The sequence below is a fragment of the Sporosarcina sp. AD_1 genome (genome assembly GCF_057373025.1).
On record NZ_JBPVIR010000003.1, the window covers coordinates 57,344 to 112,619 of the forward strand.

At 45.8% G+C, this 55,276-nt stretch carries 67 protein-coding genes (2 of these 67 cut by a window edge); 22 read left to right on the top strand and 45 right to left on the bottom strand.

All coding sequences use genetic code 11. The features are described from left to right. Both floT and ACSW3C_RS06420 read right to left on the bottom strand, forming a co-directional pair. On the bottom strand, positions 1-224 hold the start of the coding sequence (gene floT, locus ACSW3C_RS06415; RefSeq protein WP_486561621.1) for a flotillin lipid rafts scaffold protein FloT. Its footprint begins 1,330 nt before the window's first position; only the first 224 of its 1,554 coding nucleotides appear in the window; the start codon lies at positions 222-224; its stop codon lies off the left edge, out of view. A 37-nt stretch (positions 225-261) separates the two neighbouring features. Further along, positions 262-795, bottom strand: a complete 534-nt coding sequence (locus tag ACSW3C_RS06420; RefSeq protein ID WP_486562102.1) for an NfeD family membrane protein — start codon at positions 793-795, stop codon at positions 262-264. Between the two features lie 234 nt (positions 796-1,029). On the opposite strand from ACSW3C_RS06420, the gene ACSW3C_RS06425 reads away from it, so the two are divergent. From ACSW3C_RS06425 to ACSW3C_RS06440, 4 genes are all read left to right on the top strand, one after another. Beyond that, positions 1,030-1,650 carry a DUF47 domain-containing protein gene (locus tag ACSW3C_RS06425; RefSeq protein WP_238079297.1) on the top strand — a complete coding sequence of 207 codons (621 nt, stop codon included), beginning with the start codon at positions 1,030-1,032 and terminating at the stop codon, positions 1,648-1,650. A gap of 11 nt (positions 1,651-1,661) precedes the next feature. Beyond that, positions 1,662-2,663, top strand: coding sequence for an inorganic phosphate transporter (locus ACSW3C_RS06430; RefSeq protein ID WP_486561622.1), 1,002 nt, complete (start codon positions 1,662-1,664; stop codon positions 2,661-2,663). Positions 2,664-2,804: 141 nt separating this feature from the next. After that, positions 2,805-3,005 carry a cold-shock protein gene (locus ACSW3C_RS06435; protein WP_009766462.1) on the top strand — a complete coding sequence of 67 codons (201 nt, stop codon included), beginning with the start codon at positions 2,805-2,807 and terminating at the stop codon, positions 3,003-3,005. Positions 3,006-3,122: 117 nt separating this feature from the next. Beyond that, a complete protein-coding gene (locus tag ACSW3C_RS06440; protein ID WP_486561624.1) occupies positions 3,123-5,255 on the top strand; it encodes an MMPL family transporter in 2,133 nt (710 codons plus the stop codon). A 91-nt stretch (positions 5,256-5,346) separates the two neighbouring features. Here ACSW3C_RS06440 and ACSW3C_RS06445 read toward each other — a convergent pair whose 3' ends face one another. Genes ACSW3C_RS06445 through ACSW3C_RS06455 form a run of 3 tightly spaced genes read right to left on the bottom strand, consistent with a single transcriptional unit; the run spans position 5,347 to position 6,671 of the window. Further along, entirely contained in the window at positions 5,347-5,505 is a 159-nt protein-coding gene (locus tag ACSW3C_RS06445) for a hypothetical protein (protein WP_486561626.1), read from the bottom strand. Next, positions 5,502-5,978, bottom strand: a complete 477-nt coding sequence (locus ACSW3C_RS06450) for a hypothetical protein (RefSeq protein WP_486561628.1) — start codon at positions 5,976-5,978, stop codon at positions 5,502-5,504. Before ACSW3C_RS06450 ends, ACSW3C_RS06445 begins: the two co-directional genes overlap by 4 nt. A gap of 45 nt (positions 5,979-6,023) precedes the next feature. Further along, complete coding sequence (locus tag ACSW3C_RS06455) at positions 6,024-6,671, bottom strand: pentapeptide repeat-containing protein (protein WP_486561630.1); 648 nt, start codon at positions 6,669-6,671, stop codon at positions 6,024-6,026. 256 nt (positions 6,672-6,927) lie between these two features. On the opposite strand from ACSW3C_RS06455, the gene ACSW3C_RS06460 reads away from it, so the two are divergent. Together ACSW3C_RS06460 and ACSW3C_RS06465 are read left to right on the top strand one after the other, a co-directional pair. Continuing rightward, on the top strand, positions 6,928-8,058 hold the full coding sequence (locus tag ACSW3C_RS06460) for a CAP domain-containing protein (protein ID WP_486561632.1): 1,131 nt from the start codon (positions 6,928-6,930) through the stop codon (positions 8,056-8,058). A gap of 81 nt (positions 8,059-8,139) precedes the next feature. After that, entirely contained in the window at positions 8,140-9,279 is a 1,140-nt protein-coding gene (locus ACSW3C_RS06465) for a zinc-dependent alcohol dehydrogenase (RefSeq protein WP_486561634.1), read from the top strand. Between the two features lie 49 nt (positions 9,280-9,328). On the opposite strand, the gene ACSW3C_RS06470 is transcribed toward ACSW3C_RS06465, so the two are convergent. Both ACSW3C_RS06470 and ACSW3C_RS06475 read right to left on the bottom strand, forming a co-directional pair. Continuing rightward, positions 9,329-9,886, bottom strand: coding sequence for a superoxide dismutase family protein (locus ACSW3C_RS06470; RefSeq protein ID WP_486561636.1), 558 nt, complete (start codon positions 9,884-9,886; stop codon positions 9,329-9,331). A 123-nt stretch (positions 9,887-10,009) separates the two neighbouring features. Further along, complete coding sequence (locus tag ACSW3C_RS06475) at positions 10,010-10,690, bottom strand: phosphoribosylaminoimidazolesuccinocarboxamide synthase (RefSeq protein WP_486561638.1); 681 nt, start codon at positions 10,688-10,690, stop codon at positions 10,010-10,012. A gap of 252 nt (positions 10,691-10,942) precedes the next feature. Between ACSW3C_RS06475 and ACSW3C_RS06480 the strand changes: the two genes are divergently transcribed. After that, entirely contained in the window at positions 10,943-11,662 is a 720-nt protein-coding gene (locus tag ACSW3C_RS06480) for a YebC/PmpR family DNA-binding transcriptional regulator (RefSeq protein WP_238079306.1), read from the top strand. Positions 11,663-11,703: 41 nt separating this feature from the next. Here the strand turns inward: ACSW3C_RS06480 and ACSW3C_RS06485 are convergent, their stop codons facing one another. The 6 genes from ACSW3C_RS06485 to ACSW3C_RS06510 form a co-directional block, all read right to left on the bottom strand. Continuing rightward, entirely contained in the window at positions 11,704-12,081 is a 378-nt protein-coding gene (locus ACSW3C_RS06485) for a VOC family protein (protein WP_486561639.1), read from the bottom strand. Positions 12,082-12,161: 80 nt separating this feature from the next. Next, the gene (locus tag ACSW3C_RS06490; RefSeq protein WP_486562104.1) at positions 12,162-13,349 is read right to left on the bottom strand and encodes an NRAMP family divalent metal transporter; all 1,188 of its coding nucleotides are present in this window, start codon (positions 13,347-13,349) and stop codon (positions 12,162-12,164) included. 37 nt (positions 13,350-13,386) lie between these two features. Further along, positions 13,387-14,157 carry a LamB/YcsF family protein gene (locus ACSW3C_RS06495; RefSeq protein WP_486561641.1) on the bottom strand — a complete coding sequence of 257 codons (771 nt, stop codon included), beginning with the start codon at positions 14,155-14,157 and terminating at the stop codon, positions 13,387-13,389. A gap of 11 nt (positions 14,158-14,168) precedes the next feature. Continuing rightward, positions 14,169-15,164 carry a 5-oxoprolinase subunit C family protein gene (locus tag ACSW3C_RS06500; protein ID WP_486561643.1) on the bottom strand — a complete coding sequence of 332 codons (996 nt, stop codon included), beginning with the start codon at positions 15,162-15,164 and terminating at the stop codon, positions 14,169-14,171. After that, positions 15,161-15,859, bottom strand: a complete 699-nt coding sequence (pxpB, locus tag ACSW3C_RS06505) for a 5-oxoprolinase subunit PxpB (protein WP_486561645.1) — start codon at positions 15,857-15,859, stop codon at positions 15,161-15,163. The genes ACSW3C_RS06500 and pxpB overlap by 4 nt, the downstream gene beginning before the upstream one ends. Before the next feature lie 198 nt (positions 15,860-16,057). Further along, positions 16,058-17,713, bottom strand: coding sequence for a DUF2207 domain-containing protein (locus ACSW3C_RS06510; protein ID WP_486561647.1), 1,656 nt, complete (start codon positions 17,711-17,713; stop codon positions 16,058-16,060). A gap of 221 nt (positions 17,714-17,934) precedes the next feature. Here ACSW3C_RS06510 and dacB point away from each other — a divergent pair, with 221 nt between their 5' ends. The 4 genes from dacB (at position 17,935) to ACSW3C_RS06530 (ending at position 21,785) form a co-directional block, all read left to right on the top strand. Continuing rightward, positions 17,935-19,410, top strand: a complete 1,476-nt coding sequence (gene dacB, locus ACSW3C_RS06515) for a D-alanyl-D-alanine carboxypeptidase/D-alanyl-D-alanine endopeptidase (protein WP_486562105.1) — start codon at positions 17,935-17,937, stop codon at positions 19,408-19,410. 113 nt (positions 19,411-19,523) lie between these two features. After that, the gene (locus ACSW3C_RS06520; RefSeq protein WP_486561649.1) at positions 19,524-20,423 is read left to right on the top strand and encodes a hypothetical protein; all 900 of its coding nucleotides are present in this window, start codon (positions 19,524-19,526) and stop codon (positions 20,421-20,423) included. 528 nt (positions 20,424-20,951) lie between these two features. Further along, positions 20,952-21,152, top strand: coding sequence for a hypothetical protein (locus ACSW3C_RS06525; protein WP_486561651.1), 201 nt, complete (start codon positions 20,952-20,954; stop codon positions 21,150-21,152). 369 nt (positions 21,153-21,521) lie between these two features. After that, the gene (locus tag ACSW3C_RS06530) at positions 21,522-21,785 is read left to right on the top strand and encodes a hypothetical protein (RefSeq protein WP_486561652.1); all 264 of its coding nucleotides are present in this window, start codon (positions 21,522-21,524) and stop codon (positions 21,783-21,785) included. Positions 21,786-21,875: 90 nt separating this feature from the next. Here ACSW3C_RS06530 and ACSW3C_RS06535 read toward each other — a convergent pair whose 3' ends face one another. From ACSW3C_RS06535 to ACSW3C_RS06595, 13 genes are all read right to left on the bottom strand, one after another. Continuing rightward, positions 21,876-22,259, bottom strand: a complete 384-nt coding sequence (locus tag ACSW3C_RS06535) for a hypothetical protein (protein WP_238079314.1) — start codon at positions 22,257-22,259, stop codon at positions 21,876-21,878. Positions 22,260-22,362: 103 nt separating this feature from the next. Beyond that, positions 22,363-22,818, bottom strand: coding sequence for a GNAT family N-acetyltransferase (locus tag ACSW3C_RS06540; protein ID WP_486562107.1), 456 nt, complete (start codon positions 22,816-22,818; stop codon positions 22,363-22,365). Beyond that, positions 22,808-23,329 (bottom strand): NUDIX hydrolase, encoded by a 522-nt coding sequence (locus ACSW3C_RS06545; RefSeq protein WP_486561653.1) that lies wholly within the window; start codon positions 23,327-23,329, stop codon positions 22,808-22,810. The genes ACSW3C_RS06540 and ACSW3C_RS06545 overlap by 11 nt, the downstream gene beginning before the upstream one ends. Positions 23,330-23,368: 39 nt before the next feature. After that, positions 23,369-24,073, bottom strand: coding sequence for a nucleotidyltransferase domain-containing protein (locus ACSW3C_RS06550; protein ID WP_486561654.1), 705 nt, complete (start codon positions 24,071-24,073; stop codon positions 23,369-23,371). After that, the gene (locus ACSW3C_RS06555) at positions 24,061-25,008 is read right to left on the bottom strand and encodes a GNAT family N-acetyltransferase (protein WP_486561656.1); all 948 of its coding nucleotides are present in this window, start codon (positions 25,006-25,008) and stop codon (positions 24,061-24,063) included. The genes ACSW3C_RS06550 and ACSW3C_RS06555 overlap by 13 nt, the downstream gene beginning before the upstream one ends. 280 nt (positions 25,009-25,288) lie before the next feature. Next, the gene (locus tag ACSW3C_RS06560) at positions 25,289-25,666 is read right to left on the bottom strand and encodes a hypothetical protein (RefSeq protein WP_486561658.1); all 378 of its coding nucleotides are present in this window, start codon (positions 25,664-25,666) and stop codon (positions 25,289-25,291) included. A gap of 40 nt (positions 25,667-25,706) precedes the next feature. Further along, a complete protein-coding gene (locus tag ACSW3C_RS06565; RefSeq protein WP_486561659.1) occupies positions 25,707-25,943 on the bottom strand; it encodes a cold-shock protein in 237 nt (78 codons plus the stop codon). A 270-nt stretch (positions 25,944-26,213) separates the two neighbouring features. Further along, entirely contained in the window at positions 26,214-26,675 is a 462-nt protein-coding gene (locus ACSW3C_RS06570) for a GNAT family N-acetyltransferase (RefSeq protein ID WP_486561661.1), read from the bottom strand. 134 nt (positions 26,676-26,809) lie between these two features. Next, entirely contained in the window at positions 26,810-27,334 is a 525-nt protein-coding gene (locus ACSW3C_RS06575) for a GrpB family protein (protein WP_486561663.1), read from the bottom strand. Then, on the bottom strand, positions 27,318-27,881 hold the full coding sequence (locus ACSW3C_RS06580; protein ID WP_486561664.1) for an AAA family ATPase: 564 nt from the start codon (positions 27,879-27,881) through the stop codon (positions 27,318-27,320). Before ACSW3C_RS06580 ends, ACSW3C_RS06575 begins: the two co-directional genes overlap by 17 nt. A gap of 3 nt (positions 27,882-27,884) precedes the next feature. Further along, entirely contained in the window at positions 27,885-28,700 is an 816-nt protein-coding gene (locus ACSW3C_RS06585) for a VanW family protein (protein WP_486561665.1), read from the bottom strand. Positions 28,701-28,803: 103 nt separating this feature from the next. Then, positions 28,804-29,871: a hypothetical protein gene (locus tag ACSW3C_RS06590; protein WP_486561667.1), complete on the bottom strand. Its 1,068-nt coding sequence runs from the start codon at positions 29,869-29,871 to the stop codon at positions 28,804-28,806. After that, positions 29,864-30,379, bottom strand: a complete 516-nt coding sequence (locus ACSW3C_RS06595; RefSeq protein WP_486561668.1) for an RNA polymerase sigma factor — start codon at positions 30,377-30,379, stop codon at positions 29,864-29,866. Before ACSW3C_RS06595 ends, ACSW3C_RS06590 begins: the two co-directional genes overlap by 8 nt. Positions 30,380-30,582: 203 nt before the next feature. On the opposite strand from ACSW3C_RS06595, the gene ACSW3C_RS06600 reads away from it, so the two are divergent. From ACSW3C_RS06600 to ACSW3C_RS06640, 9 genes are all read left to right on the top strand, one after another. After that, positions 30,583-31,302, top strand: coding sequence for an ABC transporter ATP-binding protein (locus ACSW3C_RS06600; RefSeq protein ID WP_486561669.1), 720 nt, complete (start codon positions 30,583-30,585; stop codon positions 31,300-31,302). A 12-nt stretch (positions 31,303-31,314) separates the two neighbouring features. Then, entirely contained in the window at positions 31,315-32,064 is a 750-nt protein-coding gene (locus ACSW3C_RS06605) for an ABC transporter permease (protein WP_486561670.1), read from the top strand. A 45-nt stretch (positions 32,065-32,109) separates the two neighbouring features. Continuing rightward, complete coding sequence (locus ACSW3C_RS06610) at positions 32,110-32,568, top strand: LytTR family DNA-binding domain-containing protein (protein ID WP_486561671.1); 459 nt, start codon at positions 32,110-32,112, stop codon at positions 32,566-32,568. After that, entirely contained in the window at positions 32,565-32,975 is a 411-nt protein-coding gene (locus ACSW3C_RS06615; RefSeq protein ID WP_486561672.1) for a DUF3021 domain-containing protein, read from the top strand. The genes ACSW3C_RS06610 and ACSW3C_RS06615 overlap by 4 nt, the downstream gene beginning before the upstream one ends. 125 nt (positions 32,976-33,100) lie before the next feature. Next, on the top strand, positions 33,101-33,940 hold the full coding sequence (locus ACSW3C_RS06620) for a metallophosphoesterase family protein (RefSeq protein ID WP_486561673.1): 840 nt from the start codon (positions 33,101-33,103) through the stop codon (positions 33,938-33,940). A 134-nt stretch (positions 33,941-34,074) separates the two neighbouring features. After that, positions 34,075-34,587, top strand: a complete 513-nt coding sequence (locus tag ACSW3C_RS06625) for an RNA polymerase sigma factor (RefSeq protein WP_486561674.1) — start codon at positions 34,075-34,077, stop codon at positions 34,585-34,587. Then, complete coding sequence (lepB, locus tag ACSW3C_RS06630) at positions 34,568-35,725, top strand: signal peptidase I (protein ID WP_486561675.1); 1,158 nt, start codon at positions 34,568-34,570, stop codon at positions 35,723-35,725. Before ACSW3C_RS06625 ends, lepB begins: the two co-directional genes overlap by 20 nt. Positions 35,726-35,802: 77 nt before the next feature. Then, the gene (locus ACSW3C_RS06635; protein WP_486561676.1) at positions 35,803-36,132 is read left to right on the top strand and encodes a DUF3139 domain-containing protein; all 330 of its coding nucleotides are present in this window, start codon (positions 35,803-35,805) and stop codon (positions 36,130-36,132) included. A gap of 38 nt (positions 36,133-36,170) precedes the next feature. Next, entirely contained in the window at positions 36,171-36,503 is a 333-nt protein-coding gene (locus tag ACSW3C_RS06640; RefSeq protein WP_486561677.1) for a DUF4288 domain-containing protein, read from the top strand. 40 nt (positions 36,504-36,543) lie between these two features. Here the strand turns inward: ACSW3C_RS06640 and ACSW3C_RS06645 are convergent, their stop codons facing one another. The 15 genes from ACSW3C_RS06645 to ACSW3C_RS06715 form a co-directional block, all read right to left on the bottom strand. Beyond that, positions 36,544-39,159 (bottom strand): YfhO family protein, encoded by a 2,616-nt coding sequence (locus ACSW3C_RS06645; protein ID WP_486561678.1) that lies wholly within the window; start codon positions 39,157-39,159, stop codon positions 36,544-36,546. After that, entirely contained in the window at positions 39,156-39,542 is a 387-nt protein-coding gene (locus tag ACSW3C_RS06650; protein ID WP_238079332.1) for a GtrA family protein, read from the bottom strand. The genes ACSW3C_RS06645 and ACSW3C_RS06650 overlap by 4 nt, the downstream gene beginning before the upstream one ends. Next, positions 39,514-40,485: a glycosyltransferase family 2 protein gene (locus tag ACSW3C_RS06655; protein WP_486561680.1), complete on the bottom strand. Its 972-nt coding sequence runs from the start codon at positions 40,483-40,485 to the stop codon at positions 39,514-39,516. The genes ACSW3C_RS06650 and ACSW3C_RS06655 overlap by 29 nt, the downstream gene beginning before the upstream one ends. Further along, complete coding sequence (locus tag ACSW3C_RS06660) at positions 40,486-41,220, bottom strand: glycerophosphodiester phosphodiesterase (RefSeq protein WP_486561681.1); 735 nt, start codon at positions 41,218-41,220, stop codon at positions 40,486-40,488. Positions 41,221-41,640: 420 nt separating this feature from the next. Further along, positions 41,641-42,465 carry a carbohydrate ABC transporter permease gene (locus ACSW3C_RS06665; RefSeq protein WP_486561682.1) on the bottom strand — a complete coding sequence of 275 codons (825 nt, stop codon included), beginning with the start codon at positions 42,463-42,465 and terminating at the stop codon, positions 41,641-41,643. A 15-nt stretch (positions 42,466-42,480) separates the two neighbouring features. Beyond that, positions 42,481-43,350 carry a carbohydrate ABC transporter permease gene (locus ACSW3C_RS06670; protein WP_238079336.1) on the bottom strand — a complete coding sequence of 290 codons (870 nt, stop codon included), beginning with the start codon at positions 43,348-43,350 and terminating at the stop codon, positions 42,481-42,483. A 1-nt stretch (position 43,351) separates the two neighbouring features. After that, positions 43,352-44,434: an ABC transporter ATP-binding protein gene (locus tag ACSW3C_RS06675; protein WP_486561684.1), complete on the bottom strand. Its 1,083-nt coding sequence runs from the start codon at positions 44,432-44,434 to the stop codon at positions 43,352-43,354. 23 nt (positions 44,435-44,457) lie between these two features. After that, positions 44,458-45,279 (bottom strand): HAD family hydrolase, encoded by an 822-nt coding sequence (locus tag ACSW3C_RS06680; protein WP_486561685.1) that lies wholly within the window; start codon positions 45,277-45,279, stop codon positions 44,458-44,460. Between the two features lie 51 nt (positions 45,280-45,330). Continuing rightward, positions 45,331-46,626: an ABC transporter substrate-binding protein gene (locus ACSW3C_RS06685; protein WP_486561686.1), complete on the bottom strand. Its 1,296-nt coding sequence runs from the start codon at positions 46,624-46,626 to the stop codon at positions 45,331-45,333. A 279-nt stretch (positions 46,627-46,905) separates the two neighbouring features. Continuing rightward, positions 46,906-48,102: a class I SAM-dependent rRNA methyltransferase gene (locus ACSW3C_RS06690; RefSeq protein WP_486561687.1), complete on the bottom strand. Its 1,197-nt coding sequence runs from the start codon at positions 48,100-48,102 to the stop codon at positions 46,906-46,908. Between the two features lie 97 nt (positions 48,103-48,199). Further along, complete coding sequence (locus ACSW3C_RS06695) at positions 48,200-48,793, bottom strand: hypothetical protein (protein ID WP_486561688.1); 594 nt, start codon at positions 48,791-48,793, stop codon at positions 48,200-48,202. A 227-nt stretch (positions 48,794-49,020) separates the two neighbouring features. Then, the gene (locus ACSW3C_RS06700; protein ID WP_486561689.1) at positions 49,021-49,269 is read right to left on the bottom strand and encodes a hypothetical protein; all 249 of its coding nucleotides are present in this window, start codon (positions 49,267-49,269) and stop codon (positions 49,021-49,023) included. Between the two features lie 120 nt (positions 49,270-49,389). Beyond that, the gene (locus ACSW3C_RS06705; RefSeq protein WP_486562108.1) at positions 49,390-50,145 is read right to left on the bottom strand and encodes a MerR family transcriptional regulator; all 756 of its coding nucleotides are present in this window, start codon (positions 50,143-50,145) and stop codon (positions 49,390-49,392) included. 34 nt (positions 50,146-50,179) lie between these two features. Further along, positions 50,180-50,734 carry a GNAT family N-acetyltransferase gene (locus ACSW3C_RS06710; protein WP_486561690.1) on the bottom strand — a complete coding sequence of 185 codons (555 nt, stop codon included), beginning with the start codon at positions 50,732-50,734 and terminating at the stop codon, positions 50,180-50,182. Positions 50,735-50,764: 30 nt separating this feature from the next. Continuing rightward, positions 50,765-51,184: a GyrI-like domain-containing protein gene (locus ACSW3C_RS06715; protein WP_486561691.1), complete on the bottom strand. Its 420-nt coding sequence runs from the start codon at positions 51,182-51,184 to the stop codon at positions 50,765-50,767. A 120-nt stretch (positions 51,185-51,304) separates the two neighbouring features. Here ACSW3C_RS06715 and ACSW3C_RS06720 point away from each other — a divergent pair, with 120 nt between their 5' ends. Continuing rightward, positions 51,305-51,628: a YbjQ family protein gene (locus ACSW3C_RS06720; RefSeq protein WP_238079346.1), complete on the top strand. Its 324-nt coding sequence runs from the start codon at positions 51,305-51,307 to the stop codon at positions 51,626-51,628. A 63-nt stretch (positions 51,629-51,691) separates the two neighbouring features. On the opposite strand, the gene ACSW3C_RS06725 is transcribed toward ACSW3C_RS06720, so the two are convergent. From ACSW3C_RS06725 to ACSW3C_RS06735, 3 genes are read right to left on the bottom strand one after another with little or no spacing between them, the layout of a single operon-like run. Beyond that, on the bottom strand, positions 51,692-52,435 hold the full coding sequence (locus ACSW3C_RS06725) for a MerR family transcriptional regulator (RefSeq protein ID WP_486561692.1): 744 nt from the start codon (positions 52,433-52,435) through the stop codon (positions 51,692-51,694). 36 nt (positions 52,436-52,471) lie between these two features. Beyond that, positions 52,472-52,966 (bottom strand): GNAT family N-acetyltransferase, encoded by a 495-nt coding sequence (locus ACSW3C_RS06730; protein WP_486561693.1) that lies wholly within the window; start codon positions 52,964-52,966, stop codon positions 52,472-52,474. A gap of 24 nt (positions 52,967-52,990) precedes the next feature. Continuing rightward, positions 52,991-53,875 carry a DMT family transporter gene (locus tag ACSW3C_RS06735; protein ID WP_238079349.1) on the bottom strand — a complete coding sequence of 295 codons (885 nt, stop codon included), beginning with the start codon at positions 53,873-53,875 and terminating at the stop codon, positions 52,991-52,993. 137 nt (positions 53,876-54,012) lie between these two features. Between ACSW3C_RS06735 and ACSW3C_RS06740 the strand changes: the two genes are divergently transcribed. Next, a complete protein-coding gene (locus tag ACSW3C_RS06740; RefSeq protein WP_238079350.1) occupies positions 54,013-54,759 on the top strand; it encodes a DUF3888 domain-containing protein in 747 nt (248 codons plus the stop codon). Positions 54,760-54,848: 89 nt separating this feature from the next. Here the strand turns inward: ACSW3C_RS06740 and ACSW3C_RS06745 are convergent, their stop codons facing one another. Further along, a protein-coding gene (locus tag ACSW3C_RS06745) for a carbon starvation CstA family protein (RefSeq protein WP_486561694.1) crosses the window boundary here: on the bottom strand, positions 54,849-55,276 show its 3' end. The gene runs 1,027 nt beyond the window's last position; only the last 428 of its 1,455 coding nucleotides appear in the window; the start codon falls outside the window, past its right edge; it ends in the stop codon at positions 54,849-54,851.

Below are 55,276 nucleotides of genomic sequence, written 5' to 3' on the forward strand. Positions count from 1 at the left end.
GGTTCCGATTGTTGGAACACCGGGAAGACGAACGTACCGCCCCCACGAATGATTTTAATCCGGTTTCCGGAATCATCCGTATGTACATTTTTCGAGCCGAGATAGCTCCCTGTAACGATTAGCGCTTCGTCCGGTCCGACCGTCTTGTACTTAGAGACGTAGACTAGGACGATGGCTAGCAGAATAAATGCCACAATCCCAATGATAATAAAAATACTTGGCATCGCAATTCCCCCTTATAAGAATTTATTAGTTTTGATCTTACGAAAAACGGAACGGTTCATACTCCTTGACGATGAATGTGCCTTCCTTCACTTCAATAACAAGCACTTCCTTGCCGTACTCGATCGGTTCGTTCTCATAGCCGGCCGCTCGCTTGTTAATGATGCCGTTCACTGTTTCAATGATGATTTCGCCGAAACCGTCCACCGGAATCGGCACAATGACTTTGCCGACCTGGCCAGTTAACGATTCATCGGTATACGTCATCGAAACCTCCGCAGATTTCAATGGTAGGAGTACGAAAAAATAGAGGAGTACGTCCAGCAGGATAGCGCCGACAAGCGATATAACCAAGATAAGGCTATGATTCCAGCCCGTCAGTAATTCCAGGATATACCCGATTGCAGCGGTGAATGTAATAAATGCCAAAATGACAGCTGGATCTAGAAATGGACTGCCTTCCCCGATCCCCTCCGCAATATCACTGAAGAAGATGTATAATATTGTGGCTAGACCAGCAATAATAAGGACAGTCAGATAAACTTGCACAATCGGCATGCCAAACAGTTCCAAAGCCAACACCTCCGCTTCCTTCTTTCCTACTCGGTTATATATACGGCCTATTCCCCTATAAGTTTCAATTATCGAAAACTTTTTCAAAAAAACTGGCAGCTGATCAATTCATCAGTCATTCACATTTAAAGTAAATTCTTTTAAATTCCGCGAATAAAATTTGTATAGTTTTTTGTCGAAATTTGCTATGATAGGAATACTGAAATTGATTCCGGAAACGGATGGAGGCTTGACATGTTTAGTCCACGTAAAACCGATCCATTTTTCTCAGCATTGCTCACGATTGCAGAACATGTGAAAGAAGCGATGCACTATGCAAATGACTTTAAAGTGACATCAGTCGCTGATCTGAAAGAAGTCAGTGTTCAATTGAAGAAGTACGAGACCGAGGGTGATGATCTGATCCATGATTTGATCTCAAAATTGAATACATCTTTCATGACACCGATTGAACGGGAAGATATATTGCAGCTGGCTATCAAAATGGATGATATCCTTGATGGCATCGAGCATTTTGTAGCGAATTTGGAGATGTTCTCACTCACAGAAATTGATGAATATATTCAAAAATTCATGGAGAACATTGTTAAAAGTTCAGACGAAATTGTGAAGGCCATGGAATTGCTGGCGCGCAAGAAACTTGTCGCCATGCGAGATCATGCTGTGCAGATTAAAGAATATGAGCGGATTTGCGACGAAGTGCTGCGCACCTCGATCAAACAGCTTTTCCTTCGGGAAAAAGATCCGATCCGCATCATCCAGTTCAAGGACATGTACGAGCTATTGGAAGATATTGCTGACCACTGCCAAGACGTAGCGAACACAATCGAAACGATCATCATGCGTAATGCGTAAGGGGTAAGCAGATGGATACATTTGTACTACTCACCGTTCTCATTGTAATTTTTGCTTTGGCATTTGATTTCATCAATGGATTCCACGACACTGCGAATGCCATTGCTACTTCTGTATCGACTCGAGCTCTGAAACCGCGCACGGCCATTTATATGGCCGCTATCATGAATTTTATAGGCGCTTTGACTTTTACCGGTGTTGCTAAAACCATTTCGAAGGATATCGTAGACCCATTTGTGCTGGAAAACGGTTCTCTCGTCATTTTAGCTGCCCTCATTTCAGCGATTATTTGGAATTTGGTCACTTGGTATTTTGGAATTCCTTCAAGTTCGTCCCATGCATTGATCGGTTCCATTGCAGGGGCCGCCATCTCTGCTGCTGGTTTTGCCGTCTTGAACTATAGCGGCTTCATAAAAATCTTGGAAGCGCTGATCATTTCGCCATTTATCGCGATAGCGGTCGGTTTTCTCGTGATGTCGATCTTCAAAGTCGTCTTAAAGAACCGCAATTTGTTTAAGGAAAATAAACGAATTCGTTACTTGCAAATTGGAACAGCGGCCTTGCAATCATTCACTCATGGGACAAACGATGCCCAGAAAGCAATGGGGATCATTACCATGGCGTTGATTGCAGCTAATATGCAAACCGGCGACGATATCCAATTATGGGTTCGAATTGCCGCTGCAACAGCAATGGGACTCGGAACATCTATTGGCGGCTATAAAATTATAAAAACAGTCGGCGGCAAAATCATGAAGATCCGTCCGGTGAACGGTGCTGCAGCCGATCTCAGTTCGGCGGCGATCATTTTCGGCGCCACGCTAATCCATTTGCCGGTCAGTACGACGCATGTCATCTCTTCTGCCATTATGGGCGTTGGCTCTGCACAACGTGTCAAGGGTGTTAAATGGGGAGTGGCCAAAAAGATCGTCATCACATGGGTAATTACCATGCCGATTTCTGCTACGATTGCCGCAATTCTTTATCAATTGCTAAACTTATTTTCTAAATAAATTCTTTTCACTTGCATTGTCAAAATAGCTCTGTTATGATAAAGGAGAATTATTTTTGTTCGGCGTGACGGTTTGACCGCTTCAAGACTTGAGCAAGGATAGTAACACAATGTGTGCATAGCACACGAGGAGGAAACAAACATGGAACAAGGTAAAGTAAAATGGTTTAACGCAGAAAAAGGTTATGGCTTCATCGAACGTGAAGATGGCGACGATGTATTCGTACACTTCTCCGCTATCCAAGGCGACGGCTTCAAAACTCTTGAAGAAGGCCAAGACGTTAGTTTCGAAATCGAACAAGGTCAACGTGGACTTCAAGCTACAAACGTAACTAAAAACTAATTTGACTTTCCAAAACCACTCTCTTCGGAGAGTGGTTTTTTTATTTCAAAAGAGACATCGGTGGCAGAATCCGGTAAGATAGGAACAGCAACTATACATACAAAGGAGGACGGTACCATGCGGCTGCTTGCCCGTTTAGTTACCTCCGCACATAAGTACATCATGGCGTTCTGGATTCTTTTCTTGATCGTCATGGCGATTTTTGCCGTTCGGCTGCCCAGCTTGCTTGCAGGCGATGGATTCCGGATGGATGCGGAACATGAACAAGTGATGAAAATGGCTTCCGATACATTCGAACTGCCCGCCGAAACGATGTTTGTCGTATTCGATCACGTGCCGGATGAAGCAATCGAATCGACTTTGTCCCGAATCAATAAATTGAATGTCGTTTCAAAAATTGATTCACCTCTGGATCACGAAAAGCAATATTCTAATGAGGTATCCTACGCACTGCTTCATTTCAACGAACCTGAAAAGGACCGGGCGGACGTCGTTACGTTGATCCGGGAGGCGATTGGGGATAAAAAAGGCGTCACATTGACCGGTCAATCCGCCATTACAAAAGACATTAATACAGCCAGCCAGCGAGATCTGATGAAAGCGGAAGCAATTGGTCTTCCGATTGCAATTATCGTGCTGTTATTCGCTTTCGGTTCTGTCGCAGCCTCTCTCGTTCCGCTATTTGTCGGCATTGCGACGGTCGTTTCAGCATTCGGTGTTCTGTCGCTGCTCGGAGGACAGATGGACTTGTCCATTTTCGTCTTAAATATTGTCCCCATGCTCGGACTTGCACTAAGCATCGATTTCTCCCTTCTTTTCATCAGCCGGTACCGGGAGGAGCGAAAAAGAAGCGAAATCACGGAAGCTGTCGCAACAACAATCCGCACAGCCGGACGCTCCGTCATCTTCTCGGCGTTTTGTGTTTTCATCGGGCTCGGTGCATTGTTGCTCATTCGAGTTGAAATCTTCCAGAACATCGCGCTCGGGGGAATGATCATCGTCGGCATGGCTGTTCTCAGCTCGATCACCTTACTTCCCTCGATCCTCATCCTACTTGGTGATCGGATTAATAAAGGGCAGATACTGAAAGTGAAAGAGAACGGGGCAAATCGTTGGCGTCAATTTGCCAAAGGGGTAATCAAGCGTCCGATCCTTATTACGATTATTGCGCTTGTGTTGCTCGGCACAGCCCTAATTCCTGCGAAGAATATGGAATTGACGATTCCACAAATTGATTCGCTGCCGACCTCCTATGATACGAGATCGTCCTATGAACTCATGGATGAGACGTTCGGTTTAGGTGATCAATCTTCTGTTTATGTCATAGCGGAACGAAAAGAGGGCTGGTCGGATACGAATGGATTAGAGTCGATGAAACAGTTGCAGGATGAATTAACATCCGATCCTTTGGTTGATTCGGCAACAACGATCTATTCAGCGAGCGGCATTACTTCGCCAACCGAATGGGAGCAGGCAATCCAAGTTCCTGAAATGAAAGCACAGCTTGCCCCATTGCTCGACTCGTTTGTCCAAGGAAAGCAATTACTCATCCCAGTCACATTGAGTGCTGGCGGCACATCGGATGAGGCACAGGATTGGGTCCGGGATTGGTCGACTCGCAATACCGATTGGAATTTGCTGATCGGTGGTCAACCAAAATTTAATCAGGAAATTTTTGATGAGATCTTCGACAATCTTTTATCCGTCCTATTGCTTATCGTCATTTCTACCATGATTATCTTAATGATCGCGTTCCGCTCGATTTTAATACCGATCAAGGCTATCCTGATGAATATTATAGGCTTGTCCGCGACTTTCGGAATTTTAGTGTACATTTTCCAATATGGCCACTTCGGGTTACATCCCGGCACGATTGCCTTGATTATCCCGGTTATCATCTTCAGCCTTGTCTTCGGCTTAAGCATGGACTATGAAGTGTTCCTTATTTCACGGATGCAGGAAGAGTACGCCAACACATTGGACAATGATCACTCCACCGTAGAAGGGCTTGCGGCAACGAGCAAAATTATCACGTCCGCTGCCCTGATCATGATTGTCCTGACCGGCGCATTCGCTTTTACAGATGTTATGCCCGTCAAGCAGATTGGGGTCGGCATCGCGATCGCCGTTGCCATCGATGCGACCATTATCCGCCTGTTGCTCGTTCCAAGTTTGATGAAACTGTTCGGCAAATGGAACTGGTGGCTGCCATTCCGAAAAGGTCCATACAAAGCCGGCAATTGGCATTGATTTATTCCATCTGCACGTACTGTGTGCAGATGGTTTTTTATTGAAAACAAAAAGAAACACACCCGGATTCCCATCCAAGTGTGCGTTCCTCTCAATATATCCCGTTCTCCGTTATCATATGCAACTCCGAGTCGATTGGCTCCAACCCATGCTCATCTTTCTTGAATTGGGCCATCATGGCGAAAAAAATAACAGCTACAACAATGATAACAAAAAGAATCAATCCGATAACGAGCGTCTTGCCTTTCATTTCATATCTCCCCCGCTGCGTTTGAATCTCTCTTCCTTCAAATAATCCACGGCTTCTCCGTAATCCCCGAAGCTTTCTTCCAAGTTATACCCGTGGTAAATATTGAAAAAGCCTTCCTCCTCGAGCAAAGTCAGCTTCTGGCCTTGGTCATTCACCCAAGCTTCCTCGATCGATTCCTCTTCGTCCCATTGCTCTTCTGTCGATAAACCACGGATTGCATCTTCAATTGTCCGGCGCAATTCTTCTTCCGATGCCTCGCGGATATTGACCAGCCCTCGGTCATCCGGTGTGTAGCCAGAAATCCCTTCGACATACACATAGCCATTCCCGTTTGGATGCAGATGCTGCACGACAATAGTCTTCTCATACAAGCTGTCTTCGTAATGATAATTCAGGCGTTTTAAGGAAACCTCTTTCCGCGTCAATTCAGGAAAGGATTCAATGATTTTTTGCTTCTGTTCAAATGTCAACATTGTTTTGCCACTCTTTCTATCCTCAGGTTGTGTTTCAGTATACCATTATTCCTCTTTCACTGTTAAGCCCAGCATGCGCGCAAACCCCATTGCCTGTTCTCGGGATACGATGCATCCCCCTACTTTGGTCAGCGTCACTTCAATTCGGTCATAGGTGCTTGTCGACAGATCGACTCCATTCAAATCGGTTTCCGCCAAATTGATGTTATCGATTTGGCATTTATCAAAACGGAAGCCTGTCCCAACGCTCTCATAAAGATCCGCATCGGGCAGATGACATTCCACGAAATCTACTTCCTTCAACTCAGCAAAGCTAAAATTGACATACCGCCCGTCACAAGACTGGAATAATGTATGCGACAGCTTTGAATTCGCAAAGTTCGCACCAGTCAGCTTGGAACCCCTTATTTCGCAGCGATGGAACACCGCATGCTCCAATTGAACGTTAGAGAAATCACATGTTTCAAAAATGACATCGACAAACTCTACCTCATGGAAAGTCGCATTGGCGAAGGATACATCCTTTAAGAGACAGCCGTCAAAAACAATGCGCGCTTCTTCCCCACCCAGTATTCCATCAACAATCCGGACGTTTTCAATAAAACCATCCCGCCGCCAGCAATCCTCCGCACGAATTTCCTCTAATCCAGAAGACACTTTCGGTTTCTGCCTTTTTGTTTTTCCGCCTGCCATCTCCTGTCACCTCGTTTTCCATTCGATAAAAATCACTAATAAGATGACGACCGCAAACGCCAGCACATAAAACCAACTCGGTATAGAACTCAACCCACTAAACATGACAACGCCTCCCCACATTTCCGGGTCCTTCATTATTCTTTAAGTATACAAGGTTTCCCCACTTTCACAAACGGAAATCAAATCTAAAGAGTTCTTGCTGTATTCCTGCTAGAAAAAACGGATACAATAACTAGGAAGGAGGCGATCTCTAGTGAAGCGGCTGTTACTCTTCATTATATTCATAGTTGCCTTGTACTTGGCGAAGCCATTATGGGAAGAGCCGGTATCGAAGCATATCGACCTATCATTTTTACAACCTGTCGATGAGAGGGTCGAGAAATTTTTCAATAACGAAAGCGTGTCCTCCACCATAGATACAATCCGGGATCAATGGGATCATTTCCTCTACTTCATCTCTGCCAAAACAGCGGATTGGGATGCGGTTGTACCAAAAGAAGTGCCCAAACCCGCTTTGGAAAAACCCGTACTTTCACCGATTTCCATTCACAATATTGAAATCGGATCGTCCGAGGAAGATGTGACGAGGGAGCTCGGAGAACCAAAGAGCCATTCGAGAAACGAATACGGCACCGATTGGCTGACCTATCATGAAGACTATCAAAACTTTGTTATGATCGCGTTTGGGAAAAATAAAAAAGTCGCGGCCATTTACACAAACGACGATCTCGTCTCGTCTACAAACGGCATTGCCTACGGCACCACGAAAGCCGAGGTACGCAAAGCGCTTGGCGAACCGGTAACGGAAATTCGCAAAGGCTTAAACATTTACGTACTGCAAGAGGATGAAGGCATGGATGTTTTCAAGCAGGGAGATATCTACACATATGTCTTCTATGATCTCCATCAAGGTACAACCGTCACGGCGGTGCAGCTGGTTACAACGGAATTGGAGCGGAAGAAGCCCGATTTATACGCTATGGCGGATCCGGCTCTACGACTGGGTTTTGAACAACAACTGTACGATTTGACGAATGCAGCCCGAGTCCGACACGGGCGGTCCATTCTTTCTTGGGATGAGCGTGTTTCCGAAACAGCAAGGAATCACAGTTTAGATATGGCCGACAATGACTATTTCAGCCATGACAATTTACAAGGCAAATCACCTTTCGACCGGATGAAGGACGATCACATCCAATTCATAAGAGCCGGAGAAAATTTGGCATACGGTCAATCGAGCAGCATTTTCGCCCACGAAGGCTTGATGAATTCCAAGGGACATCGTGACAATATACTAATAAAAGACTATAGCCACCTAGGCATCGGCGTTGCTTTTAATGAAAACTCGCAGCCGTATTATACGGAAAACTTCATTTTAAAATAAAGTGTTCAGTAATTCCCTATCTCATGGTTAGTCGACTTCTTTCAGGGGAACATAAGAAGATACGATACGAGGAGGGATTCAATGAAAGCGGTCACGTTTCAAGGAGTAAAAGACATTCAGGTCAAGAAAGTGGAGGCGCCGAAGATTGAGAACCCCGATGATATTATTGTGCGCATCACTTCGACCGCCATATGTGGTTCCGACTTGCATATTTATGCCGGAGCTTTGCCTGCCCACAAGGATTACGTTATCGGCCATGAACCCATGGGAATTGTGGAAGAAGTCGGCCCCGGTGTGACAAAGGTGAAAAAGGGCGATCGTGTTGTGATCCCTTTTAATATTTCCTGCGGCGAATGTTTTTATTGCCAGCATGAAATGGAAAGCCAATGTGATAACTCCAATCCCAATCCACATATGGACACTGGCGGCTATTTCGGATTTACCGAACGGTATGGCAACTACCCTGGAGGCCAAGCGGAATACTTACGGGTTCCATACGGCAATGCCACACCTTTTGTCATCCCGGAATCTTGTGAACTGCCAGATGAAGCACTTTTGTTCATGTCCGACGTCTTGCCAACCGCTTATTGGAGTGTAGAGCATGCCGGTGTTTCTCCCGGGGATACGGTAGCCGTCCTAGGATGCGGTCCAGTCGGTCTTATGGCGCAAAAATTCGCTTGGATGAAAGGGGCAAAACGCGTTATCGCAATCGATCATGTTCCTTACCGGCTAAACCATGCTGTGAAAATGAACAACGTAGAAGCCTTCAATTTCGAGGACTATGATAATATGGGAGCGCATATTAAGGAATTGACGAAAGGCGGCGTCGATATCGTGATCGACTGTGTCGGTATGGATGGAAAGAAGAATCTGCTGGAGAAGCTTGGCCAGAAGATGAAAGTTCAAGGCGGGACATTAAGCGCTTTGGAAATCGGCCATCAAGCTGTAAGGAAATTCGGGACTATTCAATTGACCGGCGTCTATGGCATGTTTTATAACATGTTCCCGCTAGGCAATCTATTTGAACGAAACATTTCGCTGAAAATGGGACAAGCCCCGGTTATCCATTACATGCCTATGCTGTTCGAGAAAATCAAAAATGGCGAGTTTGATCCGACGGAAATCATTACTCACGTTGTACCACTGGAAGAAGCATCGGCAGCTTACCATCATTTCTTCGAACATGAAGACGATTGCATTAAAGTTATTTTGAAACCATAGAAAAACGGAAAACCGGTAGCAGGCCATTGGCTCTTGCTACCGGTTTTTGTCACTTCTTATTAATTTCTGCACATGCAATCCGTGCGCCCGAATTGCCTGCTGGATCGGTCTTATAATCATCTTGTCCTTCATGGATGACGAGGGCACTGCCATCTTTGTCGAGTAGTGACATTTCAGCCCCTGGCTTCAATGTGAGGTCCGCCGTCGTCACTTGCGCCTCCACTTTCCCGTCTTCTCCCACTTCAACATTCGGCAAATCGCCTAAATGGAAGCCTTTCGGGTTGTCGAAACCATGCTCTTTTTTCGTTGGATTGAAATGGCTTCCGGCTGATTCGAATGTTGGAGGTGTACAAACGCCCGTCTCATGGATATGGACGCCATGCAGCCCTGGCGGCAATCCTTCAGCTTCAATGCTAATGGTTACGCCTTTCGCATCCTCACTCATTGTTACATTCCCGATTTCCGCCCCATCCTTATTAATCAGAGGTGAAACAATCGCTTCCATCTTCTCCGCGCTTACCGGAAGCTTCGTATCCTTCTTCGAACAGCCTGCAATTAATAACACAGCTGCGAGCAAAAGCAAAGGCAAGGTTTTCATTGTCTTCATTTCAACTACCTCCTAGATGTCTTGTCCTGCCAAGAATTGCCCTATTTCTTAAAGTTTATGAGTGGTAAATAAAACCACAAAAAAAAACGCCGCCCTTCCGATTGGAAGAGCGACGATACAGTATTATGCCAGTACTAATTTTTCAAGTTCCAAAGGAGGAATATATGTACCTTCTTGATAAACCCGCATATTGCCGCCAGAAATTTCATCGATAAGCATGATGTTCCCTTGTGCATCCCGGCCAAATTCAAGTTTGATGTCATATAAGTCAAGCCCTTTGCCAGCGAGAATATCCTTCACTTCAGTCGCTATTTGTTTCGTCAATGGCTCCAAAATGTCATATTCCTCGTTAGTCAAAATGCCAAGTTGCGCGAGCGCATCTTTGGTGATCGGAGGATCGTTGCGATCGTCATCTTTGATTGTCACTTCAACAAATGCATCGAGCGGCTGCCCTTCTTCGCAATAGGCGCCGTACCTTCTCAAGAAGCTGCCGACTGCCCGAAAACGGCAAATAACTTCCAACCCTTTTCCGAATACAGTTGCCGGCTTCACTGTCATTTGAACTTCATCGATATCCGCATCCACGTAATGGGTTGGTATTCCCTTCTCCGACAATTTCTCAAAGAAAAACTTTGTCATGCGAAGACCGGATTGCCCTGCCCCTTCAATCGTCAATCCTACCGTGTTGGCGCCAGGGTCAAATACCCCATCCTCACCAGTCACGTCGTCTTTGAACTTCAAAAGAACATTGCCGTCTTCCAACTGATACACATCTTTCGTCTTGCCTTGATATACAAGATTCATGCCCACGTTTCCTTTCTATTTCGAAAATGCAGTGCCACTCTTAGTATAATGCACTTTATTGCTGATAAAAAGGGAAACTTGCCATCTAGCAAACGCTCCCCCTCCTGCTTGCCAACTCACCCGTCAATAACCGAAGTATCCGAATGTTTCTCTTGTCTTCATTCCCCCCAAAGGTGTATAATAACTCGATTACTTTATTCAACTCAGTGAGTTGGAAGAATTTTAAGCTCATATCGAAAGAGAGTGGTAACGATGGGCCGTAAATGGAATAATATTAAAGAGAAAAAAGCGTCCAAAGATGCAAATACAAGCCGTATTTACGCTAAGTTCGGACGTGAACTTTATGTAGCAGCAAAACAAGGCGAACCGGATCCGGAATTGAACCAAGTGCTCAAAATGGTAGTGGAACGCGCGAAAACATATAATGTCCCTAGAGCGATCATCGACCGTGCCATTGAGAAGGCGAAAGGCGGAGCGGAAGAGAACTATGATGAGCTTCGATACGAGGGCTTCGGACCAAATGGCTCCATGGTAATCGTTGATGCGTTGACCAACAACGTCAACCGCACAGCTTCTGAAGTACGTGCAGCCTTCGGAAAAAATGGCGGCAACATGGGCGTCAGCGGATCAGTTGCTTACATGTTCGATGCGACTGCGGTATTCGCACTGGAAGGAAAAACAGCTGATGACGTTCTGGAGCTTCTAATGGAAGCGGATGTTGAAGTCCGTGACATTATGGAAGAAGAAGAGACGGTCATCGTCTATGCAGAGCCAGATCAATTCCATGCAGTGCAAGAAGCTTTCAAGAATGCCGGCATTACAGAATTCTCTGTCGCCGAACTAACAATGCTCGCGCAAAACGACGTCACATTAGACCCGGATGCACAAGCACAATTCGAGAAAATGATAGATGCCCTGGAAGACTTGGAAGACGTTCAACAAGTCTATCATAACGTCGATTTAGGTGAATAAGGCAAAAGTAAAACCGCCCTTCTTTTGAAAGGCGGTTTTTTTCACTTCATTTCCATTACAGCAAAATAGTTCTCTTCTTCATCCGCGAAATTAAATGTCCTGCCCGATGGCATGTCCATTATTTCTCCAACTGTCACTTGTTGTTCCAACAGCTGGCTGCGAAGCTGTTCCAAGCGGTCTGTATAGAATAAGAGGGAAGGCGTGCCTAGATGCAAGCCTGGCGACATGCGGGCAACGGCTTCCTTGTCGTGAAGAACCAGACTCGTTTCTGAATCTTGCGTGGGAGCGATCTCAATCCATCTCATCGGTCCTGCCGTTTCATCAGCCAACACATGAAACCCGACTTTTTCTGTCCAAAACTTCTTAGCGTTTTCTTGATCGTTCACATATACCATCACTTGCCCTAGTTTTTGAATCATCCTGGTTCCCTCCAAGCAACTGTTTGTTTCCTGCTTACATTCGTCAGGGAAAGGAGAATATCCTTTTTTGTACTGATCCTTTATTGAAATAGCTTCGGGATATCATTAATTAACGTATAAATTCCCATGTAGCCCATCGAAACGACGACAATCAACCCAAAAATAGTCATCCAAAGAGGATGCTTATAGTCACCGACAATTTTAACGCGATACGCTGCCACAAGCATAACGCCAAGTGCCAGAGGTAAAATAAGACCATTCAACGACCCCACGAGAATCAATATCTTCACTGGTCTTCCGATGATAATAAAGACAAGCGTCGAGATAGCGATGAACGCCATGATGATCCACTTATAATGCTTCTCCAGTTTCGGATGGAATGTCCGGATGAACGAAACGGATGTATACGCACAGCCGACGACTGACGTAATGGCAGCCGACCACATGACGACGCCAAAAATCTTATAACCGACATTGCCTGCCGCCAATTGGAAGACGGATGCTGGCGGATTGGCCGGATCGAGCGCAAGCCCTTTACTGACGACACCTAACGTCGCAAGAAAGAGCAGGATGCGCATGAGCGATGCAATGAGAATCGCAAAAATTGAGCTTCTTGTCACTTCCGGCAGCGCTTCTTTTCCTTTAACGCCGGCGTCGATTAAACGATGCCCACCCGCAAATGTGATATAGCCGCCTACTGTTCCCCCAACAAGTGTCACAATGGCAATCAAACTGATCTCAGCCGGTACAAATGTCCGTGTGACCGCTTCACCGACCGGTGGAACTGCATTAAACATGACAAAGAGTGTTAAACCGATCATGACAAACCCTAGTATTTGCACGAAGCGGTCCATGATCTTCCCCGCTTCCCGGACAATGAAAATGCCGATCGCCAATAATCCACTGAGCAGGCCACCAATTTCAGGCGACATTCCGAATAACACATTTGTGCCGAGCCCCGCGCCTCCAATGTTGCCGATATTGAATGCAAGACCTCCCGCCACGACTAGCGCTGCGAGCAGAAATCCAAGCCCCGGAAACACATCATTCGCAATATCTTGTGCCCTTTTCTCTGATACAGCGATAATCCGCCATATATTCATTTGTGCACCGATATCAATGAGGATTGAAATTAAGATAACAAAACCGAAACTCGCGAGAAGCGTCTCCGTAAAATACGTAGTTTGTGTTAAAAAGCCCGGACCGATCGCAGACGTCGCCATTAAGAAAGCGGCACCGAGCAAAACCCCTTTGTTTTGTTTTTTCATTATCGCTTTTGCGTTCACATGCCCCACCCCATTTTCATTATAAGAAGCTGCTGATTTTGTTTATTTCGATACCTTCCTCACGTAATGCACCCGGTATTTGCCGCGCGAACTCAAGCGCAGTCTTCCCGTCCCCATGGATGCAGATCGTGTCCGCTTTAATGGCCACTTCTGTTCCGTCAGTCGCCTGCACTTTACCTTCCTTCACCATCTTGACGATCTGCCGGATGGCAATCGCATGATCGGTAATGAGTGCGTTTGATTTCCGCCGGGACGTCAGCGATCCGTCCGCTTGGTAGGTCCGGTCGGAGAAAACTTCATTGGCTGTTTTCAAGCCAATCCGTTCCCCCGCTAAAACGAGTTCACTGCCAGCCAATCCAAAGAGAATCAATTCCGGATCCACCTTATATATAGCCTGAGCAATCGCATCCGATAGCGCAGCGTCTTTTGCCGCCATGTTATAAAGCGCCCCGTGCGGCTTTACATGCTGCAACACACCGCCTTCCGCCCGGACAAAGCCATAGAGCGCCCCAATTTGATAGACGACGAGATCGAATGCCTCATCCGGTGTGATCGCCATTTCGCGGCGGCCGAACCCTGTCAAATCCGGCAAGCCCGGATGGACGCCGATTCCAACATTCTTCTGCAGCGCCATCTGGACAGTCTTCCGCATCGTCGCCGGATCGCCCGCATGGAATCCGCAGGCAATGTTGGCGGAAGAAATCGTCTCCAAAATGTCTGCATCGTTCCCCATCTGATAGGTGCCAAAGCTTTCCCCCATATCACAATTCAAATCTACTTTGTACTCCACGCTAAAACCTCCTATCGAAATTTCATTGCGATTCCTGTTTTCAGTTCCTGAATGTTCTTTTCTCTGCGAAGATATAATTCCTGCGCCTTCTCGAGTAAAATTTCCCGGAAGGTCAAGTAATTCCCAGGTCTCGCTTGTGCGACCAGACTCAAATCTACCGAAGCCACTTGTCCAATTTTCGGATATCCTCCGGTCGTCTGCCGATCCGCCATTAAAATGATCGGATTCCCATCTGCCGGCACTTGAATCGAGCCAAAGGACACCGCTTCAGAAATCAATTCCTGCTCCTCCTCCAAACGCAGTGAAGGCCCAGCCAATCGATAGCCCATTCGATCGGATTGTGAACTGACGGCAAATTGGCCCGTCTCAAAGAGCCTCCTGCTTTCTTCAGAGAACAAATCGTATTGGCGACCTTTGATTACCCTAATTTCGTATTGATCTGTGAGTGCAGGCAGCACATTGTTCGTAATCGTCCAGTCAGTCGACTGTATGCAGCATGCCTCGCATTCCAATCGAGAATAAATCCGTTCAGCCTGTCCCTTCCTCGCCTTGATGTGGAGCCTGTCACCTTTCTTCAGAGCACGCCCCTCACAGCCACCTATTTCAGCTTTCAAGTACGTGGAGCGGCTGCCCATTACAAGTGGCACTTCAAATCCACCCGCTACCGCCAGGTACATCCGGCAACCGGCTACAGCCGGACCCATTTTCAACTCTGTCCCTTTTTGAATAAATACCGGTTTCCACATCGGTATCGGTTTACCTTCTATCGAAGCGGACAATTCGCCTCCACAGAGCGCAATAACCGCATTTTCTTCAAAATAGAGAGACGGACCGACTAACGTCATTTCAAGCGTACCTTCCGTTTCTTCATTTCCGACAAGCAAGTTGGCAACCCGATGAGCGAAAGCATCCATTGCACCGCTCGTTACTACTCCATATTTCTGATAGCCGAACCGCCCTAGGTCTTGAATCGTGTCATTTAATCCAGCCTTTCTCACCGTAATCATGGCCGCCCACCTCGCAAATCTTCGTATTCCTTTTGCGAAATCGGATAAAATTCGATTCGATCCCCTGCCGCTAACAAGCTGGGAGGTTCCTGTTCCGGAAGAAATAGTTCAAGCGGCGTCCGGCCGATCAACTGCCAGCCACCTGGCGTCTCTATCGGATACACGCCCGTCTGCTTCCCCGCGATGCCGACGGTGCGTGCCGGAATGCGCAAGCGCGGCGTCTTTCTTCGCGGTGCCGCAATCTTCTCGGACATGCCGCCAACGAAAGGAAAACCTGGAGCAAATCCGATCATATGTACAAGATACTCTCCCGAGGAATGGATGGAGATGACTTCCTCGGGCGTTAATCCATTGTGCTGTGCAACAAACTCCAAGTCCGGCCCCCATTCTCCGCCATAGAGTACTGGTATCCGAACCGTTTTTGGACTTGCTGCGCGACTGACCTCGACACCGGTCAAAACTTCATGAATCCGCTTACAAACCTCTGCATATGGATTTCCCTCTACGAACACGCCAAGCCGGTAAAATACAGTCACTGACGTATAGGCAGGAACGACTTCCACCATCCACTCAGGTGCCGTTTCCTCCAAACGCGCCGACACAGCCAGCACTTTATCCTGTGCTTCTATGCTAATATCACGGTCCACCTCAATGACAACCGCCTGATCACCTAATGGAGATAGCGTATATTCCATCACCGCTCACTCCCTTCGACAGATTTCGACTACCTAATCTATTTCATTCTACCGGATAATTAACAGATTTCAACATTTGTTCGAAAATACTATCTTTTCATCAAAAGTATGAAAGGAGAACCGGCATTTCCTTCTAATAGATATCGGGTTTATTTCCACACAAAAATAACTGCCTCAACTAAGTTGAGACAGCTATATTCAAAACGCGCCAGATCCTCCGCCGCTTCCGCTGTTGGAAGAGGTTGAAGATGACGAGGTACTGCTTAAATGGGCGGTAGCCGTTTCGTTTGCCTGAGAAAACGACGTTGCCATGAACATTGGATTATAGAGAACCGCCGAATCCGTACGTCGCTGATAAGCTGACTCATCCGCATGTTCAAAGGGATTGGCTTTCGCAGTCAAAGTAGCATCTCCTATCCCTACGCCATATAAGTAGGAGCGAATTTTGTCTTCCTGCGGGAGACCTTGCCACTTCGCATAGTCAAAATCAGCGAGGAACTGTTTCCACTGGATCGCCACTTCATGCCCTTCCACGCTCCGGGGCTTGTAGAATGCAGCAAGCAATGCTGAGGCAAATGTAAGAATAATCGTTCCGATCAATAATGGAAAGATTTCATACACAATGGACAGGACTGTCAGAGCCACATAACCTAACGCGAGCAGCCATAAACCGGACCGGTAGGCACCTCGATTGGCATAAAGCCCTGCTTGATCTACCTCATTTTTAATTTCTTGCACCCATGAAGTTTTTTCAGCACTGTAAGCTTCTATATTCTTGGCCTGTTCCATATACTTCTTTAGCATATCTGCCGTGAACATGTTGCCATCGCCGATTTCGTGAAACAGCAGCTTGATGAGCCGCTGTTCATGCGGCAGCTCTGCATCAGGACGAATCAATTCAAAATGGTCCTCAGCTGCTTGCCGGACATTCCCTTTCCTTACGAGATCGAGCAAAGCAGCTGACATGGCCTCCGGCTTCAAGTTGCCATCCTGGGTGAAGAATATCGCTGCCGGTATGCTGAGCCGGTCATCCGGAATGCCAAAGCCTCTTCCAGCCAGCTGTTCCATCGCGTATCGATACTGAGCGCGTCTCTTCAAGTACGCCGAAAAGGCGAGTAAAACCAGCAGACCTGTCAAGCCAATGAGTACAGCAGTCAAAATCGTTTTCATCTGCTCGCGCCGTTCTGCCTTCAAAATGAATTGTTGCCGATCCTCTTCGAGCTTACGGAGACCTGAGCCGGGCACTTCCTTTGCCTGCGGGAATAAAGAAGCCGGATAGATGGCCCGCACATCCGCCGATGTTTCAGATGTAACCTCCCCTAAGCTGAATAAGATGCTTCCGTCTTGTTGAACTGAACCAGTTTGGTACGCTCTATCGTACCCCAAATAATCAATCGGCTTTTCCGGACTTGGTGGATGGACTTTTATGATCATCTCATCATAAGAAGACTCATTGTTTTTATCGAAAAAGGCCCAGAAGAACTGTGCACCGTCTTCATATTTCTCTACGCCATTGATAATCGTGTATTGCAACTCGACTAGAATGTTTTCATCCTTGCCCTTCCGATAAATCTTAAAGAGCTGATTCTCCTTCTCAACCTTCAGCGCCTTTCCATTTTCAAAAGCGCGAAATGAGTCGATGGACGTTCCAGGTTTCGTGACAATTCCTCGCGTCACGCCATTAAATTTTCCATCAAAGTCATACTCATACCGTTCGACAATTTCTACGTCGCCGGTTTCTTTCAAATAGGCATCAATGGTCGCGCCTTTTATTGAAAAATCGACCGCTTGGGCTTGTATAGGCAGCAACAGCAAGAAACATGCTACAAAAGCAATCCATTTCATCCACTTCATAGAAATCACCTCTATTTACTTTACGGAATAGTCATGGAGAAGTTTCAATTTACGAACAAAAGGACTAGCTGTCAGTGGTTCTTATTTATCAATTATTAATTTTCTGTAAGTAATCAACCTAGAGCTTGTTAGTCTGTAGTAAAATAAATGAAAAATGAAAGGACGTGCAAAATGTGACAAAACAGAAACAATGGGGGAAACGAACATTTCTCACCGCAGCGATGGCAGCCATCATCCTCTCGCCAGTCGCCTACGAAACCCAACAGACAGCAGTGGCATCCTCAACTTTGACTTCCAGCTCCACCATAGAATCCACCTCCTTAGAAAAGAAACTTGATACCATTCTGCAAGATCCGAAACTGGCCGGCGGAATTACTGGCGTCACAGTCCGTAACCGTTCGACTGGCGACATCGTTTATTCCCAATTTGGGGACATCCGACTTCGTCCCGCGTCCAATATGAAATTATTAACCGGATCAGCAGCCATGGACGTTCTTGGTCCCGATTATCAGTTCTCTACAGAAGTGCTGACGGACGGCGAAGTGAAGGGCGGCCAGCTGAAAGGAACGCTCTACTTGAAAGGTAAAGGCGATCCGACCTTGCTGAAAGAAGATCTCGATGAATTTGCAAAGCAATTAAAAGCGCAAGGCATTAAGAAAATCAACGGCGATTTAGTCGCAGACGATAGCTGGTACGATAACGTCCGCTATTCCCAGGATTTGAACTGGTCTGATGAACATAACTACGTCGGCGCGCAAGTCTCCGCTTTGACCCTTTCACCGAATGATGATTATGATGCTGGAACTGTCATCGTAGAAGTGAAGGCGGCTGCAAAGGCGGGCGAGCCATCCGTAGTGTCAGTCACTCCAGCCACGGATTACGTGGAAATCGTCAACAACGCAAAGACGGTTGGGAAAGACGAGAAGAAAACCATTTCCATTGAGCGGGAACACGGGACGAACCGTATCTTCATTGAGGGCAACATTCCGGTAGACGGCACGAATTCACGCTCGTGGACAGCTGTTTGGGAACCGACAGGGCTTACATTGGATGTCTTCCACAAATCACTGAAGGAGCAAGGCATTCAATTGATTGGCAATGGGAAAGTAAAAACAGGTGTAGCTCCAGCTAACGCTACCGTTCTTGCAACGAAGAAGTCCATGCCACTGAAGGATCTATACATCCCTTTCATGAAACTGAGCAATAACGGACACGCCGAAACGCTCGTGAAAGAAATGGGAAGAGTGAAAGCAGGCGACGGAAGCTGGGATGCCGGGTTAGACGTGATGAAGAACACACTGAAAGGTTTCGGTCTGAATACCGACTCCATCGTCTTACGGGACGGCTCCGGCATGTCGCATAAAAATCTCGTCTCTGCCGATGACTTATCGACATTGCTCTATCGCATTCAAGATAAAAGCTGGTTCCCTGCATTCGAAGCCGCGTTGCCTGTCGCTGGCAATGAAGACCGTATGATCGGCGGCACTCTCCGCAACCGGATGGGCGGAAGCGCAGCTGCTGGAAATGTGAAAGCAAAGACAGGCTCCATTACCGGCGTCTCTACATTAACCGGCTATGTGACAGCGAAAGACGGCACAGAATTGATTTTCTCCGTCATGATTAATAACTACGTCAACGGCCCGGTCACACCGATCGAGGATTCCATTGCCAAGACGTTGGCTGATCATGATTTCTAAGTAATACTGCGGGCATTCCATCCAACCGATGGAATGCTTTTTTCATTCTGGCAGGAAATTTCATACATAAGGGAGAAGTAGTACAGCATCATGGGAATGGGGATGTGGGAAGCATGGAAAATCAGCTGGCAAGCGAAACAAAGACACGGGCAACCGCCTTTTTGAAAGAACAGGCAAGACCGTTGGAGCGCGCATTGTATGAATATGAGTTTGAAAACTGCTCGGCGGAACAGGTAATGGAGGAACTAAAGAAATATCAAAATGAGGACGGCGGATTTGGCAACGGCCTGGAACCCGATTTCAGATGCTCCGCATCCTCCGCACTGGCGACGACAATCGGGCTGCGGCATCTGGTTTCGCTTGGAGCCGATGCATCCAACGAGATGGTTCAACGCGCGATTCACTATGTGCTCGAAACATTTGACGAAGAGCGCATGGGCTGGGAAATCGTCCCGAAAGAAGTCGAAACCGCCCCTCGCGCGATTTGGTGGAATTACGGCGGGGACTGGCCTTGGGGCAATCCAAGCGCTGAAATGATCGGCCTGCTCCACCAGTATAAAACGCTAGTTCCAGAGGATTTACTCAGCAAACTGACCACCTACGCCGTGGACTATGTTTGCCAATTAACTGCAAGCGACCATCACGAAATCCAATGTATCGCGAAGATGATGAATGCACTGCCGGAACCTGAAGCAACCAGAATCGCAGGCAAAGTAAACGAACTACTTGTCGCCAACGTCACTACAAATCCCGACAAATGGAGCGGCTATTGCCTACTTCCTTTGCAGATCGTATCATCGCCGGACTCCCCTTTTGCCGACTTGTTCAAAGACAGCATCCCGGCAAACATCGAGCACCTCCTCTCCACGCAAGACGAGGACGGCAGCTGGAAACCGGCATGGGCGTGGAGACAGTTCGAGGAAGAGTTCCAACAAGCGAAAATGGAATGGAGCGGCGTCTTGACCCTTGACCATGTAAGAGTCTTGCACGCATTCGGCCTCCTCGGTTCGTGACGACATGGCCTATCTGCTCATCCTATTGTCTTTTATCGCACTCGCATTCGGCCTCTTAACACCTGTTAACTTACTCACATCCGGCATCCTATTCCTCGTGCTATTCAGCTTAGGAACCGCGTTATTGGTGAGGAAAATGAGGAGATAAAAAAGAAGGCATCCAAGTTCGACTAACAGGTTCGGTTGATGGGGAGAAAACAGTAAAAAACACAGTGTTTAGGGACACAATTCGCATATGAATTGGTGTCCCCTTTTTTGTTGTTATATTAATGTTTGAGGCGATTATCGATAGAAAATCGCAATACAATTGGCAATCGAATTAACAACTGCACATAATTTTATGTGCACACCTGCTAATTGCAATGCTAAAAAGCTTGTTTAGGGGAGATTGAAATACAATTTTTATAATTAATTTCTTAATAATCTATAGAATCAAAAAATACAAGGGGCTATGTGCTAAAATAGATGATAAAAGGACGGCTTATTCAACAAACGGAACCATTTAGTTGAAAGAAGGAGGTAATTAAGTTGTACATTGATTATTACGGTAGTTTTAATTTTATCTTTGTTTCTTTCATGATTTGGTGGACTGCTTTGTTTGTGTTTCAAAGATTAGCAAATCGCACCTCTGAAAAAAGGTCTTGGGTAAGGGATATTATTTTGACATTTTTCCAAAGTGTATTTGTAGTAGTTACACTGCCTGTTCTGGCACATTTTTTAAAGCCTTAATAACTATACTCCAAATGCAAATAAAAGATAGGACATGAAAAAATGCACAGGCATAATAACCTGGGCATTTTTTGCTTTTTATACTGTTAATTTAGATGCTAATCATACGCTAATTCAGTTGCTAATTGGTGTGAGTTTTTGCATTTTCTCCCCATCAACCGCACCCGTTACAGTTCAACGGGGTGCCTTTTTTCGTTTCAGCGTTTTCTCTCGCTTCACGGGGTGAGCTCTTGGGATGGCAGCTGATTTTTCCGTATCGCCATGTGATTTGGCGCATCGTATAGGAATTTGGCAATAAACTCTATTATTTGGCGCGTGCAGCTCACTATTTGGCGCTCAACCTCATTATTTGGCGGAGTGCTCGAGGTTTTGGCGGGTAACCAAGATTTTTGGCGGGCACCCGTGGGTTCTGGCGTTCGCTCCGGTTTTCTGGCGTTCAACCACGGATTCTGGCGTTCGCTCCGGCTTTCTGGCATTCAGACACGGATTCTGGCGTTCGCTCCGGCTTTCTGGCGTTCAGACGCGGATTCTGGCGTTCATTCCCGTTTTCTGGCGTTCAACCACGGATTCTGGCGTTCGCTCCGGTTTTCTGGCGTTCGACCACGGATTCTGGCGTTCGTTCCGGTTTTCTGACGTTCAGCCTAGTTTATCCCCGTTCAAACTTCAAACTCAAATTTTAACAATCAAACCTCTCCGACATTACCCCAATGCTCTCTGCTCCACTCACAAATCCACGTCGTCACTCATTTCAAACACATCAAATACATTTTTCTGTATGATGAGGGAGATGATTTTGCCCTCTTTTTCATAGTAATGAGTATTGCCAATCCGTTTATCCGTCAGTTCCGTCCAACCCCACTTTTCGATTTCGGCCAAGTATTCGGCGGGCGGTGTTCCTTCGGCGTCACCGATATTTTTCAGTTTGTATTTGGCTGATTTCGCAATTTCCGTTGTGCAGTCTTCCGGTTTTACTTCATACGCATTTTTCGGGACCGGGAATCCTTCATTGATCACGGCCATCCGGTATCCGTCTTCATTTGCATACTCATAGGAACATCCCGTCAATACGATCGCGGACAGAACGGCTGCTGCCAGTAGACGTTTCATGACAATCCACCTCTCACGCATTATGTTACTTTTAGCGTACGTGGCGATGCAGCTTTTGTCATCCGACATATTTGTGTCAGTTCCCCTCGCTCGGCTTTCTCTCTTACGACAGCTCCATTCGCAGTCGGATCATATCCCGGCACACAATTCCGTTCTCTACAATCTCTTCCTTGTAATGAAACGTGAAAAAATCATGAATGATTTCGACGATCCGGAATCCACATTTTTGATACAGAGCCAGCTGGTTCACGCTTGAATTGCCTGTGCCGATTTCAACGTTACGATAGCCGATTTCATCAGCCAGCCGTATTGCTGCCTGCACCAGCTGTTTGCCAATTCCTTTTCCTTGCATGGCTTCACTTACTGCAATGTTTTTAATTTCCACAGTCTCAGGATTCAGCATGAGAAGGACGAAGACACCGATGATTTCTCCATCCATTTCATAGAGGAAACACTCGCCTTCCTTCAAATATCTTTCGACGAGTACCAAAGAGGGGTCCGCAAGCAACAGCAAGTCATAAGGCGGCGTCTCTGCGTTGCCCAGCCTTCTAATTTCCATATGTTTCGGTTGTACAGGCTCGATCTGCATGCCGTTTCGCCTCCTCCATAACCTCTTCATACACTTCATGCCAGTCTGTATAATAGTCGGCTACTTCCTCAGGTTTTATCAGCAGCCGTTCGGTCGATTCATGTTCACCCGCAAAGGGGAGGAATTCTGTTATATTCATCCGGTACATCAACTGATAGCCTACTTTAGGATAGGGGCTTGATTCATTCCACAGTGGATTCGCATCATGATTCACTTCTATGGCGCCGAGGAGACGGGATGGTCCTCTCACATAAGCCTCTTCCAGCACTTCCCGCTCGAGGCACGCTTCGGTGGTTTCTCCCTTTTCTATATGGCCGCCTGGAAAATCCCAACCCCGATCATTCAAATTCACAATTAGCAGCTGTTCCTCATGGAAGCAGAATGCGTGCACACTCGTAATCAATTCACGTTCCGGCATCAGCTGCCGCATAAACGTCAGCTGGACGATATGCCCATACCAATCAACTGAAATCGAAGTCATCTCTGCACCTCCTATTTCTCGTTCCCTCTGACCGCTCCTTTACTTCCCTACCGAATACCCTTCAAATAACCGACCGCCAAAAGGGGCTAACACTTCCTCCACCAACTCGATGACTGCGTACTTATTCCGCGAGCGATAATATTCATCAAACACCGTTACAAACCTTTCAGCGAATACCGGGTCGAATTCACGCATCGCTCGAACGACCCACTTGGAGTCACCAATCCATCTTCCATTCGTGCGCAGGATAAACTCATGCAGTCGATCAGCAAGTGTATTCGCGATGAAAATCGCTTCTGCTTCATCCGTCGAACCTTGAAAATCATCTAAGGCGTCTGTCAGCATATATTGCTTCGTTCTCACCGTCTGTTCGCTCCACGGTGCAGGCCCTTTCTTTAACAATTCATCGGCCTCCTGCTTAACGATTTGAACAAGCTCCGAATCAACAAGAACAATGCCTTCGGAAATCATGCGCAGTAAAGATGGCCTCGCTCTCCCGATGTCGGAATCTAAAAACGATTGATAAGAGGTCTTATTATGGACAAACACTTCAACCGGCCAATCAAAAGCGATAATCGATTCCCGAAACGGCCCCTTATGGTCATCGAACACGATGATGTCCAAATCGGATGTATCTGTCGCTTCCCCCCGTACAACGCTGCCTGCAAGCAGGGCGGCTGTACAATCCGGATAGTATTGATGAATAAACAGTTGAGCTGCTTTCAAAGCATCTACTCGTTCCATGTCGTCTCCCTCTTCCCAGCTTGTATGGCCTTCACTATGCTATGCGGACGAATATCAAGAGAGTCCAGCCTTTCGATCGGCACCCACATCGGCTCATAGGTTCCCCGATTGCGTGCTGCTCCATATTCCTCGCCTGTGCCCGTTCCAAATGTTCCGGCTCGGATAGCTGCCCGGAAAAAGTGCTGTGTACCGTTGTATTCAATTTGGCCGACGCGTTCTCCTATTTCCACTTCCACGCCCAGTTCCTCAAATGCTTCCCGCTTGGCTGCTTGTTCGGGGCTTTCTCCCGGCTCAATTCCCCCGCCAGGGAACACGTAATATTCCTGGCCACTTTTCTTCCTCTTGATGAGCGCCAACTGTCCCTCCAACTCTATGACGACAGCAGCCCGGTCCCTAGCCTTCGCTGCATATTCAATTAGCCAGCAGTCCCGAAACTCGCCTTCATGCCACTCCCGCTTTGGCAGCAGTTTCACTTTCCGAAATCCACATTTTTCATAACACCGCAACGCACGTTCATTCCAGGTTTGCGGGTCCATGACAACTCGTTTCGCATGAAGTTCATTGATCAGATGATCGACAACCATTTGGACAAGCTGCGTACCAATGCCACGATTCCAGAAGTCCGTTTCGCCAATGAACTGGTCCATTCCGAAAATGACTTCACCCGCTTCGTAGCCATACAGCTCTCGTTCTTCCTTCTCAATCGGGTAGAATTGAAGATACCCGATGGGCTCATGATCGTACATGATCAGGCACCTTGTTTCTTCATCGGGTTCGCCAAAAAAGTCCTCCTCCACCTGCTTCAAATCAGCAGGCCGATCACGTCCCTCGTAGAATTGCAGTACTGCCGGGTCTGATAGCCATTTGGTCATTATGTATTTGTCGTCTTCTATCAATTCCCGGATGGAAATCTTCTCTCTCTCTGCGATCACCATATCAATTCCCCCTTTAGTCTATTTATTCCATAAAGCCTGATCGTTTCCCTGCCCTTTTCTACAGTTCGATAAAAAAAGATAAGCAGCCTTTGAATGTTAACGGGTTTGGTTGATGATGATTAACATTGTAAATAACAGCTTATCAGCATTAATTTTAATAGTGAAATAGGTATATAAAAAACGAATAAAAGCGCTCAATTCTGAGCGCTTTGTGGCGTAATATTCTTCTTTGAACAAATGCACTCGTTAGTTCGTTATAAATGTTCATCCTCTGCTCTACCTATTTCTTTAGCGGTAGTACGGAATCGTTCTCACTGTATCTTGAGTATGTATTGCCTCCAATTCCTATCTCCGAACATGTTTTATCCTTACAGTTAAAGATATAGGACTCTTTTTCCGTTTCCACAGTTACCTCATAATGAAACGGATATACTCCACCCTTATTTCGGTTTACACTCGTTGTAATAGCAAAAACTTTCTCTTTCTGAGCGAGGTTTTGATACTCTTCACTTTCTACAACATGCTGCACCATCTCACCTAAAAGAACCTTGTCCTTTTCATTTGGTGTGTGCATCCCTACCCAAAAATCCTTCCCCAAATAGTATATGTTTAAGAAAACACTCACTACCAGTAAAAATACTATAAGCCCCTTTTTCATGCCTATTCCCCACTTTTTTTCTTTTTACCTAAACTGCCACCTAGTTGAACTTATTAACTATCTTTTTAACATTTACAGCTCGACGCGATTGTTCTTTTAAATTGGGATTTTCTTCGAGGTCAAACGATACTACGTCACCTTTATTAAGAGATTTGAACCCATCCATTTGAATACTACTGAAGTGTACCCAAACGTCATCTTCGTCTTCAATTGAAATCCAGCCCCACCCCTCTTCTTCATGATAAGTTTTACATACTCCCATTAAGTTATATCTCATTGTAATGCCTCCTAAATAAGACGTTGAATACATTATGTTATTCAACTAACCCGTTAGTGGAATAACCATCTTTTAAGACATAATAGATTTCTCGTCTTCCTTCTAAATTAACCCCAATATTTCCAAGCGTTTTAACAACGGAATTAACAAAGGCACAAAAATTTGTTCCCTACTGCTAATTACTATGATGATTGTGACTTGATAACCAATCCAAACACTGTTGGAGATTGATCTATAATAGAAATGAAGAGTTTCTCACGCCTTGATTGCTCATTTTTCATAGAACACAATGGTCATATTTTTTTGCAAAGACTCTTCTTTGCCCGTCCTTTTGTAGCCCATTTTTTCATACAGGTGGCACAACTTCGTTTCTTCTTTTATTGTGTCAAGTTGCCAGCGGTTTGCATGAGGATATAAAGCCTCCACTTCCACAATGGTTTGCTGGGCGTACCCCTTCCCCTGATACTCTGGTATGATAAACATCGGCGAAATTCTGCATATATTCTTGTCTAATCTAACAATCCTAATAGCTCCTATATTTATGTCTCTCATTTGAATGAAATAGTAATCAGTAAAAAGTTGATTCATTCTGCTGATAATTTTTTCTACTGATTCTGCAGCAGGGTTTGTGGAAGTATCTTTGTATTTATCATGCAAGGCTTGAAAGGATTTTACTTGCAAAGCATGTATTTCTTCGCAATTGGTTCTATCCGCCCGTATTAAGCTGATCATTCTTTCCACCTCAGTTTACTTATTTTTATTGTTAATTCAGACAAGAATATCACAAACCATATTTTCACTCTACGCCTATTCCTGTTTCATACAATTGAAAAGAGCAGCCTTTGAATTTTGGCTGCTCTACTAAATTATCGGGTTAGCTCAACAATCCGGTCGACAAACGATTTCTTTGCGTCCGAGTATTGCCTTTCATTATCCGGAAATTTTCGGGCAAGATCCCATTTCAACGTTTCGTATGCCTTCGCGACGTCCGGGTGATCATTTAAATAATCCCGAAAAGATGTATGGGCCTTCCACCACTCGCCTCCATGTTCCACTACGTGATACACATGGGTTTTCGTCAGCTCATGAAGATCCGAAAACTTCGCGAACACCACTTTCCCATCGACTTCTGCCTTGAGTCGATAGATGTCCGCATCTTTTAATGCATCCAAGTCAAATCTGGTGACGTCATCTAAACTTCGGACTCCAATAAGTACATCGAGCATCGGTTTTGCCGCGATTCCCCGAATCGCCGTGCTTCCAATATGCTGAATATCAACGGCCAGCTCGCCGAGAAGTGACTCCAGCAGTGCTTTTTCCTGAACAAATAGCGCTTGCCAGCCTTTCTCATGCCTCGTCAAGGCAACCACGTCTTTATTCAGTCCCAACATACACGCCGTCTCCTTTCGGAATGAACCCGATCTCTTCACAAATCAAATCCACAATCTGCTCGACATCTCGATGATCTGTTTGAATAAATTGCTCAAAACAAGAATCCTGATAGCCTTCCAGACATTTATCCGTCTGCGCAAAACACCAATTTCCCGGCTCCTCGCCACGGGCCAGCAACCGATTATGAATTGTCTGCTTCTCTGCCGCTAGACAGAAATGGAATGTCTCCTCATCCAGCTTAGAGAAGCCCTCATAAATCGTATTAAAATAATCTTTTTTATAAATTGTCATCGGCACGATCAAGTCCCGGCCATATGTTTGTTTTAACTGTTTCGCCACTTCAACGACGAGTGTTTTCCACATTAGGAAATCCTGAAAATCACCTGTCTGCTCAACAGGCAGCTTCACTTCATTCGGAATCATTTCCCTCAGCATATAACCTACTTCTTCAGGATCATAAAGCAGCGCATGATCCATCCGTTCCAGCAGTTTTGTTGCCACCGTCGTCTTCCCCGCACCAAATGCCCCATTAATCATCACAATCATGTTTCATTCCCCCTCATATGTTAAAAACGGTTCATACATTGTAATCGCATGATTCTCCGTGACGAATTCGTCATCCAAGAGGTTCCCGTCCAGATCGTACACATGCCGAAAAATCGTGTTATGCCGCACATAGCCGCCCCATGATTCAAAGGTGAATTGGTGATCCTTTTCGTACACCTCATATGTACGTGTCGCAGGCGATGCGGCCCGCCACTCGCCGGTCAGATGGGTATCTGTCAAGTAGACAATGAGTTGGTATGGGATAGTAGTTTCGTTTTTAATTTGCAAATCCAAGTAATTATAGGCGCATGTTGCTCCACTGCCGAACGGCTGGCTTCGGCTGGAATCCGGAAACACATCATAACTATGGCGATACCGTTCCGTTACGGTCAATGGCGTATGCAGCGTGATCCAATAGATCAGATTCGACAGCTGGCAAAGCCCTCCGCCTACCCCGATGGTCACTTTGCCATAATGGAGAATCATCCCGTCCACATACCCTTTACGCCTCGTCGTATTGCCGATCAGCCGCCAATAGGAGAACGTCTCGCCCGGTTGCAGGACGATGCCATTCACCCGGCGTGTCGCCAATTTTAAATTGGTGATTTTATTATATTGAAGCTGCATATCCACGTCTTTCAACTGGCGGAGCAATGGCGTACGATGCTTTTTAATGACATGCGGAAGCTTTTCTTCAGCCCTCGTTATGGCATATCGCTTGCCGTCCCACCACCACTCTCCATATCGTTTCAGGCGAAATACTTTCTTTCCAAGATAAATACGCAGTTTGCTTCTCTTTATTGGTTGTAATGAAACCACAAAGTCACCCCCACCCCGTATCTATTCCTGATGGAGCAAAAAAATTCCTGCTTTTATTGAATAGAAAAAAGAAGTGCCCGCCAGCAGACACTTCCTTCCTATTTCACTTGGCATAATGGAGACTGACAATTAAATCTCCGTCCTTTGAATGTTCCGTGCTGACCATTTGAGAAGTTTCTTCCGAATACAGATCGATGCCTTCATACCCCGCAAGTACACTGTTAAAGTATGATTCATCGACTTTTAAGAAACGAATGGACTGTAGCTTACCAAAAACAAAGCGGAACTCCATCTCTTCACCATATACGAATGCATAATCAGCATCCTCCACTTCGTATTGCGTAGTATAGTCGTCGCCAAAGTATTGGGTGACCTTAGCCTGCGGATCGCCTAACGTTAAGCCATGGAGATAAAATAATCCATTCGCATCTGACAAGATAGGCTGGGAAGGATCCAATACAATCCGAGCCGAATGTCCCGGCACCTCTGGCTGGAATGTAAAACCCGGATTGGAAGCAAAATTGGGATCGGAGTTTTGCATAAGACGCACGAGCAGCTTCCCCTCTTCATCCAACTCCATTTTGATAAGATACGATGTTTCCATTGAATAGATGAACCGCATCGAGTTATCTGTCACGAACTTGATTCCACCGTAATCCTTATAAAGCTGTTCACCGTACTCGGAATCCACATCAGTGAAAAGAAGGGTCTCCACCTGATCTTTATAGAAAAACACGTTGAGTTTGCCGTCATAATTCAGCCCCATGTCCGCGCCTGTACCGTCCAAATCATCAATCAGTGTATAATCCTCACCCAGTCGTTCCACGACATCCTCCAGTGAATCGCCCATCGTCACTCCATTTAGATAGAACTTACCCAGCTCTACTGTGAAAGCCGGTTTTGACAAGTCGTCGATGGCAATTGGTGACTCTTCCCCTTTAGGCGCGTCCCCTATGTCCGCAGGGGTCTCCTTACCCATTTCAGGTTGTTGATCGTCGAGAACGACTTGGAAAACAAATATCATGGAACAAGCTACAATAATTCCGGTCATCAGCAAATAAGGCCATTTCCTTTTAGATGTTTCTTGTGCCAATGAATTTGAAACGTTCCGCATGACCCGTTGCTTGCTTTCCGACAGATCTTTCAATTCCGGAGGTAAAAAATTATTCATTGAGCAGCACCTCCCATTCGATTCCTCTCAACTGATTTCGCAAAAGCTCTCTCCCCCGTGTCAGCCGTGTTTTCACTGTACTTTCCGGAATGGATACAGTGCTTGCGATCTCGGCAATGGTCATTTCATTGAAATAAAAGTGGACGAGCACTTCCCGCTGTTTCAGCGGCAACTTCAAAATAGCTTTTCCAATTAGTTGCTGTTCTTCTTTCTTAACCAATCCGTCCAAATTCCTCTTTCCTGCTTGCGGAGAAAACTTATGCTGCAGCTGTACTTTTCGATAGTTCCAGCTCCTCAAGTAATCCTTGCTTCGATTTACGGTCATTTTAGCCAAATAGGCTCTGACTTCTCCACGTTCTTCGTAATTATGTTGGTTACGATAAAACTTGATAAATACCTCTTGCACTATATCCTCTGCCGCATGGAGATCCAACACATAGCAATACGCGATGCGGAGTAAATGTTCTGTATGCTGATCCATTATTTCGATCAGTTCATTTTGATTCAATTCGATTGCCACCCCTTTCCTACATTGTAAACGAAACGCAGCTCATGGAAGTTTGGATTTCGTGAAATTAATTCCTCCCGCAACAAACATGCCCTTTTCTGCATGTGACCGGCTAAAACATGCGGGTCACCGAAAATCAGCTGTATGACAGGATTTGATTGGATATAGTAGCAGTACAAAGACGAAATCGCGGAGGGATACCATTGGAAATCATTCGAGTCGAGGGGTTACGAAAAGCATATGGAGCGAAGGAAGTGCTGAAGGGAATCGACTTTTCTGCAGATGCAGGAGATATCATTGGAATCATCGGAAAGAATGGGGCAGGGAAATCAACCTTTCTAGAAATTTTGCTGACGCTTAGATCGTACGAACAAGGAACGGTTCGATTATTCGGCCAAGAGCTGAACAAGTCAACTGATAAACAGCGCGAGCAAATAAGGCAGCAGCTTTCAGCAGTGCTACAACCGACCCAGTTTTACAAGACATTGAAGGTCATTGAATTGCTTAAGCTTTTTAAAGCGTATTATCAATCACCTCTCGATGTGGAAACGATTATTGCTGACTTCAAGCTGCAGGACCATCGAAAAACGTATTTTGACAAACTATCAGGCGGCTGGAAGCAAATCGTCAGCCTCGCGATCGCGTTTTTATCGGAACCAAAGATGCTGATTCTCGACGAGCCGACAACAGGCCTGGACCCGCATATGCGCAATATGCTTTGGTCGTATATTACCGAGTACAACAAACGGACGGGTGGCACGGTCCTTCTGACGACGCACAATATGGATGAAGTCGAGTTGTACTGCGACCGGGTCATGTTGCTAAACGAAGGGGTGGCGGAAGTATTTGATTCAACGGAAGGAATTCTCGCTTCCGGCTTTAAATCAATTCACGAGTTTTATCTAACTCAAGTTGCAGTATAAGGAGGAATTTACATGATTGCTACACAATTGCGATATGACTTGCTGATGTTTTCTAGAGAACTGTTTTACGTCGTGTTCACTTTAATTGTTCCCCCAGCGACCTACCTGTTCATGGGTTCACTTTACGGAGGCTTCACCTATGCCGGCAATTTAAGCTATGCACAAAGCTATACACCGTCCTTCATTTTGCTTATTTCGTTCGGCGTCGTCTTTTTCTCTTTCGGATTTGATCAGGTTTTGAACCGGGTAAGCGGCGTCGAGAAGAGAATTTCACTTGCTCCCGTTCCTAAACGGATACTTTTGCTCTCCGGCATTTTGAAATCAATCATCGTTACAAGCTTCGGCTATCTGTTTGTTACTTTGCTCGGTGTATTTGTCTACAATTTATCGATTCAATGGGTCAACGTTCTTCTGTCATTTGGACTGTTCATGCTGTTCAACGCGATTCTGCTCGTCCTCTCTTCAGCCATCTTCTCCTTTTTTAAAACGGTGAATGGAGCGCTCGTGTTTTCCATCGTCACGTTTCAAATTGTCTTGATCACGGGAGGTTTCGCGATGCCGATCGACATGATGCCTAAATTTGTACAATACATGGCTGAGGTAAACCCACTCTATCATATGAATCAACTCTTCATTGCCGTTTGGAATGGACAGTTTCTGCTGGATCGTGCGTCCGTCATGTCTATCGGATATATCGCCATCTGTATTCTTCTGGCATTATTCGCCCTCCGTTTTGCAACAAGACGCCAAAACCGCAAGTAAGTCATGGTACGATAAGAATAAAAGACTTTCTGGGGGTGGAGTGCGGTGAAAGTGACACTGGACATCGACAGTGATTACAAAGAGACAAAAGTGACGATCCACTGCAATGAAGTGAATGATTCTATAAAGGAAATCCTTGATTTCCTCAAAGGGAAAAAGACCGAATTTCTCGTCGGACGAGACGGAGACATGCAGCATATTTTAAAGCCGGATGACATCCATTACTTTCATACAGAAAAGGAAGGGGTCGTCGCAGTCACAAGCGAAGGATCATTCGCATTGCGGGAAAAGCTATATGAGCTAGAGGAATTGCTGCCCAGCACAAAATTCATCCGGCTCTCGAAATCCGTCATCGCCAACTTACATGAACTGAGCCGGTTTGAGGCTTCTTTTAACGGAACGTTATGCGTTTATTTCAAATCGGGCGCAAAGGAATATGTTTCGCGGACATACGTCAATGCAATAAAAGAAGCGTTGAAAATGAACAGGAGGAAAAACGGATGAAAACATTCTGGATCAGAAGTGTGCTCGGGATCTTTTTCGGATCGTTCCTGACAATCATAACGATCTTCGCGGTAATCTATTTTGGAAAGCATGAGACACTAAACTCGGAAATCCTTGTTACCAATGCGCTTGGCACCATGTTCTGCGGCTGGTTCTTCTCCGTGACACCTCTGCTGTTTGATAATGAAAAACTGACATTGCCTGTACAGACAGTACTCCATTTCCTCAGCGTCAGCATCCTGTACTTCATCATTGCTTTCGTTGTAGGATGGGTGCCCTTCTCAATGAAAGGATTCTTAGGCATGCTGGGCATCTTCGTGCTGCTCTATGCCTGCATCTGGTCAGCATTCTATATCTATTTTAAAAATCAGGCGAAGAAGCTGAATGAAGAATTAAAAGATCTATAAACCCGCTTGCCAAGTACTCCCTTGGCAAGTTTTTTATTATTTACAACCCATTAACACAAATCCAACACGCTCTTTATATTCCTCCCCTACAATGAACTTGATCACAATTTGAAAGGAGCCAAACCATGAAAATTGCATTGTTCAGCGATCTGCACTACCCTGCCGTCGACGAGAGGATTCCGGGATTACTTGAGGCCCGTGCTGCATTCTACGAGGAATTTATCGATCAGTTTCTGCAAGTGGACGCCGACCTCCATGTATCATTAGGTGACTTGACGAACTACGGCATGCCCCACGAGCTGAGGAATATCTTTTCCTTGATCGGCGATCGCCGTGAGTTCATTCACGTCCTTGGAAACCATGATAACTACACATTGCCGAAAGAGGAATTGCTCGCATTGACTGGCCAGAAACGCTATCATTCATTCGAAACAGAGGAAGCGGTTTTCGCTTTTCTTGATACAGCACGCGAACTCGACTTCGAAAGCTGGGGCGGCTGGATGGACGACGAGCAATTGGAATGGTTCGAGCACGTCATCCAACATTCTGGAGAAAAACCATTGCTCGTATTCGCCCACCATCCGGTGTATAACACAACAACAGGTTCCGAACGGGAAAACGGCTCCATTCATCCCGACATTGACATGCGCTCCCTGCTGAAGCAAAAGAAAGGCATCGGCATGTTTTTCAATGGCCATATGCACTGCGACTCCATCGTCAAAGAAGACAACTGGACATTCGTCCAAACGGCCGCATGCCTGGACCAACCGTCCTTCCGCCTCATCAACATCCAAGACGAGGCCATCATTGTCGTAGCCATCGATCTCGAAAGTGACGAACTGCGCAAACATGCAGCGCTCATCTACGACAACATCGACCACTTCACACACCGGCCAGACGCATGCGGAACTGACATGCACCGCAACTGTGCCGTGTCTCTGATACCGACAAGCCCGGTTTTATGAATCGAACTATTCTAGACTGCCCTGTTAGTGGGGCGGTTTTTTTGTGTTTCAGGCTAATTATTTCACAAATCATTACTAACCGTTACCAAATCACAAATCTTGCGTCTAAGTAGTAGATAAGTGAGGTGAACGTGATGTCCAGTGAACAATGGTTCAATGATTTTTTCGATGCGGTCTATAGTTACATCTGCATGCTCGTGAAAGATGTTCATACTGCTGAAGATTTGACGCAGGAGACGTTTATGAAAGTCATGGTTAATGAACATCAATTTAAGGGAGACTCCTCCATCAAAACTTGGATTTTTCGTATCGCGTACACGACGACGATGAGTTATTTTCGGAAGAAAAGGCCGCTCACATCTTTATTTGACCTTCCTATGCCGAGCCACAAACATGAACCGTCCTCAGAGGAAATTGCCCTTCTCAACGCACAACAAACTCAATTTTACGAGGCACTGCGCCAGTTGAAACCAAGCTACCAGCATGTAATTATTCTTCGCAAAATACAGGAGTTTTCCACAAAAGAAACGTCCCTTATCCTGAATTGTTCAGAAGGAAAAGTCAAAATGAGCTTATCGAGGGCACTTGCGGCATTTAAGAAAGAATTAGAGAAAGGCGGGTTTACGAATGAAACACTTATCCGATAATGAGATTTTCCAAGAATTGAAGCAGCTCGAAAAGGCATTTGAGCCAAGTACTGAGCAACGGAAGAATGTGCAGCGTCTTTTGTTTCAACCATCACGTCCTCCAAAGACATTTCGCCAACGGACATTTCTTCCCACCATCATTTCGCTAATCGTCCTTTGTTCCGTATTTGTTGGAGTATATATTAATTTTTCAAGTACATCTGCAAAACTTGGTGGAGATGTAACCTCCTCTTGGAATGGAGTTTATCTAGAGCAAACGAGTCGAACAAGTCCTACACATTATGTAATTGGATTTAGTAAAGACAGCTTCACGATTAAGGATCAACCCATTATTCCAATTATGCAAACGTCAAAGGCGGATAAAGAGGAAGCACTTCGAGGATATAAAATAAAGGAGCCAGCTTTAGTTCCCGGAGAGTATACGAATTATACCGTTACAAATAGTGGTGACACATATACCATTACTGCCTCAGGTTCTTTCAAGTATACATTAAAGAAATTCGGCCCACGCAGATATGTCGGGGAAGATGGCATTGAATTTTCCACTCCAACATACATGGATCAGGAAGGATCGATTACAGACGAGGTTACACCGAGACGGCTCGAATCAGCTGAAAAAACGGAAGATACATTCTTGATTGAATGGGGCTCCGACGCGATGGATAGTGGCAACCATGACTTTGAAAGCCATGAACATGGGAAGCTTGTCGTTTCACCAGACACATACAGCTTAGAACGCGGGCAGGCTGTTTATTATCACATGCCACCTTCTGTATCTGAGAAGAATCCCGCCATTCCAAAGATGTACATCGGAAGAGTCGTCGGATTGCCCGGTGAGACGGTTGAAATAAAAAGCGGCCAAGTGTTTATTGATGGCAAGAAGTTGGATACGTTCTATGGAAAAGCAACAGTACGCGGAATGGGAGAAGAAGAATACTTCAACACTATGCCTCGACAAAACAAAGATTCTGAACAAGAATTCAGGGAGTATTTTAATATGGATATGGCCCCTGTAAAAGTTCAGGCCGGTATGGTTTTCCTACTCGTTGATCATTGGTGGAGAGGTACGGACAGCAAGGATTTTGGACCACTACCGATGAAGGAAATAGAAGGAGTTATTATTGGCTATGAAGAATAGGCTATGAAGGCTTCTTGCCGAAATCCGAGCAGACTCCTACTGTCACCCTAAGCCCAAATTGAAAGGAGACTGCAAAAATGACTAAAAAACGTCTAGTTCTCTCGACAACGATAGTTTTAGCACTTTTAGTTTTTGGCATTCTTCTAACTAGCTTTTTTAATGGCAGCAAGAAAGAATTGATGAAAACACATCAAGCAGTACTTGAATATGTAACTAACGAAATGGGTTATCAATCATCTGATATACAAGAAATTCATACAGCATTCAGCTGGAAGGATGAACGAAGGAATGCATATATGGCCTTTATCACATTTGTCGACCAACCAAATTTTGAATATGAGTTTCTTTACAATGCAGATGAGGGAGTCAGAGAAAGAGGAAAGCATCGAACCACAAAAAATCATTAGGAAAATAACGTGGTGAATATTCAAAGGGGGACTCTTCAATGAAACTCTATTCAGTCAAACTTCTTCTTGAATCCATCGTCGTACCAAATGAAGACAATACAAAAACGTTCGAGGAAACGATTGTCTTACTGCGGTCTACGAGCCGAGAAGACATTGAAGCCAAAATCCGAACTCACTTCGTTGATGACACATACGAAAATGCGGTTGGCGGACAGACGACTTGGCGTTTCGTCACCATTCTAGATGTATTTGAACTGGTGGATGTCTTTGACGGAGATGTCGATTTCAAAGAAGTGTATTGCCGTTTCTTGCCTTTCGATGAAATGATGACCGCAGAAGAAGTCATCGCTTTGTATTCACTGGATAAATAATAAAAACTTGTAAGGCACTCGGGGCAAAGCCCAAGTGCCTTTATCTAACCCTTTTCCGTCTCCCATACATAATCCCCACCAACAAAATTGCCGTGACGCCCGCCACTGCCCATGATTCTCTAAAAAACGGCGGATAGTACGTCAGCTCAATCTCATTCATTCCATCCTCTAATTCAAGTCCCGTAAAGGCATAGTTTGCACGGAGAATCTCCTGTTTCACTCCATTGACTTTCGCCGTCCAGCCACGCTCATATGGAATTGGCAGCACCACATGCGAGTCTCCCTTGGCATTATCCACCTTCACACTCGCAAGATGTCCATTCCATGTAACAGTGGCTTGCGGTTTGTCTACGCTCTCTTTTTTCGCTTCTTTTAAGATCTCGTAGTCTTCTGTATACAACGCAAAATCCCGCAGATCGTATTTGCCTTTCGGGACGCGAAGGCGTATCTGCTCTTCTGCCGGCACACGGATCGTCAGTTCATTCACATTCGTTCGATAGATGGAATCATTTTTCTTCCGTTCCGTCTCAAAGTCATTGACCATCATCAAATAGTCTTTGTCATTCTTCTTCCGTTGAATGAAGAACGATAGAAATACATCTTCTTTCAGTAATTCCGACTTATTCACTATAACGTCGAGTCCTCCACTCTCTTCTGTTACGTCAAGTACGCCATCTTCATATGTGCCGCCCACCGGTTCCAGCGTTGCACGATCTATTAAGTTCTCCAGTTCCGGAAAAGCTGATGTTCGGCTTTCAGCATCCTCCAGCACAATCCCTTGCAGCATCGCCTGCTCCTTCACAAGCGCAGGCGCCCCTTCCAAGTCGCTTTCCTGGTATAAAGCCGAAGTCGTCCGCACAAATGGCAAGCTGTACTCGTTCTGATACGCTACATACTCCCCTTCTCGGGCAATCTCCTTAAAGCCAAACGGCACAAGCTTCTCTTCCCCAACTTTCCGAATTACATAGGACCCGTTCAATATGGCATACAGGTTGGCACGGTCGCCAAGAGAGGCATAGCGGCTTACACTTTCCCGCCTCATATCAATAGCAAGATCGTCTAAATAGAAATACAACAGATGTTTATTCAAAATGCTCGAATAGACACTCAGCCCCTTGAAGTCCTGAACGATCGGCGTATTATTGCGGGTATCGACCATCCAATCAATACGCGCTTGCGGATCATCCTCCATCTCCTGCAATTTGCGGATCAATGTTCGCTGTTCGACTCCGTAGTATTCTTCACTTTCCATGTACTCTCGCGTGATGCCATACTCGGGTCCCTTATTTTTCCCGTTATCTCTATACGTCAATTTCTCCTGCTGGAACATGTTTGCCGTAAGGAGTGTTGAGAAAATTAGAAAGCCGGCTGTTATCCAAAATGCCCAGCGCTTCCGCCTTCGAACGTAAAACAGCAAAATCGCCATTGTCACAGCAGCACAAATGATTAAATACGACTCATAAAACTTTATTTTCAGCTTTGGATCGGCAATAAAAAACAGCCCATACAACGCAGTGCTGGCGACGATGGCAATCAACAGATCTCGCCACCTGACCAGTTTTAAATGATGCAAAGCCGCTCCTGCCACGCCGCCTGCTGCAAGAGCGAGGAAGTGTTCCCACCGATATTGCGGAGCGGACAGCCCGTTGAAAAGACTTCCGACCATCGGACTGTAATGCAATACGCATAATGTGATCGTCAGCACGGCAAAAAAGCGGAACGCCCGTTTTTTATATAGAGGAGCTATGAATAAACAAAGCAGCACAAATGCTGGCAAGATGACAAGGCGTCCGTGCAGCAGCAAATTATCGACGGGTCCGATTAGCGGAATGGCATCTTCAAAAGGAGGCCTGTAGTTGTTTAAATAACCGTATACCGACGGAATGAAAAACGGAGCGCTTAGCCCCGCACCTGTTAGCCCGCCGAACAGAAACAGCTTGATCTGCTTCCCTTTCTTCGTCTCCTCCAAAAAGAGTGGAAACAACCAGCGGAACACGATATAAATGCCCGCAATCAAAAAGTTCACGTACGCAAAATAGAAATTGTCGATCATGTTCAATGCGACCGCGGCAATGAACCAGCGCACTTTCCCATCCTGCATAACGGATTCCACGCCAATAAGAAGTAACGGCAGGAATAGCATCGCATCCGCAAAGAATTCCCAATACGTCACGTGGCGGAAGTACATGACGCACGTTCCGTACAGCGCTGCCGCAACAAATGCGGGAAGCTTAGCGAAATGGATCTTTCTAAAATAATATGTAGTCAATGCAAGAATGCAAGTCATCCGTAAAATACTGATGACGAGTATGATATTTGCCCAGTAAAAAAGATCCGGTGTAGAAATCCAGCCCATCTTTTCCAGAAGGAATGTAATTAGGACCGTCACATAGAAGACGAGGGATGTGGAGAAGTAATAACCTAACTGCGAGAAGACTCCTCCGCCAAGTCCGAAGCTCTCCGAATAGAAAAACTCGCCTTCCGTGAATAAGTTGTATAGGAAATACTTGAATGGGATCATTTGCGAAAGACCGTCATTGAGCCCTGTCATGTACCTGCCTTGAAAATACTCCGTCAAGAAAAAGAGATGACTTAGGATGGCCACTGCAAGACAAGCCATCCCGACAATAAGTTTCGGATGCTTAACACCATTCATGCTGCTTTCAACACCTTCCCTGTCACAACGAAAGTAATCGGCACCGTTACGAATAGAGCCGCAATCGGAGCTGCACTGCTGTTCATGCCAAACCATTCCACCAGCAAAAATAGCAGGATGAATGTAACCAACACGTTGACAGCCTGCGTCAGTGGAAAACGGACAAACCGTGCCCATGTCGGTTTCACTCCGTATGTCACATAGCAGTTCAAAAAGAAGGAACCGATCATGCTTATAACGACAGCCACCCAATGCGCCGTCACATATGGTACATGGACAAGATGAAGACCGGCCAAATAAAGGGCATAGTATACACCTGTATTCACAATGCCGATGAGCGCGAATTTATTAAATTCATAAGTGATGAATCGACGCATGGACATCTCGTTTCCCTTTCACTTCGGTACTCGACTGGCCGACCAAATAATGCGGCCTCTTTTTCGTTTCATTGTAAATTCGCCCGACATACTCCCCGATGATGCCTAACGATACGAGCTGCACGCCTCCGAGGAACAGGACAGATGAGATGGTTGTAAAATAACCCGGCACAGCAACGCCATTTTTAAATATGCCAAGTAAGGTAATGGCGATATATAGCAACGCTGCCCCGAGCGAAAGCAATCCCATGTAGAAGCAGAGACGGAGCGGCTTCGTATTGAAGGAGACGATGCCGTCGATCGCATAATTGAGCAGCTTTCCAAATGACCATTTTGTCTCGCCATGCTGCCTTACAACATTTTCATACGTAATCGTCTTCTGTTCGAGACCAATCCAAGCGTACAATCCTTTTGAAAAACGGTTGCTTTCACTCAATAAAAGCAGGGAATCGACCGCCTTTCTGCTAAGCAGCCGAAAATCTCCCTCCCCGTCGCTCAGGCGAACATCGATTGCTTGGTTGACGAGACGATAATAGGAGCTCGACAGAAAGGAACGGACTTTGGAATCCCCTTTCCGGTTCCGTTTTGCAACGACCTGATGATATCCTTCCTCAAACCCTTGCAGTAGTTCGGGAATCAAAGAAGGGGGATGCTGCAGATCAGCGTCCATAATAATGACGGCCTGCCCGTTCGCATGCTGCAAGCCAGCCAAGATGGCGGCTTCCTTCCCAAAGTTCCGTGTGAAAGATACATACTCTGCTTCAGGATACGTAAGAAGCACACTTCGAATTTCATCCATCGTCCCGTCCGTACTTCCATCATCAACGAACAACACTTCAAAATAGGCCTGCTGATGACGCATTTCCTTTGCAATGGCATCCATGACCGAGGCAATATTCCCTGCTTCATTGTAAGAAGGGATGACGAACGAAATCATCAGCTGATTCATTTAGACACCTACTTTCTCTTGTTGAATTACAAGTCGCTCCGGAAAATTAGTTGTAATGACAAGTAAATCGGAAAGCTGGTTCAGCCTCTCTAGATCCTGCGCAGTATCGACTGTCCATACACCGAGCTCGATTCCAAGTGGCTGCACAGCCTCTACTAATTCCTTCGACAAGAACTCATGATGGATGCCGATATAACTCGCCTCCACCTGTCTGATCTGCTCGGCAATCAATGTTGGCAGGCCAAGAAAGATGGGACCTACCGCAATGGACGGGTCGAGCGCTTTCACTTGCTGCAAGGACAGGTGATCGAATGAAATGACAAGCACTTCCTCTGTCATGCTATGGCGTTGAATGAGCTCTACCACTTTCTCTTCCAATCCGTTGTAATAGCCGGCTTTCTGCTTCAATTCGACTAACAGGCGCTTCCTACCCTTTGCTAGCAACAGGACATCCTCCAAAGTCGGAATGCGCTCATACGCAAAACGCCCGTTAAACCAACAACCTGCGTCTAGCTGTTGTAACTCCTCCACAGTGTGATCCCCGACCAGCCCGCTTCCATCCGTCGTGCGCTCCAACGTAAAATCGTGAATGACGACAGGCACGCCGTCCTTCGACAAATGCACGTCCAACTCAATCGCTTCAACTGTATCGTTACCGAGCGCCATCATGAAAGCAGCCATCGTATTCTCAGGCGCCCTGCCCGACCACCCTCTATGTGCAACCAATCTTCGCATGCTATAACCCCTTTTCGGATGTAATGAATGAAGAATTGCTTACCAAACAGGATTGCGTTATACCATTGTTCCAACTACTCAACCACACCTTGATTGGTCAAGAGCATTTTGCGCGCCAGGGGATTGTTTTGATTAAAGAGGGAATCCCGCGAACCTCCTGGCACCCGCGGATAACCCAACCGCACCCGCGCATAAACCAACCACACCCGCGCATAAACCAACCGCACCCGCGCATAACCAAATCACACCCGCGTATAACTCAACCGCACCCGCGCATAACTCAACCACACCCGCGCATAACTCAACCACACCCGCGCATAACTCAACCACACCCGCGCATAACTCAACTACACCCGCGCATAACTCAACTACACCCGCGCATAAAAACTAATCACACTCATAAAGAGAAACCTGTTCTCCTCACTTCACCCCGGTATACACAAAAGCACGGATAATATGCCGTTGCGCGAAGAAGAAAACAAACAGGATCGGCACAACAAGGATGAGATTGCCGGCCATTAAAATATTCCAGGCCACACCGCCATCCACTTCACGCAACTTGGAAATGCCGAGCGGCAATGTCCGCGAGGCATCGGTCGTTGTCATGACGAGCGGCCAAAAGTAGTCATTCCAATGGGCGATGAAGCTGAACATCGCAAAGGTGATCAACACCGGTTTCGCCATTGGCACCATGATCCGCATAATGATTTGCCATTCGCTCGCCTGATCCAGTCGTGCGGCCTCCAGCAGCTCCTCTGGCACTTGCTTGAATGACTGGCGCAACAGGAAAATACCGAATGCACTTGACGCAAATGGCAAGATGAGCGCCCATAACGAGTCAAGCAAACCCCATGCACTCATTTGCAAGTAAACCGGCAAAAAGATGAGCTGCGTCGGAATCATCAATGTCACCATCGTCACTCCGAAAAAGAAATTGCTGCCTTTGAATTTATATCGGGCAAACGCGTAAGCAGCAGGTATGATAGTCGCAAATTGCAACACGAGAATACCGAGCGCCACAATGGTGCTATTGAAAAAGTATTTTAAGAACGGACCGGAATTCCAGGCCTTCGAGAAATTTTCCCAAAGCAGGCTGTCTGGAATCCATTTTGGCGGAAACACCATCGTCTCCCCCAAAGTCTTGAACGAGGTGGAAATCATCCAGACGAAAGGCAGTGCGAATATAGTGATTAAAATCAGCAACCCGATGCCATTGAGGACCTTCCATAGCGGATTCTTTTTCATCTGCTCTCTGCCCCCTTACTGGTAATGGACTTTCCGGGATAATAACCGGAAATATAGAATGGTAAAGACGCCGATAATGCCAAGCAACAGAACACCTGCAGTCGATGCATAACCGATCTTAAAGAAACGGAAGCCGTTTTCGTAAATGTAATAAACGATCGTGTTTGTCGAATTAATCGGGCCGCCGCCTGTCATGATGGAGATCGTTTCAAACACTTGGAATGAGCCGATCAACCCGATAATTGTTAAAAAGAATAGAGTAGGCGATAACATCGGCAGCGTTAATTTGAAAAACGTCCGCACTTTGCTTGTGTCATCCAGTGCTGCAGCCTCGTATATATCCTTCGGTATGCTTTGCAGGCCGGCGATGAAAATGAGCGTGTAATACCCGATCCCTTTCCATACCGCCACGATAATAAGCGACAATAACGACGTCTTCGGATTTGTCAGCCACGGCACATTCGAAATGCCAAATAGGTTCAAGAACCAATTGAGCAGGCCGTAATCCGTATCCATCAGCCACATCCACAGCATAGAAATGGAGACGAGGGAAATGATATGTGGGCTAAAAATTGCCCCTTGCACAAATCCATACATAGCGCCTTTCCGGTTCAGCCACAAGGCCAGCAGCAACGAAATGCTGATTGTGAGTGAAACGGTTAACGCAGAATAAATGAACGTGTTGCGAAGCACCTGCATAAACTTGGCATCCTGTAACAGCGCCGTGAAATTGTTAAAACCGACGTAGTTTTTATCCGGGCTGATGAAGTTCCAATCATGGAAGCTTAGATAAATCATGTAGCCGATTGGATAAATGAAAAATAGCGTGAATACCAAAATGGCGGGGAAAATCATCATGTACGGCCTTGCTTTTCCTAAGCTCATCTCAAGCCCCTCCGACCATTGCCGGCATCGGAGCTTCCATATCGACTTCCGTTGCGCGGATTCGTTGCTCGTTCTCGTCAAAGAAGTACAACTGATCAAACGGAATGGCGATATATACTTTCTGCGTATCCGTGATCGGCTCCGTAAAACTTTTGATGTTCATTGTCCCGGCTTGATTCACAACCGTATAGATCGTCTCCGCTCCGAGCGTCTCGGTTGTAATGATTTCACTTTTCATTACCAGATGATCTGGCATCTTCTCCATCTCCGCGCTAATATGCGCATGTTCTGGCTTGAAACCAACGTGTCGGACACGGTCCATAAGACTCGGGAGGAAAATTTCAAGGCGCTCCCTCTCCAAAATGTTCATTGCCGGGGTACCGATAAATTCTGCCGTGAATACATTGTTCGGATCATGATACATATTCATCGGGGAATCCATCTGCTGCACAACGCCTTTATTCAAAAGAATAATCTGGTCGCCCATCGACATCGCTTCCACCTGATCATGTGTCACGTAAATAAATGTCGTACCAAGCCGCTTATGCAGCTGGATCAATTCACGTCTCATCTGTCCCCTCAATTTCGCGTCAAGGTTGGATAGCGGCTCATCCAAAATGAATACTTTCGGCTTCTTCACCATCGCGCGGGCCAATGCCACCCGCTGCCGTTGTCCGCCCGAAAGCTGCTGCGGCTTTTTGTCCAAGTGTTCCGTAAGACCAACAATGTCGCTGATCTCCTGAATCAATGCTTCCCGCTCTGCCTTCGGAACCTTTTTATTCACCAGCCCGAATTCAATATTCTTTCGCACCGTCATTGTCGGATACAAAGCGTAGTTTTGGAACACCATCGCGATGTTTCGTTTCCCCGGCTCCACATTCGTGACGCACTGGTCGCCGATCCAAATGTCGCCGCTCGTCGGTGACTCCAGGCCGGCAATCATTCGAAGCGTAGTCGATTTCCCGCATCCGGAAGGGCCAACGATCACTGTAAATGACCCATCTGCTATGGTCAGATTCAAGTTCTTCACCACTTCATCCTCATTAAATCGTTTCACGACATTCTCGAGCCTGATTTCCGCCACTGTCGTTCATCTCCTTTTTCCAATCATAATTTCACTGCGGAGGGTTGACGCAAAAAGGCGGCGAGCTCCTCCACGGTCTGTACCGCCACATCCCACGCATGACCTCCGAAGTGGGTATACGGTGAAATAAGGCACGTCCGTCCGCCCAAGCGTTTCACTGGCGCCAAATCATTGAATGGATTATCTCCGACTGAAAGGATCTCATGAGGAGCGTACCCTTCCTCCATCAGTTTCTTGAACATGTTTTCCATGCCGACCGGTTTTCTTGCATCAAACACGAAATCATCAAACAGCGTACCAATATTTAAATAATGAACGAATGCAGGGCCGGTTTCCCCCGGTGTATTCGTCATGAAAATTTTCCGCTCTACGTTCATTGCCCGGATGCTTTCGAATAAAGGGGAATGCAGGCGAATTCCATGTGGCTGGCGAATCATCTCATAACGGACTTTTTCAAACGCACTCGCCCGCTTCTCTACTGGCACCTTGTATTTTTCTGCATAGACATGTGCAACACACCACACATCCCCAATGAACAACAATGAGGCAGGGTCGATTTCCTTCCCCTCCTGCTTCAGTCCCTCCCATGTAAAACTGGCTGTCGGTTCGAAATTCTCATGCTCGTACACAACATGTTGCTGACGGTCAAAAAAGCATCCAAACGGAACAGAGTGACTTCCATCCAGTATGTCGTATGCTTCCATGACGACTTCTGCAGCTTCTGTTTCATCCAAAGTCCCTTCCAGCATATAGGCAAGATAGCGGCCCAAAAATGCATCATCCTGATATAACGTTCCATCCAGATCGAATATGACCACTTTCAATTCATCCAGCCAGTTCAACATGATCATCTCCTTTTTAAATAAGCAAGGGGAGGGCAGCCTCCCCGAGCGCCTTTATTTCAATAGTGGGTTGGCGAGTGAAGCCGCTTGGTCCAATGCCTCTTTTGGCGATGTACCTTCCAATAGGCATCTGGCGATTTCATCACGTAAAATCGTTGCGATTTCCGGGTAGCTGTCTGCCATTGGACGCGCTTTTCCAAACTCAAGCTGATCGACGGCCACTTTATATTGAGGCGTTTCCTTATAGAGATTTTGCATCTCCTCTGAATTCACAGCGGATAATCTGCTCGGCAAGTAGCCTGTGTAGGTGCTCGCATAGATTGTCTGCTCTTTCGCTGTCATCCATTTAATGAATTCCCATGCCGCCTCCTGCTTTTCTGGAGACAGTCCTGCCGTCATGACAAGGTTTGCACCACCAGTCGGCACACCATTTACTTTGTTTGCCGGCATAAATGCTGTATTTAACTCAAAACCATTTTCCTTTGCTATGGACAAGTTGTTCGTCAGGCCAGCTGTCGATCCGAAAATCATCGCAGATCGGCCGTTGGCAAAGTCTTGGACCGCCTGCGCGGACGCCTCATCACCAGCCGGAATCTTCAAAACACCTTCGCTGGACAGACGCTTCCAGAATTCCAATGCCTCTACGCCCGCTTCGCCGTTAAACGTCACTTGTTTCTCATCCTTAGATAACATGTCGCCGCCACCAGCTCCGACAAATGCCTCGAAGAACCAAATATCGACTGGCATGCTCATCCCGACAGACTTTCCTTCAACCGTCAATGCGCGTAAATACTCTTCGAATTCCTTCCAATTCTTCGGTCCAGCCGGATCAAGTCCCGCCTCCTTCAGCATATCGACGTTCATGTAAAGGATCGGTGTACTGCGTAAATACGGCAGTCCATGGATTTTCCCATCCACGTACGAGTTGCCCATCAACCCTGGGTTAAAGTCATTCAACATAATATCCGAATCCCGCTCGATGAAAGGCGTCAAATCTTCCGTCATGCCGGAGCGTGCAAACACACCAATGGAAGCAATTTCATTCAACGTCACTTCAGGCGCATTTTTCGCAGCAAATGCCGCTTGTGTCTTCGAATGCAAATCGGCATAATTTCCTTGGAACTCTGCTTTTACCAGCACTTTATCTTGCGAATCATTAAACATCTTGACGAGGTTTTCATTGTTTTCACCGATTTTATCTCCGAATGCATACCAATACGTAATCTCTGTCCTGCCACTATCCGCCGACACTTTGTGTTCCGAACTTGCCTTCTCTTCCTTTTTGTCTCCACAAGCGCCAAGCACCATCATCAGCGCCAGCAATCCAAGCATTCTACAAATGGTTTTCAATTTGTTCCCTCCAGTTGATTGATTGGTAGTTTTTGAATGAACAAGCTGCAAACGGGTTTCATCTTTACAGTCAACCCCACCTCCATGGCTTGCCTCCCTACAGCCCATATTCTACGGTCCAATTGTTAAGCCCATATCCTCCCTATGTTAAGGTTTCGTAAGTTTCGGAATTTAGTAGATTGTTTTCATATGCGTTTTCACTTACAGCCCACGCATTTTCCTTCCCTTCTCTCCGAGCACACAAAAAAACCACCTCCTCTCGGAGATGGTTTTCATACCTTATTTCAACTTCTGCAAAATAACGACTTTTAAGTAATTGAATTCAGGGAAGTCCCGGTTCGTGCGGAAATCTTTCGGCAGTGAGGACTCTTCCAAGATCTTATACGTAGATCCTGATTCGCTGAATGCTTTCTCAATAAATGTTTTAAACTTCTTCATGCCGAAGCTTGCATTGTTTGTTGAAGCGACAATGATACCCTTTTTTGCAGTAATCGCAATAGCATCCTGCAACAGGGCCGGGTAATCTTTCGCTGTGCTGAATGTGTGTTTCTTCGAACGGGCAAAGCTCGGCGGATCTAGTACGACGAGATCGAATTTCAACTCATGGCGCTTTGCATAACGGAAATAGTCAAACACATCCATTACTTTAATGTCCTGTTGTTCGTAATCAATTCCATTCACGCTAAATTGCTCAATTGTTTTCGGCAAGCTCCGCTTCGCTAAGTCGACACTCGTTGTCTTGACTGCACCGCCAAGTGCCGCTGCAACGGAAAATGCTCCTGTATAGGAGAATGTATTCAAAACATTTTTACCTTCTGCATAATTATCGCGAATTGATTTTCGGACATCACGCTGATCCAAGAAAATTCCGGTCATCGCCCCGTCATTCAAGTCCACGGCAAAGTTCATGCCGTTTTCTTTGACGATGATTGGGAAATCACCCGGGGTTCCTTTTACGAAATCGTCCTGTTCGACGTATTGGCCTTTCCCATCAAAGCGTTTCTTTTCGTAAATCGCCTTATATTCCACAAGCTTATCCAGCACGCCATATACGTGGTGTTTCATTGAGTAAATGCCCTCGCTGTACCAGCTGACTACGTAATAACCGTCGAAGTAGTCAATTGTCAGGCCGCCGATTCCGTCCCCTTCTCCATTAAAAAGGCGAAACGCATTCGTCTCGGGGTCTTCCATCAATTGTTCACGTCTTGCAAATGCGGACTTCATGCGTGATTCGAAAAACGCAAAGTCGATCGGCTCCTCGTCCTTCCGGGTCAACACCCAGCCGACACCTTTATTTTGATTGCCATAATAGCCTTTTGCGATAAACTTCCCGTACTTGTCCACTAAACGGATAATCGTTCCTTCTTCTTTTAAGACCTCTGGCTGGACTACGGCATCCTTCAGGATCAGTGGATAGCCTTTTTTAAATGCCGCCGTACTTTGTGCGTTTACTTGTACATCTATTGTTTTTGTCATCGTGTCATCCTTTAATCTTCATTTCTTCCCATTATCGCACGGATTCGCACAAAATGCGAAAACGAAAAAAGCCTCCCCTTGGCAAGAAGAAGCTTCTTTATGCAAGTAGCCGGAACGCCAGGCTTTTCAATAGCCCAATCCGGATCGGAGCCTCCACCGGACCCCTAGTGGTATTCAAATAATGTTGCAGCTCGCCTTCATACACCAATTCCAAATGAGGCATATCCACCAGGTGGTGTGGCATTGTCAAAGATGGTGTCGTGCCAAGACGGTGATTTTCGCTCTCCTGCATGACAGTTGCGACAAATTGCGAGCAGAAGAAAGCGCGTTTCCGCCTAATTTCCTTGTTCAAGGCTACACCAAACAATCCAATAAAATTATATTTATACATTTTTTGATTTAACTCAAACATCCGGACTTTCTGCCTGATCCGCATGTAAGCCTCCGTCGAGACCTCACAACGATAAATGGCGCAATCAGCGTCCCGGAATATGCCGTCTGTAACGTTCTCTCTTACAAAACCGCCGATAAACGGATTGTATTGCTGCTTCCGGCCAAAGCTGTATATGTCAGTCAAATGTTCATCAAATGCGATCGAGGCGTGGTTCAAGTCCTTCCTCGTGTACATGCCGATCGCTTTGGAGAGCAACGTTCCTGTATCCGTCAATACGATATATATGGATTTCCCCATAATCCCAACCCCTAACTCGTCTATCTCTCTACCAGTATGCACCAACCATTTGGGAACCTAAACCGTCTATCGGCGGAAATTCTCTACAACTCCGGACGTAGTTGCATGCCGTTTGTTTATCTATTCTATTATACGTTTTGCAGGTGGAAGAAGTTTCATCTATCGAAAGAGTTTCGCTTAACGAACTAATCTTGGAGGGGATAAAAAAACGCAGAACTTGGCTGCGTTTAAAATTCATACCGATCAATATTCATAATAGGGGAGCGGCAACGATAAGCATGGATGATTACATCTTTGTGCATCTTTACATATTTGGCTGCATCATTAGGCGAATAAATGAGGAGACTTCCCTCATCTATCGGCGGTCCGCTATGCGCTTCATCGACAACGATAATAGCGTGGTTCCCTTCAGCCTGAAGCCGCTTAATAATTTTTTCATTTCCGATCGTTCTTCCCAAGATCAAATGGATTGACACCTTTTCCCCCGCCCCTTTCCTACGATACTATCCATATCGTAGTACATCCGCTATTATTTGTCGATTGCCAAAATGCTTCTATTGAAAAAAGCACTGCCTAAAGCGGCAATGCCCGTTCTGTTACGACTGGCGGTCCGCATACACTTTCATCGCATCGCGCATAAAAGCAGCTAATCCCGTACCAAATCTATCAATATTTTTTGTAAACCGTTCATCTGCTACATACATTTCACCCAACCCAGCAAATGCCTCCGGCGAATAATGTCCCATCCGGTTCAGGAAGTGAAACCATTCCCCGATTGCCTCTTGCGCTTCTTCAGACGCAGGATCGACAGTTCGCAATTCGGCAAGCTTGGTGTAAATCCGATTCATTCCATCCTGCAGTTCCTCTTCTATACCTGCAATCCGTTCATTTGCCTGATCTACTGCTTCATTTCCCCATCGGTCACGCGCTTCCTGTTCATAAGGATTCGTTTTGAAATCAAATCCTCGGAACTTCTCTTCATTCGTCATTTTGATTTCTCCTTTCTCTGCCCGCAGCGTCTTGTCAATCGTTGCAATCATGGCATCCAACTGGCCGCGCTTCGCCACTAGCATCTCACGCTGCAGTTCAAATGCTTCCAGCCGGTCAAAAGATGGACGGTCGAGCAATTCCTTTATCTTCTTTAAAGGGAAACCAAGCTCACGGAAAAAAAGAATTTGCTGGAGCGTCGCCACATTATCATCCGAATACAGTCGATACCCGGCATCCGTCACGTCCTCCGGAACAAGCAGGCCAATTTCGTCGTAATGATGCAGCGTTCGCACACTGACCCCCGAGAGTTCTGCCACTTCCTTCACTTTCAATTTCCGTCGCCTCCCTTCCTTGTTTACAATAAAGTATGACGTTACGTAAGAGTCAATAGAGAAATCAATCTTTATTGTGATACCACTTTAAAAATGTCTCTTTTTCAATGACATTCAGAATACAAGCTTCTCCTACCTGCGCTTCCAAGTTCTTATGTTCTTCAGGATATTCCTTTTCCACATGACACTTCATATAAGGGAGCTTCTCTTGTGCCCTTTGTGAGCGCCCATTTTTCTTTTTCGCCCCTGCAAAAACAATATCTAAGTCAAGGTCTGTGAAGGCAGTATATAATATCTTCCGCTTAGCTGCTTCGTTGAATCCTTTTCCCCAATAGGGATATCCAATCCACGTACCGTTATGCCCTGTTTTCTTGACTGGATTTATTTCTTTCAGTGTAATCACGCCTATGACGTTTTCCTGAATATCCAGTATGACTCTCGAATATTGCTTCCCCTCGTTTTCCTGCTCCTGAATAAACGTTATAAAACCTTCCGTCCCCTCTCTGGATGTCTGCTCCACACTCAGCCCTAATGCATCCCGTATTTCTGGAACAGACGACAGCGTTGAGATCGCTTCAGCGTACTTCAATTGATGGGGCGCGAGTACAATCGTAACCATCTGGATCCCTCCATTTTTTATTCGAAATTTTCACTCGATCGGAACCCACACTTCCGTTTCATAGGGTTTTGACGGGTCAGGATGAATGTAACGCTCAAACCCGTAACTATAACGCATTTCAACATCCGGTGTTTGCATCAGTGTATCGAACATGGCCGGAATCATCTCGATTCCCCCTTCTACTGTTCCGACGATGAAGCGGCCGCCAGGCACTGTAAGGCTTGTCAGGCCCTCTACACCTTTCGTCCATTCGGCCTTAACACCTGCCAGGTAATGAAATTCTGTACCGTTGATAGCCATCGTGATGCCAAATGAATCATCTGCCGCTATCTCTTTGTCACACAACATAGCATTCAACTTGTCCCACAATGCAGAGATTTCCTCGACTGGCCCCTTTATTTCAAATCCCGATACAGTAAATCCTTCAATTGTTTCAATCCTTTTTTCCATCTTCCATTCCCCCTTTTTCTTTACTATACGGGAGGTAGTTTAGGAATTTCAATAAATTTCTTAATTATGGAACTTCCGTTATACTAGAGACGTAAAGAAGAAGACAAAGGAGGAATGATTTTGTTACAGACAACAACAAATGTATTGCAAGGTAAAACGATTGTGACCTATCACGGGATTGTATCAGGCGAGGCGATCATGGGAGCGAATATCGTCCGGGATTTGTTCGCCTCTGTCACAGATATCGTCGGAGGACGCAGTGCCGCCTATGAGGATAAACTTGCGGAAGGACGTCAAATTGCTTTGAACGAAATGGAGGAACGCGCCAGAAGATTAGGGGCTAACGCCATTATCGGGATTGATTTGGATTTTGAAACCGTTCGCGAAGGCATGATGATGTGTATCGCAACTGGGACGGCTGTGACGTATCAGGACGGTGAATAATAAATAGGGATAAGCAGCTTCTATACGGACTGCTTATCCCTTACTATTATTCATATCAAATAATCACTCAATCGGCATCCAAATTTCAATAACATCCTCCGTTGCCCCGACTGGATGGACGTATCGTTCAAAATCATAGCAATCCCGCAGCTGAATATCTTCCATCTGAATAATCGCATCGTACGTTGCTGGAATTCCCGGAATGCCACCCTCGACCTTTGCCACAATGAATCGGCCTGCCGGGATGACAACTTCATCTGATCCCGACAACTCTTGTGCCAAGTCTTCTTTCAGTCCGGCGATGTAGTGGATCGTATCGCCTTCCATCTTCAAACAAACACCGAACGATTCTTCTGCAACTACCTCATGCTGTTTAATGTCCTCATTCAAAATGGCCCATTTCGCCGGAATATTCGATACCGGTCCGATCACCTGATATCCTTTCACTGTAAATCCGCCACTTTCCACAATACGTGTTTCCATTTGATTGTCCCCCTTGGTCAGTTTCCGTTCAATCGCTTCCATTGTTCCTTGCAGTTCCTGAATTTCCAATTCAATTTGCTGTCTTCTCTCGCGTAATAACGAGTCCATTTGATCATCCCCTTCGCGTAAAATGTCGGCCAAGGAAACGCCAAAACTCCTCAACGTTCGAATACGGACAAGCTGTTGCTGCTCGTGCTGCGAATAAAAGCGGTAGCCCGAATCGGGATTGACAAATGCCGGCTGGATGAGCCCAATGTCCTCGTAATGTTTAATCGTCTTCACTGTCACCCCTACGAGCTTAGCTGTTTTTCCAATCGACAGCATACACACCCTCCTTTTATTCCACTCTAAACCTGTCTGTTAGGGACGAGTCAATTCGTTTCCGAAAATATTTTTCTCTAAATCGAACGTATAAATCACTTCTGCATACTCATTTTCTTTGTTCTCGCTGATAAAGCCGAACTTCTCATATAAATGGATGGCATGCAGATTGTCTTTTTCGACTGTCAAGGAAACTAGGCAACATGCGGGATGCCGCTCTTTTATAAACTTCACGATTTGTAGTAGTGCTATCTTTCCATATCCCTTGCCTTGGTGCCTCTTATCGATTTGAAATCCGCCAATCCAATAGTTGTCCTTGCTGTCAGGTGTGTAGGAAAGATAAAAAACACCAATGATCGTTTTATCTACTAAAAGAACATATGGATCTAACGCTTCATCCCAAGGCTTCAAATAAGCAAACGCCAAGCATTCAGCGACCGATGGGACGAACGACTTCTGGCTATCACATACCCCGATTGCCATAGCCTCTCCCCAATTTCTTTTCGTGATCGGCTCAATAGTAATAGCCCCCATGCTCCTCATCCCCTTTAAATGCGTCTACCCGATAGTCCGCTTCACTTTCCTTTTTGTCAAAAAGGCCAGTTTTGTTTCCGACAAGATGATAGCAGCTAAAATCAAAATCGCACCAATTCCCATGCGAAGTGTTAAAATTTCACCAAGTAGAATGACGGAAAACACCATGCCCCAGAACGATTCAGTTGATAAGATAATGGCGGCTTTCGTTTCAGAAATAAATTTCTGTGCAACCGTTTGTAATAAAAACGCGATAGTCGTTGAAAATACACCTAAATACAATAACGACGTGAGGGCTTCCGGCTGCATGTCAAACGATGTTTCTCCTCTAGCCAATACAACAACAAAACCAATGATGGCCGCAGTCCCCATTTGGACAATTGTCAAATGGATGGCATCTTCCTTCTTCACAAATCGAGAGGTGTAGAAGATATGGAACGCGAACGCAATTGCGCAACATAAGGAAAGAAAATCGCCGAGATTGATATCGGCTGACAGCTGCAAGGACAGTACAGCCACCCCAAGCATTGCCAAAACAGCGCCGCCCACTTCAAACAAATCGAGCTTCCTTTTATAAATCAACAGCCCGATAAACGGGACAATGACCACGTTAACTGCAGTCAAAAATGCATTTTTAGAAGGCGTCGTGTACTGCAATCCGACCGTTTGCAAAGCGAATGCAATGTAGAGGAACACACCTAAAATGGCCCCTTTCCAGAGAACGCTCTTTGAAATCTTTTTCAACTTGGGGAAAAACACAACGCCTAAAATAATGACCCCAATTAAAAACCGCCCTGCCAGTATTTGATAAGGGGTATATGATTCGAGCGCCATGGCACTCCCTACGAATCCGCTTCCCCAAATAATCGCTGTCAATAAAAGTCCTATTTCACCTATATACTTTTTCATCGAATCCCCCGCTACGTTTTTTGGATACAACCATTATATCGCATTGCCGCAAGGAAAAAGCATATGTTCGAAAGTTGTGCATTGTTTTGCTTTCATGGGAAATCCTAAGAACAACACCACTTAGGAGGAAATCCTCAATGAAAAAGACATACATGATGTTATTGCTGGCCGGAATGCTTTTATTGGCACTCCCTCAAACGTTGAAAGCGAACCAGAAAATCGAGTCCCAGACGATTCAAGATGCGTTTCTCACCACATTAGCCCCCTCGATTTCAGAAGGAATCATCCAACAATATGGTTACTTAAAATCATACCGACTGAATGATGCCTCGATCGTAAGCATGAAGCGCAACCAAAAGGAAGGGTTCGATTTTACTGTACAAGTGGAAATCAAAACCTTTGAGAACGCTGATAATCCACCTTATGGAACCGAAAAGATGACGTTTCAGATTCAAACGGACGGTGTTGCATTGGTTGAAGTGGAACATGAAGGAGATGAAGAAGAAAGGAAGGTCAATGAGTTTTACAAAGATGTTTTAATGGATATTACCCACTCCTTTCATCTGAATGTCTTGCCGTTCGAAAAATACACGTACCCTCAGCTGCAGTACCAAGCTGAACAAAATAATGATTTCAATACACTTCAAGCCATCGTAGAGGACATCGTCATTAACATTTTGAATCCCGGCATACAGCCTCCGAATAAAAATGTCATCCTGCCTGTTACCTATTTGAAAGAGACGGAAGGATATATTGTCTTTAAGAAATCCGATGGAACCAATATGCTATATGTACTGAAAAACGAAAATGGCCAGTGGCAGGTCGTCGACAAGAAGAGTGCAAAAGGTAAGAAGATGAAGGCGGATCTGCTTTGGTATATGTAAGGGACACGTTTTTGTTAACAAACAAGAAAGAGGCCGGCGCTGTTGGACAACGCCTGCCTCTTTTTCATTTCGTACATGTGAAGGATTGATTACTGTGTTGCACCTTTCCAGTTCGAAATGTCTTCCTCTAGTGGAATCTGTGCTCTTCTAGCCCGAATGGCCGCTGCAAAAAACAGTGCGACAATGAAGAAGGAAATGACACCTGCTCCAATGTATGCAACGTTCATCGGCAAGCCGAACCCAATGCTAGCGTTCAAAATATAGGTGTTTGTTGCCATGAGCATAAACGTCCCCGGAATAAGAGCAACCCAATAATTCTTGCCTGCAATAAACAAGTACATAGCTCCGACAAACAAAGCGATAACAGCAGTCGATTGGTTTGCCCATGAGAAGTAACGCCATAAGATATTGAAATTCACTTGTGTCAATGCTATAGAAATGACAAACATCGGAACTGCAATCCATAGACGGCTTATCATTTTTACTTGTGATATTTTAAAATAGTCCGCAATGATCA

What these genes read in the sequence shown, in the direction of transcription:
- ACSW3C_RS06425 (WP_238079297.1), top strand. Translation starts at nt 1,030, where the DNA reads ATGTTTAGTCCACGTAAAACCGATCCATTTTTCTCAGCATTGCTCACG.
- ACSW3C_RS06430 (WP_486561622.1), top strand. Translation starts at nt 1,662, where the DNA reads ATGGATACATTTGTACTACTCACCGTTCTCATTGTAATTTTTGCTTTG.
- ACSW3C_RS06435 (WP_009766462.1), top strand. Translation starts at nt 2,805, where the DNA reads ATGGAACAAGGTAAAGTAAAATGGTTTAACGCAGAAAAAGGTTATGGC.
- ACSW3C_RS06440 (WP_486561624.1), top strand. Translation starts at nt 3,123, where the DNA reads ATGCGGCTGCTTGCCCGTTTAGTTACCTCCGCACATAAGTACATCATG.
- ACSW3C_RS06445 (WP_486561626.1), bottom strand. Translation starts at nt 5,505, where the DNA reads ATGAAAGGCAAGACGCTCGTTATCGGATTGATTCTTTTTGTTATCATT.
- ACSW3C_RS06450 (WP_486561628.1), bottom strand. Translation starts at nt 5,978, where the DNA reads ATGTTGACATTTGAACAGAAGCAAAAAATCATTGAATCCTTTCCTGAA.
- ACSW3C_RS06455 (WP_486561630.1), bottom strand. Translation starts at nt 6,671, where the DNA reads ATGGCAGGCGGAAAAACAAAAAGGCAGAAACCGAAAGTGTCTTCTGGA.
- ACSW3C_RS06465 (WP_486561634.1), top strand. Translation starts at nt 8,140, where the DNA reads ATGAAAGCGGTCACGTTTCAAGGAGTAAAAGACATTCAGGTCAAGAAA.
- ACSW3C_RS06470 (WP_486561636.1), bottom strand. Translation starts at nt 9,886, where the DNA reads ATGAAGACAATGAAAACCTTGCCTTTGCTTTTGCTCGCAGCTGTGTTA.
- ACSW3C_RS06475 (WP_486561638.1), bottom strand. Translation starts at nt 10,690, where the DNA reads ATGAATCTTGTATATCAAGGCAAGACGAAAGATGTGTATCAGTTGGAA.
- ACSW3C_RS06480 (WP_238079306.1), top strand. Translation starts at nt 10,943, where the DNA reads ATGGGCCGTAAATGGAATAATATTAAAGAGAAAAAAGCGTCCAAAGAT.
- ACSW3C_RS06485 (WP_486561639.1), bottom strand. Translation starts at nt 12,081, where the DNA reads ATGATTCAAAAACTAGGGCAAGTGATGGTATATGTGAACGATCAAGAA.
- ACSW3C_RS06490 (WP_486562104.1), bottom strand. Translation starts at nt 13,349, where the DNA reads ATGAAAAAACAAAACAAAGGGGTTTTGCTCGGTGCCGCTTTCTTAATG.
- ACSW3C_RS06500 (WP_486561643.1), bottom strand. Translation starts at nt 15,164, where the DNA reads ATGATTACGGTGAGAAAGGCTGGATTAAATGACACGATTCAAGACCTA.
- pxpB (WP_486561645.1), bottom strand. Translation starts at nt 15,859, where the DNA reads ATGGAATATACGCTATCTCCATTAGGTGATCAGGCGGTTGTCATTGAG.
- ACSW3C_RS06510 (WP_486561647.1), bottom strand. Translation starts at nt 17,713, where the DNA reads ATGAAGTGGATGAAATGGATTGCTTTTGTAGCATGTTTCTTGCTGTTG.
- dacB (WP_486562105.1), top strand. Translation starts at nt 17,935, where the DNA reads ATGGCAGCCATCATCCTCTCGCCAGTCGCCTACGAAACCCAACAGACA.
- ACSW3C_RS06520 (WP_486561649.1), top strand. Translation starts at nt 19,524, where the DNA reads ATGGAAAATCAGCTGGCAAGCGAAACAAAGACACGGGCAACCGCCTTT.
- ACSW3C_RS06535 (WP_238079314.1), bottom strand. Translation starts at nt 22,259, where the DNA reads ATGAAACGTCTACTGGCAGCAGCCGTTCTGTCCGCGATCGTATTGACG.
- ACSW3C_RS06540 (WP_486562107.1), bottom strand. Translation starts at nt 22,818, where the DNA reads ATGGAAATTAGAAGGCTGGGCAACGCAGAGACGCCGCCTTATGACTTG.
- ACSW3C_RS06545 (WP_486561653.1), bottom strand. Translation starts at nt 23,329, where the DNA reads ATGACTTCGATTTCAGTTGATTGGTATGGGCATATCGTCCAGCTGACG.
- ACSW3C_RS06550 (WP_486561654.1), bottom strand. Translation starts at nt 24,073, where the DNA reads ATGGAACGAGTAGATGCTTTGAAAGCAGCTCAACTGTTTATTCATCAA.
- ACSW3C_RS06555 (WP_486561656.1), bottom strand. Translation starts at nt 25,008, where the DNA reads ATGGTGATCGCAGAGAGAGAGAAGATTTCCATCCGGGAATTGATAGAA.
- ACSW3C_RS06560 (WP_486561658.1), bottom strand. Translation starts at nt 25,666, where the DNA reads ATGAAAAAGGGGCTTATAGTATTTTTACTGGTAGTGAGTGTTTTCTTA.
- ACSW3C_RS06565 (WP_486561659.1), bottom strand. Translation starts at nt 25,943, where the DNA reads ATGAGATATAACTTAATGGGAGTATGTAAAACTTATCATGAAGAAGAG.
- ACSW3C_RS06570 (WP_486561661.1), bottom strand. Translation starts at nt 26,675, where the DNA reads ATGATCAGCTTAATACGGGCGGATAGAACCAATTGCGAAGAAATACAT.
- ACSW3C_RS06575 (WP_486561663.1), bottom strand. Translation starts at nt 27,334, where the DNA reads ATGTTGGGACTGAATAAAGACGTGGTTGCCTTGACGAGGCATGAGAAA.
- ACSW3C_RS06580 (WP_486561664.1), bottom strand. Translation starts at nt 27,881, where the DNA reads ATGATTGTGATGATTAATGGGGCATTTGGTGCGGGGAAGACGACGGTG.
- ACSW3C_RS06590 (WP_486561667.1), bottom strand. Translation starts at nt 29,871, where the DNA reads ATGAATAATTTTTTACCTCCGGAATTGAAAGATCTGTCGGAAAGCAAG.
- ACSW3C_RS06605 (WP_486561670.1), top strand. Translation starts at nt 31,315, where the DNA reads ATGATTGCTACACAATTGCGATATGACTTGCTGATGTTTTCTAGAGAA.
- ACSW3C_RS06615 (WP_486561672.1), top strand. Translation starts at nt 32,565, where the DNA reads ATGAAAACATTCTGGATCAGAAGTGTGCTCGGGATCTTTTTCGGATCG.
- ACSW3C_RS06620 (WP_486561673.1), top strand. Translation starts at nt 33,101, where the DNA reads ATGAAAATTGCATTGTTCAGCGATCTGCACTACCCTGCCGTCGACGAG.
- ACSW3C_RS06625 (WP_486561674.1), top strand. Translation starts at nt 34,075, where the DNA reads ATGTCCAGTGAACAATGGTTCAATGATTTTTTCGATGCGGTCTATAGT.
- lepB (WP_486561675.1), top strand. Translation starts at nt 34,568, where the DNA reads ATGAAACACTTATCCGATAATGAGATTTTCCAAGAATTGAAGCAGCTC.
- ACSW3C_RS06635 (WP_486561676.1), top strand. Translation starts at nt 35,803, where the DNA reads ATGACTAAAAAACGTCTAGTTCTCTCGACAACGATAGTTTTAGCACTT.
- ACSW3C_RS06640 (WP_486561677.1), top strand. Translation starts at nt 36,171, where the DNA reads ATGAAACTCTATTCAGTCAAACTTCTTCTTGAATCCATCGTCGTACCA.
- ACSW3C_RS06645 (WP_486561678.1), bottom strand. Translation starts at nt 39,159, where the DNA reads ATGAATGGTGTTAAGCATCCGAAACTTATTGTCGGGATGGCTTGTCTT.
- ACSW3C_RS06650 (WP_238079332.1), bottom strand. Translation starts at nt 39,542, where the DNA reads ATGTCCATGCGTCGATTCATCACTTATGAATTTAATAAATTCGCGCTC.
- ACSW3C_RS06655 (WP_486561680.1), bottom strand. Translation starts at nt 40,485, where the DNA reads ATGAATCAGCTGATGATTTCGTTCGTCATCCCTTCTTACAATGAAGCA.
- ACSW3C_RS06660 (WP_486561681.1), bottom strand. Translation starts at nt 41,220, where the DNA reads ATGCGAAGATTGGTTGCACATAGAGGGTGGTCGGGCAGGGCGCCTGAG.
- ACSW3C_RS06665 (WP_486561682.1), bottom strand. Translation starts at nt 42,465, where the DNA reads ATGAAAAAGAATCCGCTATGGAAGGTCCTCAATGGCATCGGGTTGCTG.
- ACSW3C_RS06670 (WP_238079336.1), bottom strand. Translation starts at nt 43,350, where the DNA reads ATGAGCTTAGGAAAAGCAAGGCCGTACATGATGATTTTCCCCGCCATT.
- ACSW3C_RS06680 (WP_486561685.1), bottom strand. Translation starts at nt 45,279, where the DNA reads ATGTTGAACTGGCTGGATGAATTGAAAGTGGTCATATTCGATCTGGAT.
- ACSW3C_RS06690 (WP_486561687.1), bottom strand. Translation starts at nt 48,102, where the DNA reads ATGACAAAAACAATAGATGTACAAGTAAACGCACAAAGTACGGCGGCA.
- ACSW3C_RS06695 (WP_486561688.1), bottom strand. Translation starts at nt 48,793, where the DNA reads ATGGGGAAATCCATATATATCGTATTGACGGATACAGGAACGTTGCTC.
- ACSW3C_RS06710 (WP_486561690.1), bottom strand. Translation starts at nt 50,734, where the DNA reads ATGGTTACGATTGTACTCGCGCCCCATCAATTGAAGTACGCTGAAGCG.
- ACSW3C_RS06715 (WP_486561691.1), bottom strand. Translation starts at nt 51,184, where the DNA reads ATGGAAAAAAGGATTGAAACAATTGAAGGATTTACTGTATCGGGATTT.
- ACSW3C_RS06725 (WP_486561692.1), bottom strand. Translation starts at nt 52,435, where the DNA reads ATGCTGTCGATTGGAAAAACAGCTAAGCTCGTAGGGGTGACAGTGAAG.
- ACSW3C_RS06730 (WP_486561693.1), bottom strand. Translation starts at nt 52,966, where the DNA reads ATGGGGGCTATTACTATTGAGCCGATCACGAAAAGAAATTGGGGAGAG.
- ACSW3C_RS06735 (WP_238079349.1), bottom strand. Translation starts at nt 53,875, where the DNA reads ATGAAAAAGTATATAGGTGAAATAGGACTTTTATTGACAGCGATTATT.
- ACSW3C_RS06740 (WP_238079350.1), top strand. Translation starts at nt 54,013, where the DNA reads ATGAAAAAGACATACATGATGTTATTGCTGGCCGGAATGCTTTTATTG.